This window comes from Salegentibacter sp. T436 (genome assembly GCF_001932675.1).
GTDB classification, from domain to species: Bacteria; Bacteroidota; Bacteroidia; order Flavobacteriales; family Flavobacteriaceae; genus Salegentibacter; species Salegentibacter agarivorans.
Genome location: NZ_CP012872.1, coordinates 1,150,617 through 1,208,287, shown reverse-complemented (window position 1 = coordinate 1,208,287; position 57,671 = coordinate 1,150,617). Strand labels below are relative to the sequence as shown.

Sequence of the window (57,671 nt, the reverse complement as noted above, 5' to 3'; positions counted from 1 at the left end):
TCTAAAAACCGGGAAGGCAAAAGCGGTGCGATTTTCTACTTTAGAGGCTATTTGTGAGGTTTTAGAATGCCAACCGGGAGATATTCTGGAATACACCAAAAACTAAAAAAGCCGGGCAATTGCCCGGCTCTTCTTATATTAAATTTCCTGAAATTAATCAGCAAGTATAATGGCTTTATTGTCTTTCATTTCTAATACACCACCTTTAATGGTATAATAAAGAATGTTGCTGTTTGCAGAGTCTTTTCTAAAATCTTCAGAAAGCTCATCGTCTAATTCTTTATTAGAGGCAGCAAGTTGAATTTTAACTTCCCCTTCAACCAATGTAGAAACTATAGGAGCGTGATTGTTCAGCATTTGAAATTCCCCATCGTGACCGGGAACTTTTACCGCATCAACATCAGCTTTAAAAACTACAGCTTCAGGAGTTACTATTTCTAAGTACATATTTTTTAGTTTGTGTTTACAACATTCAGCAAAAAATATTTACTGAATACTGCTCACTGACCATTGTTTACTTTTTAATTAGTCTTCTTCAGCCAACATTTTCTCACCGGCCTCGATCGCTTCTTCAATGGTTCCTTTAAGGTTAAAGGCAGATTCCGGAAGGTGATCTAATTCCCCATCCATAATCATATTAAATCCTTTAATAGTTTCTTTAATATCAACCAAAACTCCTTTTAAACCGGTAAACTGTTCGGCTACGTGGAAAGGCTGCGAAAGGAAACGTTGCACACGTCTTGCACGGGATACCGCAAGCTTATCTTCTTCAGAAAGCTCTTCCATACCAAGAATAGCAATAATATCCTGCAATTCTTTATATCGCTGTAAAAGCTCTTTTACACGTTGTGCACATTTATAATGATCGTCACCTAAAATATCAGCGGTAAGAATTCTTGAAGTAGATTCTAAAGGATCTACCGCAGGATAAATACCAAGCTCGGCAATTTTACGTGAAAGTACCGTTGTTGCATCCAGGTGGGCAAACGTTGTTGCCGGCGCCGGGTCAGTAAGGTCATCCGCAGGTACGTAAACCGCCTGTACAGATGTAATAGATCCGTTTTTAGTTGAAGTAATACGCTCTTGCATAGCACCCATCTCTGTTGCCAAAGTTGGTTGATAACCCACCGCAGATGGCATACGCCCTAGAAGTGCAGACACCTCTGAACCTGCCTGTGTAAAACGGAAAATGTTATCTACGAAGAAAAGAACGTCTTTCCCCTGGCCTTCTCCGGCTCCATCACGGAAATATTCCGCAATTGTAAGTCCAGAAAGCGCTACACGAGCACGTGCTCCAGGTGGCTCATTCATCTGTCCAAAAACGAAAGTTGCTTTAGAATCTAACATAGCAGTTTTATCTACTTTTTTAAGATCCCAACCACCTTCTTCCATAGATTCAGAAAAAGCGTCACCATATTTTATAATACCAGATTCAAGCATTTCTCGAAGAAGGTCATTCCCTTCACGAGTACGCTCTCCTACTCCGGCAAATACCGAAAGACCACCGTGGCCTTTAGCGATATTGTTAATTAATTCCTGTATAAGTACTGTTTTACCTACACCGGCACCACCAAAAAGACCAATCTTACCTCCTTTTGCATAAGGCTCAATAAGGTCAATTACTTTAATCCCGGTAAATAAAACCTCTGTAGAAACAGATAAGTCTTCAAATTTTGGCGCTTCCCTGTGAATAGACATACCGTCATTTCCGGCTTTTGGCAAATTCCCAAGCCCGTCAATAGCATCACCTACCACGTTAAACAAACGGCCATAAACTTCTTTACCAACCGGCATTTGAATAGGCGCTCCAGTTGCTACTACTTCTACCCCGCGGCTTAAACCATCGGTAGAATCCATAGATACTGTTCTCACTGTTTCTTCACCAATGTGAGATTGCACTTCTAAAATTAGAAGGGAACCATCTTTTCTGGTGATTTCCAAAGAATCGTAGATTTTTGGCAATTCAGCATTCTCTGAGTCGAACACAACATCAACTACAGGGCCAATAATTTGGGCAACTTTACCTGTTACTTTAGACATTATTTAATTCTTTAATGTTTTCGTATTTAAAATATCTGGAAATACTCAATGCAATAATTCACAATGTGTTAAAATAGCACAAGGGTATTTTCAGGCTGCAAAGATAGTTTTTTCTTAATAAAATCATACCTCTCTTAAAATAACTTTTTTGAAGCTTATTAAAGCCGGCAAAAATTCTTCTGAAAGTATTATTTTAAAAGAAAATCCCTTCTGAAATATCTTCAAAAGGGATCTCTGTACTCTTATAATTTATTCTGAAAGTTTACTCAACTGTAACAGATTTGGCCAGGTTTCTTGGCTGATCTACATTCTTTCCAAGTAATACCGCAATATGGTATGACAATAACTGAAGTGGAATAGTTGTTAGAAGCGGTGTTAACGGCTCTAAAGTTTCTGGTACTTCAATCACGTGATCGGCAAGGTCTCTCACCTCTTCGTCACCTTCAGTCACAATCGCGATAATTTTACCGCTTCTGGATTTAATTTCCTGGATATTGCTTACTACTTTTTCGTAATGTCCTTTTTTGGTTGCAATAACCACAACCGGCATTTCTTCATCTATAAGCGCAATTGGGCCGTGTTTCATTTCGGCAGCAGGATAACCTTCAGCGTGTATATAGGAAATCTCTTTAAGTTTAAGCGCTCCTTCTAAAGCTACTGGGAAGTTAAACCCTCTACCTAAATAAAGGCAGTTCCTGGCATCTTTATAAATATCGGCGATCATCTTTATATGCTCATCACCTTCCAATGCTTTTTCAATTTTTGCAGGAATACGCTCCATTTCCTGCAAATAGGTCATGAAATCTGTATTAGAGATCGTACCATTATGTTTTGCAAGTTTTAGCGCCATTAAGGTAAGCACGGTAATTTGCGTAGTAAAAGCTTTTGTTGAAGCTACCCCAATTTCAGGACCAGCGTGAGTGTAAGCCCCCGCGTGGGTTTCCCTGGAAATGGAAGAACCTACCACATTACAAACTCCAAAAGCAAATGCACCCTTTTCCTTGGCAAGCTTAATAGCCGCCATAGTATCGGCAGTTTCCCCACTTTGGGAGATTGCTATAATTACATCTTTTTCTGAAATAATAGGATTACGATACCTGAATTCTGAAGCATATTCTACTTCTACAGGAATTCTGGCAAGTTCCTCAAAAATATATTCAGCTACCAAACCGGCGTGCCAGCTGGTACCGCAGGCTACGATAAGAATTCGTTTTGCATTAGCAATACGCTCTAAGTTATCATCTACCCCGGCCATTCTTATTAAACCTTCATCAGGTAACATTCTACCACGATAAGTATCTTTAATTGCAGTAGGTTGCTCGTGAATTTCTTTAAGCATAAAGTGATCGTAACCACCTTTTTCAATCTGCTCAAGATTTAATTGAAGCTCCTGAACATAGGGATCTACCAAAGTATCATCCTTAATCTTTCTAACCTTAACCTCTTTACCTCTTCTCACCACAGCCATTTCCCCGTCTTCCAGGTAAATTGCATTATTGGTATATTCAATAAAAGGAGAGGCATCTGAAGCGATAAAGAATTCATCTTCTCCAACGCCAATTGCAAGCGGACTCCCTAAACGAGCTACTACAATCTCGTCTGGCTTTGTTTTATTGTAAACCGCGATTGCATAGGCTCCAACAGTTTGGTTCAATGCAATTTGCACTGCTTTACCAAGCTTAACACCTTCATTAATAATTACATCTTCTATAAGATTAACCAAAACCTCGGTATCAGTATCACTTTTAAAAGTATAACCACGAGTTTTTAACTCCTTTTTAAGCGCATCGTAATTTTCTATAATTCCGTTATGAATAATTACAATATCTCCAGAATTTGAGTAATGAGGGTGAGAATTCACATCGTTTGGAACCCCGTGCGTTGCCCAACGTGTATGCCCAATAGCTACATTTCCATTGGTTGTAATAGTGTTTTCAAGCTTTTCTTTTAGATCGGCAACTTTCCCTTTGGTTTTACAAAGTTTAAGTTCCTTTCCATCATAAAGGGCAATTCCTGCACTATCGTACCCACGATATTCCAGTCTTTGGAGTCCTTTTAAGACAACGGGATAAGCATCCCTATGCCCAATATATCCTACAATTCCGCACATAGTATATTGGTGTTATTTAATTATTAATCTCAGTATAGTAAATTCTTAGTTTTAATCTTTTTTCTTCGTTGTTAGAAAGGTTACCGTGTAGTACAGTGCCCTTTGGGCTAATTATCCCCATTGCAGGATAGAATTTCACCGCTTCAGTATTCCTAACCGCCGCGTTATTGGTAATATTAATATTTTGAGTAATAGCAAGGCCTAATCTTACATTATCTGCCTCTTCTTCAATAATATTGGAAACGTGCTGCGTAACATTTAGTTTATAACGCACCCCGTTTTCATCTTCATCAATTTCTAAAGGTGTAGAGAAAGAAGTAAGCGACGTAGACGGATTATTTTCATTACCATCCTGCACAAAATTTCTTGCAAAACTATAATCGGCTATAATTCTATTATTATCCAAATCGTATAGATACAAACGAGATGGCTCGTCAATACCGGCCACAAAATCCTGGTCAACATAGAACGAAAGATTTGCTTCGTTAATTAACCATTCGTTTTCTCTAAATGCCGCTATTTGTTCTTCACTTTCAAAAAGCTCAATCACTGCCATGGTTCCTTCCCCTCCATTAAGAAAGAGTTTTTCGGCTCCAGAATCTTCATTACTTTCTTCTATAGCCTGCAAAACAGCTCCAGGATATTCGCCTTTAAAAGTATTTACAATGGTGCTTCCAAAACTAAGTTTATAACTTCTTGGATCTCTTAGCGTTTCAGTATCACCGTCATCATTAGTGGTTTCTACTTCAGTAGTATAGAAAAGCTCAATTCCAGCATCACCAGCCTTAAGATTAAATAACATCATAGTCCCATCTTCAGCCGTTGCCTCGGCTTTAATGAACATTCCGCGTAAATAATTCTTGAAATTATTATTATTGCTAAGCACACTGGAACCTTCTTTATCAATAATTTTCTTTTCAAAATATTCTACCGGCAGTTTTATTCTTAAAGCGGGACCAGAAGTAATGGTATCCTGTTCACCTTCGTCGTTTTCTTCATAAGAAACGATGGCTTGAGAAGAAGGCACAAAATTGTCATTTTCATAGATAACATCACCAATTAGGTTCTCCTCAAATAATTCCTGCTGATCTGAATAATACTTTTGGCTATCCTGGAAATCGGCCTCGGGATCTAAAGTATTCAGAAAATAATTAGATTCCTGAAGTGAGATTTTTATGGGTGTATTTCCGTAAACGGAATCTAAAGCGTATTGAATATTCCCATCTTCGTCTAAATCTCCTTCGGTACTAAAATAAGGAATGGTTAAAACCACGCTATCAAGCTCTGGTTCTACCCCAAAAGTTGGGTTATTGGTAGGTAAAGAAAGCTGGCTGAGAATACTGGCTGTAGTTTGCCCGTAGATAGGGTGATTATAAACGCCAAGTAAATGGTTGCTCAGGTTATTGGTTTGTACTGAATTTAGTTTTTTGCTGTAAGCGGTTACTTCAACTTCTTCCAGCTCAAGGTTACTCGGGTTTTCTATAATTTCACCGCCAACGGTGCTATATTCATCATCACAGCCCACAAAAGCAAAAACAACAACAAATAAAGTTGCTGTTTTGTACATCATTCTCATTAAATTCATTCGATAAAAATTTCTATTCAGATAAAACTTCGTTAGTGTAAAAATCCTGATAAGCCTGGCTAAATTCTTCCCTGTTTTTATATGGAAGTATTGGCTTATTAAGCCTGCCAATATATTTTGAAAGATCTTCAGGAAGGTCTTCGCCTGCAGTGATTATAGCATCTGAATGATCTGCCGCAAGCTTCATTAAATTAACGTAGTTTGGGGTTTTTAAATGCTTTATATCTTCTTTTTCCATCCCGTCATACAAAACTTTCTCCTGCATATCTTCATCTAACGTTCCTTCGAAGTCTTGATTGTATATTGAGGTAACTATTTTTGCTCCACTAAATAATGGCTCATTTCCATAATAGCGTCTAAGGTATAGCGGCAGCAAAGATGCCAGCCAGCCATGAACGTGAATAATATCGGGAGACCAGTTTAATTTCTTAACGGTTTCTATTACTCCTTTGGCAAAAAAGATGGCTCGTTCGTCGTTGTCGTCAAACATATTGCCTTCTTCATCGGTAAGAGTAGCTTTTCTTTTAAAATAATCTTCGTTATCTATAAAGTAAACCTGCATTCTTTCCTTTGGGATCGAAGCCACTTTAATTATTAACGGCATATCCAGGTCATTAATCACCAAATTCATCCCCGAGAGCCTTATCACTTCGTGTAGCTGGTGGCGACGTTCGTTGATGTTACCAAACCGGGGCATAAAAATTCTAATTTGCCCTCCAATATTATTTACCATTTTTGCGGCTTCAAAAGACGTGGATGATATTTCGGTTTCAGGCAGGTAAGGAATAACTTCAGATGATACGTACAATATCCTCTTATCTTTCATAAATTGATTGCTTTAATTGCGATTGCGAACAAAAAACACGCAAAATTACAAAAATTTATGCAGATTGCTGGTAATATATTAAGTTTGCACGCTGTTAATTTTATAATAAAATGCAGGTTTTCAAAGAAAAAACCCCTTTAAAAGCGGCCATTAATGCCGAAAAATCCAAAGCCAAAATCATTGGCTTAGTCCCTACAATGGGTGCTCTACACCACGGGCATTTATCTTTAGTGAAACAGGCTTTAGAAAGTTGTGACCGGGTGATTATCAGCATCTTTGTTAACCCAACTCAATTTGACAATCCTGCAGATCTTGAGAAATATCCACGCACTTTAGACGAAGACATTAAGCTCCTTGAAGAGGCCAGTGACCACCTCTGGATTTTTGCTCCCACCGCTAACGAATTATATGGCGAAAATATAAGTTCTGAACAGTTTAATTTTGACGGTTTGGAGCAGGTAATGGAAGGAAAATACCGAAACGGACATTTTGACGGGGTAGGAACAATTGTAAAAAGACTATTTACAATAGTAGAGCCACACAAAGCTTTTTTTGGAGAAAAAGACTTTCAGCAATTGCAAATTGTTAGGAAATTAACCGAAAAAGCAGAGCTTCCGGTAGAAATTATTGGCTGTCCCATTTTACGGGAAGATAACGGTTTGGCAAGAAGTTCACGTAATGAAAGATTAGATAAAGAGCAACGAGAAGAAGCTTCGTTTATTTACCAGACCCTTCTTAAAACCAGGGAACTATTTGGCACAAAAAGTGCAGATTATATACACAACTGGGTAAAAGAACAATTTAAAAATCATCCCGTTCTGGAATTGGAATATTTTGAAATTGCAAATACCCAAACTTTAAAAAAAATTAACCGAAAAAGAAAAGGTCATAATTACCGCGCTTTTATAGCGGCTTATGCCGGCGATATTAGGCTTATAGATAATATCGCTTTAAACAACGAAGAATAATCTATGCAAGTTCACGTAGTAAAATCAAAAATTCATAGAGTAAAAGTTACAGGTGCCGATTTAAATTATATTGGAAGCATCACTATAGATGAAGATCTTATGGAAGCTGCAAATATTATTGAAGGCGAAAAAGTTCAAATTGTAAATAATAACAATGGTGAACGTTTAGAAACTTACGTAATTCCCGGGCCAAGAAATTCTGGCGAAATTACTTTAAACGGTGCTGCAGCAAGAAAAGTGGCTAAAGGCGATATTTTAATTCTTATCGCATATGCGATTATGGATTTTGAAGAAGCGAAAGCTTTTAAACCCTCCCTGGTTTTCCCAAACGAAGAAACCAATCTCTTGAGTTAATCAGGTGAAAAAAAAGATAATTAAAATACTTAAAATCGTACTCCCATTATTATTGGGAGTTTTTTTAATCTGGTATTCTCTTAAAAGTGCCACCCCACAGGAACGGCAGGAATTATGGGAAAATATTTCAACGGCCAATCCCTGGTTTTTACTACTCTCCATGCTTTTTGGAGGCCTTTCTCACCTGTCCAGGGCATATAGGTGGAAATTCATGCTGGAACCCCTGGGCTACAAACCTAAATTAGCCAATAGTTTTATGGCGGTAATGGCCGGCTACCTGGCTAACTTTGGAATTCCAAGATCTGGTGAGGTGCTTAGAGCCGCCAGCCTTTCTTCTTATGAGAAAGTTCCTTTTGAAAAAGCTTTCGGGACCATTATTTCTGAAAGAATAGCCGATGTTATCGTGATGCTTAGCATTACAGCCATCACTTTATTTCTTCAAACCGAACACCTTCTCGCTTATTTTAGAGCCAACGAAATCAATCCGTTATTTAGCCTGGGAATTCTTTTAGCCCTGGTATTATTAGGAGTTCTAGGACTTCAAATTATTAAAAGATCTCAACTTCCGTTCCTGGTACGCATTAAGAAAATGGCTTATGGGCTTTTAGAAGGAATGCGCAGTATTTTGAAAATGAAACAAAAATGGGCTTTTATCTTTCATACCCTTTTCATTTGGTTCATGTATATTTTAATGTTTTATGTTATTGTATTTTCAATACCAGGATTAGGAAATACTGAATTTTCAATAATCATGGCTGCTTTTGTAGTAGGTTCTTTTGCCATTTCTGCAACAAATGGCGGAATTGGCGTTTATCCTGTAGCTATTGGCGCAATTTTGATGCTTTTTGGCATTTCCAAACAAAGTGGCGAAGCATTTGGCTGGCTCACCTGGGGTACGCAAACCCTAATGGTGCTCATCTTAGGCGGATTATCCTTTATATTTCTTCCCATTTTCAACCGTCAAAAATAATATATATCTTGTGTAGGTTAAACAAAACCTAACACCTATGGTAAAAAAATTACTCATTTTTGTGCTGCTAGTGGCGCCGCTACTAAGCTCAGCACAAACTCTTTACGAAACGATTTCTTCCGAAAAGCTCGGTGAAACAAGAGAAATCAAGATTCAACTCCCACGAAACTACGAGGAAAATACCGAAAAAACATATCCGGTAATTCTTGTGTTAGATGGTGACTACCTGTTTGAGCCTATGGCAGGTAATGTAGACTATGCTTCCTACTGGGAAGATGCGCCCGAAATGATTGTGGTTGGCGTTAACCAGAGCAAAACCCGTATGGACGATGCTTATTATGACGAGCGAAATTTTCTTCCGGCAGATAAAGGCGCAGCCTTTTTTGAGTTCCTGGGAATGGAGCTTATGCAGCACCTGGATAATAAATATCGAACTGCAGATTTCAGGGTGATTGCCGGCCACGATTATACCGCAAATTTTATCAATTATTATTTACTAAAACCCGATCCTATTTTTGATGGCTATATCAATCTTAGCCCAGATTTAGCGCCTCCAATGGCAGATCGCATCAGCAGTAATTTAGCTAAATCTGAAACTAAAAAATGGATTTATCTGGCTACGGGAACATCAGATATTCCACAATTAAAAAAGGGAATTGAAGATCTAAACTCCCAGCTTGCGGCAATAGAAAACGATTTGGTAACTTATAAGTTCGATAATTTTGATAATGCCACGCACTATTCACTGGTAGGAAAAGCAATACCCTCTGCCTTAGAAAGCATGTTTAGCGTTTACCGGCCTATTAGCCAAAAAGATTATAACGAACTTTTATTGCAAACTTCGGTGTCTTCTGTTAAGTTTTTAACTGATAAATATGAGAGCATTAATGAGCTTTTTAATATTCAGAAAAAAATAAGATTAGAAGATTTTATGGCCGTTCATAACGCGATAGAAAAAACCCGTAGATGGGATGATTATAAAGAATTAAGCAAATTAGCTTACGATAATTATCCGGGCACTATGCTGGGAACTTTTTTTGAAGCCCGTTATGAAGAAGAAACCGGCAATCCTAAAAAAGCAATGCGCACCTATCAAAATGCTTACGGACAGGAAAAAATTGCATTCTTAGATACCGATTTTATGCTGGCAAAAGCTGATGCAATTAAAAAAGATTTCGGTTATTAGCGGGAAAAATCAAAGCTAAATGGCCAAGGTTAAATCAACGTTTTATTGCCAGAATTGTGGCAGCCAATATGCAAAGTGGCAGGGCAAATGCAGCGCTTGTGGAGAATGGAATACTATTGCTGAAGAAATTGTAGAAAAACCCGATGCAAAAGATTGGAAATCTCCTAGCGAACGCGAAGCTAAGCGTACCGCCAAGCCATTAAAAATAGCTGAAATTGAAAATAGTCCTCAAAACCGATGGCATACCGGCAATAATGAGCTGGATCGTGTTTTAGGCGGCGGACTTGTTCCGGGATCGCTCACCCTACTGGGCGGTGAACCGGGCATAGGAAAAAGTACACTTCTCCTTCAAATTTCACTTCAATTAAACTACAAAGTTTTATACGTTTCGGGCGAAGAAAGTCAGCAGCAAATAAAAATGCGTGCAGAACGCATCAATCCCGTTGCTGCCAATTGCTATATTCTTACCGAAACCAAAACTCAAAATATCTTCAGGCAAATTGAAGCTATTGAGCCTGAAGTAATTATTATAGACTCCATACAAACCCTACACAGCGATTATATTGAAAGTGCGCCGGGGAGTATTTCCCAAATTAGGGAATGTACCGCAGAACTTATAAAATTCGCCAAAGAAACCAATACTCCGGTTATTTTAATTGGCCATATTACAAAAGAAGGAAGCATTGCCGGCCCAAAAGTGCTGGAGCATATGGTTGATACCGTTTTGCAGTTTGAAGGCGACAGAAACCACGTATATCGAATTCTAAGAGCCCATAAAAACCGTTTTGGTTCTACCCACGAGCTGGGAATTTACGAAATGCAGGGCAGCGGACTACGGGAAGTAAGTAATCCTTCTGAAATCCTCATTTCCAAAAATGACGAAGATCTAAGCGGAACAGCAATTTCAGCCACGCTGGAAGGAATGCGCCCGCTTATGATAGAAATTCAGGCGCTGGTTAGCACAGCTGTTTATGGAACTCCACAACGTTCTGCCACCGGTTATAATGTAAAAAGACTGAATATGTTATTGGCGGTTTTAGAAAAGCGAGCCGGTTTTAGATTAGGCGCCAAAGATGTTTTCCTAAATATTACAGGTGGAATTAGTGTAGACGATCCCGCAATAGACCTTGCTGTAATCGCTGCGATCTTATCTTCCAATGAAGACATCTCTATTCCAAAAGATATTTGTTTTGCTGCTGAAGTTGGACTTGCCGGTGAAATTAGACCTGTGACCCGCGTGGAACAGCGCATTATTGAAGCCGAAAAACTTGGTTTTGCTTCAATTTTGGTTTCCAAACAAAGCAAGATCCCAAAAAATAACTTCAATATTAACGTAGTGAAAGTGGCGAAAATTGAGGATGTTGTAAGCCATTTGTTTGGGTAATAAAAAAATAGAATGTTGAAAAAATAGCATCTTAATCTGGCATAATTACTGCTTTAAATTGCACGGAAACGCAAGACTATGAAGCAGATAAAAATTTTAAGCTTATTTCTTATTTTAATAATTTCGGGATGTTCGCAAATCAATAAAGCCTCCGATTTTATTACCAATCCAACCGCAAAAGAACAGTATAAACGGGATTTTAATGTTTCAGATGAATTGTTCTCCATTTGGGAAAATTCGGTTGAAACCGCTTTTAAGGATAGTGTAAGTGTAAACCTTCCTTACGCCGAAACCGGTAAATTCTTTCCTAAAAGTTTTTCAGTGTATTCTTATGAAATCCAACTCCAACCCGGTGAAGTTCTTAATTTAGAAGTAGAAACCGATTCTACAAAACAATTGGTTTTTATTGAGCTTTTCGAAAAAATCGCTGATACAATCAATAAATTTGAAAAAGTCAAATCTTCAGATTTTCAGAAGAAAACTTTAAGTTTTGAAGCTGAAAAAACAGCGACTTACAAAGTGGTAATCCAGCCGGAAATTGAAGCCACCACTCCATTTGCATTTAAAATGGAGAAAAGTCCTGCTTATTTTTTTCCGGTAGCTTCTGGAGTCAATACTAACGTACAAAGTTATTGGGGCGATAATCGTGATGGTGGTGCAAGAAGCCACGAAGGCATTGATATTTTCGCAAAAAGAGGAACACCTGTGGTAGCGGCTACAAACGGCAGTATTGGCTATACCGGTGAAAAAGGCCTTGGCGGTAAACAGGTTTGGCTACGAGACCGCAAGCGCAATCAGTCGCTTTATTATGCGCATTTAGATAGTATTGCAAATATTACCGGAAGTGTAAAAAGAGGAGATACTTTAGGTTTTGTGGGCAATACAGGAAATGCCAGGACCACGCCGCCACACCTTCATTTTGGTATTTATAAAAGTTACCGTGGCGCGATAAATCCGCTATATTTTGTTTACCAGGCCAATTCACTGCAAACCGAACCCGAGAAATTAGATAATATTCCGCACAAATTGATCGTACAGAGTAGCAGAGCCAATCTTAGAAACAAGCCAACCACGTCAAATTCCAGGATTCTAAGTACTTTGAAAGCTCAGGATACGCTTCAGTTCTTAGGAAAAACCAGTGAGTGGTTTCACGTAAGAACTTTAGGGAATAAAGCCTCTTTTATCCATCACAGTTTGGTTACACCAATAGCCCCCTAACCCCCGAAGGGGGAATTAATCAGATTTTTATGGCGCAGGATTGGGATAAGCTTCGTGAACTTTATTGATCTCTTCTAAAACTTCTTCTGAAAGCTTTACCTCTATACTACCAATATTTTCTTCTAATTGTTTAATGGAAGTTGCACCAATAATATTACTGCTTACAAACGGACGCGTATTCACAAAAGCCAGGGACATTTGCGCGAAATTCAAATTATACTTTTTAGCAATTTCAGCATAAGCTATGGTGGCTTTTACTGCGTGCTCATTTGAATATCTTTTATACTGCGGAAACAAACCTAATCTTGAATTTTCCTGAATTCCGTCTAAATGTTTTCCACTTAAAGTTCCCATTCCTAATGGGGAATAAGGAAATAAACCCACATTTTCACGATGAAGAATTTCAGTTAAGCCAATTTCATCCTTTCTATTCAATAAATTATACGGGTTTTGTATCGTGATCATTTTTGGAAGATCGTGCTTTCTGCTTTCTTCCAGAAAACGGGAAAGTCCGTAAGGCGTTTCATTAGACAAACCAACCTGCCTTATTTTTCCTTCTTTTACAAACTCATTTAAAGTTTCAAGTACTTCCTGGAAATTTTCTTCCCATTTTTCCTCTTCATCGTGCTCGTAACCTAATTTCCCAAAGAAATTGGTATTTCTTTCCGGCCAGTGAAGTTGATAAAGATCTATATAATCGGTTTGTAATCTCTTCAGGCTTTTATGCAGAGCATCGGTTATAGCTTCCTTAGAAAATCCAAGATTATCCCGAATATGCTCCATAGAATTTCCGGGACCAACTACTTTAGAAGTCAGGATTACATCTTCCCTCTTTCCCGATTTTTTAAACCAGGTACCAATAATTTTTTCGGTACTGCCCTGGGTTTCGGCTTTTCCGGGTATAGAATACATCTCGGCCGTGTCAAGGAAATTTACACCTTTTTCAAGGGCAAATTCAATTTGTTCGTGGCCTTCGGCTTCTGTATTCTGTTCGCCCCAGGTCATTGTTCCCAGGCAAATTTTACTAACTTTTATATCGGTGTTCGGGAGTGTGGTAAATTTCATTTATTATATTTCTGCATCGTTATTATTCTTCATTCAGCAATTTAGTAACCTCATCTAATTTTGGTGTTAAAATCACCTCAATTCTTCGGTTTTTTGCTTTTCCTTCAGCAGTTTCATTTGTTGCGATTGGTGCATATTCCCCACGCCCGGCTGCGGTTAAATTCTGCGGATCTATATTATTATTTTCTTTCAAAATTTGAACTATTGAAGTCGCTCTTTTTGTTGAAAGATCCCAGTTATCATTTAAAGGTCCACTTCCGCCATAAGGTACATTATCGGTATGCCCTTCAATCAAAACCGCGATATCGGGATTTTCTGCTAAAACCTGACCTAATTGTTGCACGGCCTGTCTTCCTTCAGCATTTACAGCCCAACTTCCCGAGCTAAATAATAATTTATTCTCCATAGAAACATAGACCTTTCCGTCGCGCTGTTCTACAGTTAAACCTTTACCTTCAAAATTGGTTAAAGCTTTTGAAATTGCATCTTTTAATGCATTCATTTTAGCATCTTTGGCCGCAATTAATTCTTCCAGTTCGTTTACCCTTCTGGAACGTGCATCAAGATCACGTTGTAATTTATCTAACCTTGTTTGCTCCTTTACCAACGCCTGTTCTTTTTCTTCTAATTCAGCTAAAAGTTGACGGTTTTGCCGTGAATTTTCTGCAATCGCTGCCGAGCTGTTTTCCTCTAAGGCATCGTAAGAATTTTTAAGGGTTGCATAGTTCTTTCTAGAGCTTTCCAACTCATCTTTTAGTCGATCCCTTTCAGCAGTAGCTGCAGCATAATCCTTTTTTAATGCTGAATATTCTTCATCTAAATTTCGATATTTATCGAGTTCAGATTGTGTATTTCGGTTTTCGCGTTTTAAATCGGCGTGCCTGCCTTCGAGTTCTTCATATTTTTTTGAGGACACACAGGAGGTCATAATAAGAACTGCTGAAACTGCTAAAACAAGTATTTTTTTCATTTTTATAATTTTAAGTTCAATTATCTTCTAATTTACCGTCATTGCGAGCCAGATAATTATCGGGTGAAGCAATCTGCAACTTGGTAGAGATTACTTCACTTGGTTCGTAATGACGTGCTTTCTAAAAATCTGATTCCAATTCTACCAAAACAGGACAGTGATCGCTGTGTTTGGCCTCGGGTAATATAACGGCTCTTTTTAGTTTTTCTTGTAAAGGCTCGGCCACCAAATTATAATCTATACGCCAGCCCTTGTTGTTGGCGCGGGCATTTGCACGGTAACTCCACCAGGAATAATTATCACCTTCCTCATTAAAATGCCTGAAGGAATCTATAAAACCACTTTTCATAAAATTATCTATCCACTCACGCTCTACAGGTAAGAAACCTGATACATTTTTTAAGCGCACAGGATCGTGAATATCTATAGCCTGGTGGCAAATATTATAATCTCCGCAAATTATTAAATTGGGGAAATCTTGTTTTAACTCATTTACATAATGCTGAAAATCGTCCATAAACTGGAGTTTATGCTCCAAACGGGCAATATTTGTCCCCGAGGGTAAATACAAACTTATAATTGAAAAATCTTCAAAATCGGCACGAATGGTTCTGCCTTCAAAGTCCATATAATCTATGCCGGTGCCATATTCAATATGCAGCGGTTTATGCTTACTTAAAATTGCCACACCGCTGTAACCTTTTTTTTGAGCGGGATACCAGTAATGATAAGGATAGCCGGCTTCTTTAAAATCGTCGAGGTCTAATTGCTCAGGATTTGCTTTTATCTCCTGTAAACAAACCACATCTGGATTTGCCTGTTGCACCCAATCTAAAAAGCCTTTTCTAACGGCAGCTCTAATTCCGTTTACGTTATAGGAAATAATCTTCATTTAAGTCAATTTTCCTCAAAAATAAGGCTAAATGCAAGATTTACAAGCTGGATTGCTGAATTTCCAGTAGCTTTTTAGCCTGCTGAAGATGTCGTTCTTCGTGAGCAAGAATAATTTTAAAAGCAGCATCAAGTTTATAGACAATTTTAGGATTTGCAGGAGAAGATATTACCGAGTTTTGCTCCAGTAAGTCTTCAGAATCTAGGATTTTCTGTTTTAATTTTTCCTGGTGTTCTATAAATCTTTTTAGAATATCTTCTGAAGCTGTATTTTCAGAAGGTTTCCAAATTGAAAAGGTTTTGGTCTTTTTTGAAGTATCAGGTTGTACCGATTTTAAAATAACTTTTCCGAAGAAATTTACCAAAAAACCCAATTTTGCCGTAAATGGTTTTTTATGATTTTTATTTCTCAGCCTATCAATCACCGGGAAATACGACTCATTTATTAAAATCAGATGCTCTAAATTTTGGGCAATACTCCAGGTCTCGGCATCTGGTTTCCTGTGAATTTGGCTTTCACTGAGCTCTCCAAATGTCTTTTTAAACCTGTGCGTAAGTTCATCAAGCCTGTGTGTAAATTCTTGAGTATACACCTTTAAAATTATGATTTAAGTCTATTCTACTATAAAGCGTTTTACTTTTCCTACTTCGCGCGTTCCCATTCTTACTAAATAAACCCCTCGTGCTGCGTAAGACATATCAAGCTCATAAACATAGCCTGTACCGTTATTTTCTACCTGATTTTCTAACATTTTTTGTCCTAAAATATTATGAACCGTAATTCTTAGGGTTTCATCATAATCGGTTTCCATAATTACTCTAAACTGTTTATTTTCTTCTGAAACCACCACCAATTCGGCTTCGTTAAGAATAAAATCTTCAATATCTAAAGTAGAATCGGTAATATTTACTGAATAATCGTGGGTGGTTCCATAATCCATTACTTCACACGGATTATTAAGATCACCGTCAAAACTGGTGTCTCCGGCTCTTATTCGCAGAAGATGTTGCCCTAAAGATGCATCAGCGGGAATACTAAAATTGTAAGAATACCACGTATTAGCATTAGGAATAACTTCAGAAGAGATTACGCGTTCGTCATCGTCAAAAACGGCATCGTCATTAAAATCTATCCACATTGAGAATTGTTCCTTATCCTCTTCAGCAAAGTGAGATTGCACCGAAACGGTAAATTCCCCCTGTGAACGGTCTAAAGTAGCCGAAAGACCAATAAAATCGGCATAACCATTTCCACAGGGAATACGTTCGTTAAGAACATCTTCTAATTCAAAAAACGAAATTCCGTCACCAAAACTACAATCAGAGCCTTCAGGAATACAATCTAAATTAGCTACAGATCTTACACTTGTGTCGTTTCTGGCATCAAAATCGTTCTCCAGTCGTGTGCCGGCGGTAATTCTATAGCTTCCGGAAGGTGAAATATCTGCAGTTTGATTAAAAGTATAAACTTCAAGACCTCCCACTTCCAGCGTGTCATTAAAAACTTCTCTTACCGGTGTGTTATTACCAACCTGGTAAAAAACCGGAATATCCTGTTGTGGTTCGCCTCCAAAATTTTCTATACTCACGGTTATTTCTTCTGAATTTCCTAAGCTCTCACCGGTTTGAGGAGCATCAATTGAAGTTACTCCAACATCGTTTGGCGGCAAATGTCTAACTGAAGTAGTTATTGTATCATTTTCTCTATTTTCATCTCCCTCTAAATTAGTGCTGAAAAGAAATTCGTAGGTTTCTCCAACTTCAGAAAGATCGGCGGTTTCAGAAAAAGTGAATTCTGCAGAGCTTGTTGCTGCAATACTTTCTTCAAAAGTTTCAGTCACTTCAGCACCGCCATTTATGCTATAACTAACTTCAAAATTAGATTGCGCATTTCTACCATAGTTTCTGATTTTAATAGTTATTTCTTCGTTTGTACCTAAACTTGCATCTTGCGGACTAACCAAAGAAACTACACCAAGATTATTATCAAAATCTGGTGCTATCTTAAAAACGCCTACGTGATTTTTCCTTTCCTGGCCTACAAAATACTCACCGTTATGCCAAAAAGTGAGTCCATCTGCCGCGTCTACACTTAAATGCGCATAATCCCCGTAGCGGGAATTGGGATTTGGACTTTCGCCTTCAATAATATTTTGCTCTTCAATAGTCATAATTCCCGGTTCATCATTAAGGTATCTCCCCGTATATCGCAGCGAGGGAAAAACCGGATTTTGCGGATTATCATTTAAAACCGTGTAACCTAGAGCAATATTCCCTTCCGCATCAAGGCCTATACTTCCGCTAAATCGGTCGCTATTATCGGGGGCGTAAGTTCCTTCCTGGTAAACACTCCAGGGACCGCCATCGGTTTGCTGGCGTAATTCATACCAACGTATTCCAGCGTGCTCGGCCGCACTGGGATCTACATCTACCACAAAATTCATAACCACAGCATTATAATTTTGAAATCGTCTGTAAATGGTCATATACATCATTGTAGCCTGTAATACGTCAATTTCGGGAGTATCTTCGCCGGGTTGTGAAAGATTCGAAAAAGAGCCTCCGTCAAATGTGGCTATAAAAGGCGAAACTCCCTCTGCCGCTCCTAATTCTTGTGATTCTGAAATAGTTGAAGCCGAAGGGTTATTCCAGTCTACATCAATAAGCCAGAGCTTTAGATGATCTTCATTAACCCCTGCCCACGAATCGTCTTGTAGAAAGACTATAGGCGAATTTCCCCGAGGAGGTATTTCGTTTCCAATCCCTGAAAAACCGGCCGGACTGTAAAATCCGTTAGTTCTAATACCGGGCAATGGAAATGACATAATTTGGGCAGTTTCCCCGGCCAGCATTTGGTCCCTTTCCAGAGCATACACCACCTGACTTGTGGCGGCGGTCCTGGTATTTTTATTAGTGGTGATATAATAACCGTCTCCCCAAACTGAAATCTTCGGGTAATCTGGCAAAACCCCGTTTGTGGTAAAGCGATAAGTGTACCAACCGTCATTCATTGGGTCTGGACCTTGTGAGACTGCGATTAAAAAACTTTCGGGGGTATCGCTGAACTGTGAAATTATGAACCTATCGGCAAATTCATCGTATAAAATAATAGGGTCTCCAAGGGTTTCATTGGTAAACTCGCCACCAATACTGGCAAGAGAAGCAGGTTCCATAATTCTGTTGCCCGATTTATCGAAAATTGAAAAAGCCGAATTCCATCCGTTTACATAATGGTTTGGCCCCGCAGCCCCGGTAGGATCTGTAGGAGTGGCTTGTGTAGAAGCAGCTTCAAACGTAAAGTTGGGAGCCTTCACAGGGATTTCACCCATTTTTTGCTGAAGCGCTTCATCCTTGGTTTTTGGTAAACCTTTTCCCGGAACAATTTTGTTAATTCCCCGATTTCTTGGATTGTAGATTTTGAATTCTTTTGCCGGCGGAATTAATTTCCTTTTAGACATTGCAGAAGAAGTTACTGCTTTGGCAGAGTCTATATAAACCGGGCCTGCTGTTTCTCTATCCTGACCCAGAAATATAGAATGAAAACCAAAAATTAAAACTAAAAGGAATAAAATTTTCTTCATTGTGATGAGACTTCTTCTTTTACTTTCTAAAAATAATGATTCTATGCGTATCTAAAACAAAAGGAGCGATTAAGTTGATTAATCGCTCCTTTTAATAATTTTAAAAAACACTTTTAAGTTATTTCTTCATCCAGGTCTTAAAATCTATCTCCTGTTCAATAAGTGTCTTAAGCTCTGTAATATCTGCGCGTTTTTGGTCCATAGTATCACGGTAACGCACCGTCACTTTTTTATCTTCAAGTGAATCGTGATCTACAGTTATACACAATGGTGTTCCCGCAGCATCCTGCCTGCGATATCTACGGCCAATCGCATCTTTTTCGTCATACTGAACTCTAAAATCCCATTTTAATTCTTCAATAATTTCGTGAGCAAGCTCTGGCAAACCATCTTTTTTAACTAGTGGCAGTACCGCCGCCTTGGTTGGCGCCAATACAGCAGGTAGTTTTAAAACCGTTCTTGTTGTTCCGCCTTCCAGTTCTTCTTCTTTTAATGAAGCTGAAAAAACCGCTAAGAACATTCTGTCTAAGCCAATTGAAGTTTCAATTACATAAGGCACGTAATTTTCTTTTAATTCAGGATCGTAGAAACGTAATTTCTTCCCTGAATGTTCTTCGTGTGCTTTTAAATCGAAATCTGTTCTGGAATGAATTCCTTCTAATTCTTTAAATCCAAAAGGGAAATTAAATTCTATATCGGTAGCAGCATTAGCATAATGCGCCATTTTTTCATGATCGTGAAAACGGTAATTTTCTTCGCCTAAACCTAAAGAAGCGTGCCAATTCTGGCGGGTTTCTTTCCAGTGCTCAAACCATTTTAATTCTTCGCCGGGACGCACAAAAAATTGCATCTCCATTTGTTCAAATTCCCGCTGGCGAAAGATAAACTGTCTCGCAACAATTTCATTTCTAAAAGCTTTTCCTATCTGTGCAATTCCAAAAGGAATTTTCATCCGACCGGTTTTTTGCACGTTAGAAAAATTCACGAAAATTCCCTGGGCAGTTTCAGGACGCAAATATAAGTCTGTAGCAGAATCGGCTGAAGCACCCAGCTTGGTTCCAAACATTAAATTGAACTGCTTAACATCTGTCCAGTTTTTAGAACCCGTTTCGGGACAGGCAATTTCCAACTCTTCAATTAGCGCTTTAACATCGGCCAAATTTTCATCGGTAAGTGATTTGGCAAGGCGCTCAAGAATTTCTTTCTCCTCTTTTTTATAACGAATAACCCTGGGGTTGGTACTTACAAATTCTTCTTCATCAAACTTATCTCCAAAACGTTTCCTTGCTTTTGCAATTTCCTTTTGTGCTTTTTGATTGATCTTTTCAGCATAATCTTCAACCAAAACATCGGCCCGATATCGTTTTTTAGAATCTTTATTATCAATTAAAGGATCGTTAAACGCATCTACGTGACCCGAAGCCTTCCAGGTGGTAGGGTGCATTAAAATCGCCGCATCTAAACCAACGATGTTTTGGTGCAACTGCACCATACTTTTCCACCAGTAATCTTTGATGTTTTTCTTTAATTCAGCCCCATTTTGCCCGTAATCGTAAACAGCACTAAGTCCGTCGTAAATTTCGCTCGATGCAAAAATATACCCATACTCTTTAGCATGGGATATTACATTTTTAAAAAAATCTTCTTGTTTTGCCATAGCACAAAAATAAAAAAACCGCCCTGATAAACAGCAGGGCGGCCTTTGAATTTTAAGTTTTAATTATCTTAGGTTAAAAGATGCTGTTCCCAGTAAAATCGCATCGGCATATACGTAAACTTTATAAGTACCTTCCAGCAATCTATTTTCGTTGGTATTAGCTAACAAACACACATCCAACTCGTTGTTTTCGTAATAAACTTTAGAAGCCGCGCTATATACCATAGGCCCGCCTTCGTGTTCTACCACAATTTCATCACCTACCAATTCATTTTCAGGATTATAAACCTGCACATACATATTCCTTTCTCCCGGCCCGGCAAGATCATTAGCCGTTATAGTAAAGCAAGTTCTAATTTGGTCTATTCTTCGGGTTCTGTCGTTTTCTACCAGTTTACCACTATTTCTTACAATAACTCCTTCCCCACGTAAATTGGTGACTTTAAGCTGCGCTGCCCGATCTACTTTGTTAGAAAGATCCTGGTTGGTAGTTTGTAAAGAATCTGAAACCCTGGTTCTTTCCTGTAGAATTATGTTAGTACTGTCTAAAGTTTGAGACATCATTTGGTTTTGGCGGTTTAGACTATCTACCACTCTAAATAAACGATCTTTCTCAGATTTTAAATTGCTAATTTCCCTGCGATAGCGAGAAATTAAAACCAGGTTGGCTTCATTATCTTCTACTGAATCCAGTAAACGCTCTATTCTATTCCTGGCATCTACCAGGTTTTGATCCATCACCTGATTTTCATCTATGGCCTCATCGTATTTCTTAATTAGATCATTAAGCTCGTCTTCTATTACCTCTTTCTCCTTGGTAAGAATTGCTTTATTCTCTTTCTCTTCGTTATAGAATTTAATTGTATAGATACCTAAGGCCAGTAAGGCCACAGCTAACACTCCGGTTAAAATCTTAAGCGCGGTGTTGTTTTTCTTTTCGGTCATCATATTAATAAATTTTGTTTGTAAATTTAGGAGTTTAATAAGGTAAACAGCAAGGACTTAACAAATGTTTCACGATTTAGCAAACCTATTCTATCCTGCAATATGTAACTGCTGTGACAGCCCTTTGTTAAAGACAGAAAAAGTAATTTGTACTTCCTGTTTACATAAACTCCCAACCACTAATTATCACCTTGATAACGAAAACCTTAGCAAAAAAGTATTTTCTGCCCGTTTACCTCTAGAAAATGCAACTTCCCTACTTTATTTTAAAAAGAAAGGAATGGTGCAAAATCTTATTCATAATCTTAAGTATAAAAAGCAGGAAGAGGTGGGAGCCTTCCTGGGATCCTGGCTGGGAGAAGAACTGGCATCACATCCCGCGTTTAAAAAAATTGATTGTGTAATCCCAGTTCCACTTCATCGTATAAAATTAAAACAAAGGGGATACAACCAGGTTACCGGCTTTGGACAGGAACTCGCCAAAAAATTAGATACCGAATTTATTGAAAACGTTCTGGTAAAAAAATCTGGTTCACGCACCCAAACCTTTAAAAAACGTCTTGGCCGGTGGGGCAGTATTGATGCTACATTTATAATAGAAAATTCAGAAATAGTAGAGAACAAACATATCCTGTTGGTAGACGATTTGGTGACCACGGGAGCTACTTTGGAAGCTTGCGGCAATAAGTTACTGGAAATTAAAAACACTAAATTAAGTATAGCGACTATGGCAATTACCGATTGATACTCACGTTAAAACCTAAAATAATTGTTTCTTTGCCTTTAGATTTCATTTTTAAATTATGCTGAAAAGAATTCCGGGAATTTTACTTGTGGTTGCTCTACTTTTGCTGTGTGTGCGATGCGCTAAAAAAGGAATGCCTGAAGGGGGCCCTGAAGACGAAGAACCGCCAAAATTTATTAGGGCAAACCCAGAAAATTACAATACTAATTTCTCTGCAGAAGAAATCAGGATTTTCTTTAACGAATATGTGAAGTTAGAAGATGCACGCCAACAAATAGTAATTTCGCCTCCAATAGAACCACGGCCCACAATTATTCCAATGGGTACGGCACGTAAAGATGTACGTATCCAAAATATGGATTCTCTTCAGGAAAATACTACTTATACCATAAATTTTGGAAAAAGTATTGTAGATAATAACGAGGGCAACCCATTACCATATTTTAAATATGTTTTCTCCACCGGTGACTACCTGGACTCTTTAAAAATTTCTGGAACTATAAAAGACGCTAATTTGAAAGCTCCAAACGAATTTATTTCTATTTTTTTATATGAAGTAGATTCAACTTTTTCAGATTCCCTGGTCTACAAACAAACTCCAAGATATATAACTTACACGTTAGATAGTAGCGTAAATTTTGAACTGGAAAACCTTAAGGAAGGCACGTACCAGATTCTTGCAGTAGAAGACAAAAACGATAATTATAATTTTAATCCTAAGAACGAAAAAATAGGGTTTATTGAAGATTATATCACGCTACCTACAGATTCTACTTACCAAATCACCATCTTTACAGAAGAACTGGAATTTGAGCCTAAAAGACCAAAACTCCTAAAAGGAAATCAAATTTTATTCGGTTACGAAGGGAAAAAAGGAGTAGATAGTGTAGAAATTAATTTATTAACCCCAGAACCTGAAGGTTTTAAATCCAGAATTGTAAAAGATAGAAAAACCGATACACTTTACTATTGGTATAATATTCGTCCCGAATACGACAGCCTTTCTTTTGAAGTAGTTAGCCCTACCCGCCGTGACACCCTATTCACAAAAATAGCAGAAGCCGACCGTGATTCCCTAAATATTACCACAGAACCTTCTGGCGGAATAGGGTTTGGCCAGGATTTTAAGTTGAAAGCCAACACTCCAATTACAAATTTTAACCGGGAGCTTATTAGTATTCGGGATGGAGATTCAGTAATTGTTCCTTTTAATGCTGAAATGCGCAGGTTGGAAAACGAAATTGTAATTTCTTTTGAAAAAGAAGAAAGCACCGATTATCGCGTAACTGCTTTACCCGGTGCTATTACCGATCTTTTTGAAGAAACCAACGATACCCTTCAGCAAAGTTTAAATACCAAATCTTATGCAGATTATGGCAGTATTATTCTAAGGCTTCAGAATGTTAATCGATTTCCGTTGCTGGTTCAGCTTACTAATGAAAAAGGAGAAGTACAGACAGAAAAATATTCTAATGGCGATACCAATTTACATTTTCAGTATTTAAAGCCCGGTAAATACCTTATTCGGGTAATTTTTGATGATAATGAAAACCGAAAATGGGATACCGGAAATTACTTAAAAAGAATTCAACCGGAAGAAATTCAATATTATCGGGATACTATAGATGTTAGGTCTAATTGGGATATGCCAGAGACTTTTACTTTAGAGTAAATTCATCGCGATCCTGGAGAAATTTTAACTGCCCACGCGTTTCCTCAAGATGTTTTTTATCTAGCGTAATTTCTTTTACAAAAGGTTCTTCGCGGTACAGCTCTGTAAGATTTTTTCCCAAACAATCGTAAGCTGCTGTGTGGCCATTATACTCGTAGCCATCACCGTCATTTCCGGTACGATTAACGCCAATACAGTAACTCATATTTTCTATAGCCCGGGCTTTTAATAGTGTATCCCACGCAAAAACACGCTTGCTTGGCCAGTTGGCAACATAGATCAAAAGGTCATAATCTTCGGTATTTCTTGCAAAAACAGGAAAACGAAGATCATAACAAACCAGCGGACAAATTTTCCAGCCTTTATAATCAACAATTAATCTATCTTTTCCGGCGGTATAGGTTTTATCTTCTTTAGCAAGCGTGAACGTATGTCGTTTATCGTAGATTTTATAACTTCCGTCAGGAAAAACAAAGAAAAGCCGATTGTAGAAATTATCATTTTCAGAAATAATCACGCTTCCGGTAACTGCAGCGTCTTTCAATTTTGCCATTTCACGCATCCAGTTTAGCGTTAAACCATCGGTTTTTTCGGCTAATTTACTGGCGTTCATACTAAACCCGGTAGTAAACATTTCCGGAAGAATAATAAGATCAATTTCTTCTGAAAGTGCTTTAATTTCTTTTGAAAAAAAGCTGCGATTAGCCTGGGGATCTTCCCATTTTAAATTTGCCTGAATTAGTGCGGTGTTTAATTTCTGTGCCATATTCAAAATTACCAAATTTTAAATATCTGCTGCTAAATCCTTGTTAAACAATTGTAGAAAACTCACATAATGGATAGTTTTAATCTGTAAAATAGCTAATTATGAAAGTACAAGCCTTACTAAATAAAGATTCTTATTCTAAAGCTACCGGCCGCGGGCTTCTTGCAGGAGTACTTGGCGGACTTGCCGGTACAGCGGTAAAAAGCCTGGTTGAACATTTTCTACCGGTTAGAAAAATAGAGCAACGTTCTGCCCAAATTAAAATTGTAGACGATCTTTCTACAAAAATCACCGGGTCTCCTATAAGTGTTAATAATGAAGAATTGGCCGAGCAATTAGTAAATTTCCCTATGGGTGCCAGCGTTGGGGCTGCTTATGGTTTTGGAAAGAAAGACAACGAAGAATTAAATATTAGGGATGGGATAATTTTAGGTGGTTCTACCTGGATTTCAACACACGAAACTTCGCTTCCTATGATGGGGCTGGAGCCTAAGCCTACAGATGTGCCCATTAAAATGCAAATGAACGAGCTGTTTGCCCACGTACTGTTTGGAATTACCACTGAAGTTGTTAGAAGTACCGTTCTTAAAAGACTGAATGAAAGAAATTAATTCTCCAGACTTTTCAACATTTTTCTAATCCTGTCTTCCAGTTTTTCTGAAGATAATTTTTCTCGTAACCTGTCGGTAATAATGGGGAAAGAAAACGGCGTTGGTTTTTCGCAGTTTTTCCAAATGATATTTTGATGCTGAATGCGTTCTAAAGCAAATCTTAATCGGCCTTCTTCCAACTGGTGCTCAAAAGTCTCCCTGAAAGATTGCAAATACAATAAATTATCGTCCTCATAATCTTTAAAAACGCTAAATAGCAACTGCGAACTGCTTTGCAAATGTTTACTTTTAATCAGTTTATTCGGGTAACCGGTAAAAACCATCCCGGCAATTACTGCAATATCCCTGAATTTTCGCCTGGCCATTTCTGTAGCGTTTAAACTTTTATAAAGATCATCCATAAGGAATTCTGCGGAAAAAAGATCGTTATCCAAAACTTGCTGCATATCAATTTCCTGGTCTGAGAGCAATTCAAAGCCATAGTCGTTAAAAGCAATACTAAAGGAAATTGGAGAAAGCAAACTGATGCGATACGCCAGTAAACTTCCCAAAGCCTCGTGTACAAATCGACCTTCAAACGGGTAAAAGATTGCGTGATAACCTTCCCTGGTTTTAAAAGTTTCAATTAAAAACTCATCCTGCTTTGGAATAATAGATTCTTTTTGCTGCCTTTCCAAAATTGGCTGTAAAGCTTTTAATTCTTCTGATTTTTCCGAAGAAACTGCAGAAGTAGAAGCAGAAGCGGCATACATTTCTTCCCGAAGCAATTCACTCATCTGCGCGGAAAATGCCATTCTACCGCCCATCCAACTGGGGACTTTAGAAGTCTTTTTCTTCGATTTTCTAACTAAAACCTGCATACTTTTAATTCGCACTAATTCCAGGTTTCTACCGGCAAAGGTAAATACGTCTCCGGGCGTTAGTTTGGAAATAAACCATTCTTCAATTGTACCAATATAACCGCCTTTTAGGTATTTTACACTTAAAACCGCATCGCTCACAATCGTTCCAATCTGCAAACGGTGGCGCATTGCAATCCCACGGTTATTTACTTTAAAAAGTCCGTCTTCTTCAATTTCAATTTTCTTGTATTCATCATAAGCCTGCAAACTCTGGCTACCTTTAGTTACAAAATTCAAGATCCATAACCATTCATCTTCAGTAATTCCCTGGAAACAAAACGTAGATTTAATTTCCGGCCAGATTTCCTTCGGAAAAAACCCATTGGAAACCGCTAAAGTTGTGAGGTATTGCATCAGAACATCAAAACTTAACAAATACGGAATTCTATCTTCCACGGCAGTCTTCTGTACCGCTTTTTGTAAAGCTGAAGCTTCAATAAGTTCTATAGCGTGAGTGGGTAAGAAATAAATTACACTTTCTTTTCCAGGTTGGTGGCCGCTTCTGCCTGCTCGTTGTAAAAACCTGGCCACACCCTTAGGCCCACCAATTTGAATAATGGTTTCCACAGGGGCAAAATCCACTCCCAAATCAAGGCTCGACGTACAAACCACAGCTTTTAAAGTTTCATTTCTAATGGCCTGTTCCACCCAAAGCCTGGTTTCCTTGTTAATACTGCCGTGGTGCATTGCCACTTCCCCGGCAAACTCCGGATATTTATGCATTAATTTCTGAAACCATAATTCACATTGCGAGCGAGTATTGGTAAAAAGCAACGTATTTCTGGAATTCTTTATAATCGGCACTACCTCATCAATCAAGTGTAAACCCAAATGCCCACGCCAGGGAAACTTTTCCATTTTCTCTGGAATAATAGATTTTACGCTGATCTTCTTCTTCAAGTTCGCTCTTATCAATACCGAATTTTGGAAGGCTTCTGAATTAGGACCGAGTAAAACTTCCCGCGCCTGTTCTAAATTCCCAATCGTGGCTGAGATTCCCCAAATTCTTAAATTTTTTGAAACCGTTTTTAAACGAGATAACGCCAGTTCCATTTGCACACCTCGTTTTGTGCCCAGTAATTCGTGCCATTCGTCAACCACCACGGCACTTAGGTTTTTAAAAGTTTTATCGTAGTTTTTTGAAGAAAGTAATAATTGCAAACTTTCTGGAGTAGTAATCAGCAAATCGGGCATTGATTTCTTTTGCGCAGCCCGAACTTTTTGCGGGGTATCTCCTGTGCGAATTCCTATAGTTAAACCACTTCCAATTTCATCAGCAAATCGTTGCGCCGATTGTTCAATTTCCACTGAAAGAGCACGAAGTGGTGTAATCCAAATTGCTTTTAAACCTTTTTTCTGCTTTGTTTTATAATCCGGGTTTTTCTTTAAATAATCCAGCACTATAGGCACCCAAAGTGCATAGGTTTTTCCACTTCCTGTGGGCGCGTTTAAGAGTCCGTTTTTCCCTTGCAAAAAAGCCGTCCAGGTTTGTTTCTGAAAAGCAAAAGGTTTCCACCCCTGGTTAGAAAACCAGGTTTCAGCAATTTCAGTAAGTTGATTTCTATTCATGTTTTAATCCTTCCGTATTAGTCCGGTATTAAATCCCGCAACTCACCCAGCGTATTTGCTTCGTGTATATTTTTATCGGTTCGCCAGCGTACCATTCTTGGGAAACGGGTTGCTACTCCACTTTTATGGCGTTTGGATTCTGCAATTCCTTCAAAAGCGATTTCAAAAACATGGTGTGGAGTTACGCTTCTAACTGGGCCAAACCTCTCTAAAGTGTTTTTCTTGATCCAATTATCCAGTTTTCTAAATTCGGCATCGGTTAAACCGGAATAGGCTTTGGCAAAAGTCACCAGTTCCTTTTTATCATCGTCCCACAACCCGAAAGTATAATCTGTAAATAAATTGCTTCGTCTACCGTGACCACGCATGGCATAAGTGAGCACTGCATCTACTGTAAGCGGATCTACTTTCCACTTCCACCAGTCGCCTTTTTTTCTTCCTACTAAATATGGCGAATCCAATCTTTTTAGCATTAATCCTTCCGATTTTTCTTCTCGCGCACGCTCTCTTTCTTCGGCTACTTCAACCCAGTTTTTAAAAGAAATTCGTTCAGATAAATGCAAGGGAATTTCCTCAGCAGCAACTTCAGCATAAAGCTTCTCCAGAATTTTTCTCCTTTCTATAAACGGCTCGGTTCTTATATCTTCTCCTTTCCATTCCAAAACATCGTAAGCCTTTAAAATTACGGGAGTTTTTTCCAGTAATTTTTTCCTGATATTTTTCCTTCCAATTCGGGTTTGCAGATCTTTAAAGGTCCCAATTTTGCCATCTGGAAAAGGTAATATTTCGCCGTCTATTACCGTTCCATTAGGAACTTTACCTACGAAATCTTCAAATTCAGGATATTTATCGGTGACCAGCTCTTCCCCACGGCTCCAAACAAAAAGTTCGTCATTTCTAACAATCACCTGGGATCGGATGCCATCCCATTTATGCTCTGCACTCCAATTGGCTACATCTCCCAAGTCTTCAACTTCTCCATCTATTGCGTAGGCCAAGTAAAACGGGTAAGGTTTTGATAAATAATCTTCTTCGTTTTCTTCTAAAATCAGTTTTTTAAAAGTGGTTTTTTCAGGTTTCCAGTTACCCATCATCTTATAGGCAAGAATATCTTCGTCGATATCAGTTGCCTTTGAAAGTGAACGTGTCATTAATTTTTGACTTACTCCTATTCGAAAACTTCCGGTGATAAGTTTAGTGAAAACAAAGCGTTCGTAATAATTAAGTGCAAGCCAGTTTTTATGTAAATAGTTCCTTTTCTCTGCTTCGGTTTTAGGTTTTAATTCCAGTATTTCCTGAAGAAATTGATTCAGACTTTTTTCTGAAGATTCTTCTGCCGATGGAATCACCAGCGCGATTGTTTCGGCCAGATCGCCTACAATGTGATAGGATTCTTCAAATAACCACAAGGGAATATTGGCAAGTTCTGATGCCCATTGACGCATTAAAGTGGTGTTTACAGGTCTTGGCGGGCGGCGATGTGATAAAATAGCGATGGTCCAAACCTTGTCTTTTTCTTCGGCATTTTTAAAATAATGCGTTAAGGCCTCAACTTTTAAAGTGGTTTTGTTGGTGCTGTCCAGGGTTTTTATAAGCTCTGCAAAGTCCTTCATTTTAGTTTAGTTTATTTACTTCTCGACCGCTTTCGAAGTGACAAAGCATTTAGTTTTCGATTTCTTTTTTCGATTCTTCCTCTCCCATTTCCCCTTCATATTGTGTTTCTTCAGTTCGGGCATCATAGCCTAATTCTCTTAAATAGCGGGAGAAAATATCGGTATAACCGTGAGTACAGATAACTTTTTCGGCCCCGGTAGCTTTTATAGATTTCAAAAGTCCCTGCCAATCGCAATGATCAGACAAAACAAAACCACGATCTATAGCACGTCTTCTTCGGGCTCCGCGAAATGTCATCCAGCCACTTGCAGAAGCTGTAACATAAGGCACCATTTTCTTAATCCAGGGACTGCCGTGGGCACTTGGAGGAGCCACCACGATACTTCCTTTAAATTCATTCTTTTTGGTATCACGGGTAACCCTCGTAGTTTCGGGCATTTCAGATAAAGGGCGAATCACCTCTGTCATATTTTCTATAGCGCCATGAGTGTAGATTTTACCGATAGAAGTGTCAAGATGTTTCAGTAAACGCTGTGCTTTTCCGAGGGAATATCCAAAGATCACAGAGGTTCTACCGTCTTCCTTATTTTGCTGCCACCATTTATTAATTTCGGTAAAAACTTCCGCTTGCGGCTGCCATTTAAAAGCAGGCAAACCAAAAGTACATTCGGTGATAAATGTGTGGCATTTTACCGGTTCATAAGGCACCGCTACACCATCGTCTTCATCTTTATAATCGCCGGTAAAAACCCAAACTTCGCCTTTATATTCTACCCTAATTTGCGAAGAACCAATAATATGCCCGGCGGGATGAAGGGAAAATTTTACGCCATTAATGCTAAAAGTTTCATTCCATTCTTTCCCGGAAACTTCAATTTCACCCAGGCGATGCTTTATAATAGGAACATTGCTGTGATGCGTAATATATTTTTTATGCCCCCACCGAGAATGATCGGCGTGGCCATGGGAAATAATAGCTTTGTCTACCGGTTTCCAAGGGTCCAGATACACATCTGCAGCTTCGCAGTAAATTCCTTTTTTATTAAAAGCCAGTAATGGTGGTTTCATTTTTTGAGTACTTAAAATGAAATTACCGAAAATGAAAGGCTTAAAAAAGGGATTAAGAAAAGATTAGCGATTGATGAAATCCTAAACTTTTAAAAGTTTTTTGATGAATTTTATTTTAAGCTTTAAGTATATTTGCAGTACCAAAATATTAAAAATGTCATTTTCAGATTTATTTGATTCGGGGGAACATCTTCGCAACATTAACCATTTTGCATCTATTGTAAACCTGGCGAGTGTAGATGGAAAAATCAATGAAAAGGAACGTGTTCTTTTAGAGCGTTTTGCCCGTAAACTAGATATAAGCGAACAGGAATATAAAATGGTGATTAAACGCCCGGCTGAATTCCCTATTAACTCTTATAATAGTGCCGAAAAACGTTTAGAGCGGTTGCACGACCTCTTTAAGATTATTTTTGCCGATAACGAAATAGATAATGAAGAAGAAACCCTCATTAAACGTTATGCTATAGGTCTTGGTTTTTCAAGTGAAAATGCAGAAAAAATTATAAAAAGATCTATCCAGATTTTTAGCGGTCAACTTAATTTTGAAGATTACCAGTATTTACTGAATAAATAAGATTAAAATATTGAATAATGGCCTAACTGAAAATTATATCACTTTTCTATTAGGCCATTATCTCTATCCATATGTCTGCATAAATTCTTCAGCTTTCTCTACCATATTTTTACTTCCGCAGAAAAATGGCGCACGTTGGTGTAATTCTGTAGGTTGAATATCCATAATTCGACTAAAACCATCGGTGGCCTTACCTCCCGCCTGTTCCACGATAAAGGCCATAGGATTACATTCATATAATAATCTCAGTTTTCCGTTGCTGGCTTTAGAACTTTTAGGATAAATAAAAATTCCGCCTTTAATCATATTCCGATGAATATCTGAAACCATAGAACCAATATACCTTGATGTATAGGGACGGTCTTCTTTTTCTTCTTGGCAGTACTTTATGTATTTCTTTACACCATCGGGAAAATGCACATAATTACCCTCATTCATAGAGTAAATCTTCCCGTCTTCCGGAAATTTCATATCGGGATGTGATAAATACCAAGATCCCAGCGCGGGATTGAGGGTGAACCCATTCACTCCGCAGCCCGTGGTATAAACCAGCATCGTAGAAGTCCCATAAATAATATAACCGGCAGCCACCTGTTTATTGCCGGGTTGTAAAAAATCTTCTTTTGTAACTGGGGTTCCGATTGGAGTCACACGACGATAAATAGAAAAAATAGTTCCAACAGATACATTTACATCAATATTGGAGCTTCCGTCTAGCGGATCCATAAGCACCACATATTTATTTCTATTATCGTTATTTTTACCTGAAATAGTTATAAAATCGTCGTTTTCTTCGGAAGCAATTCCACAGACAATTTCACGATTTATCAGGGTTTGAATAAAAGTCTCATTTGCATAAACATCTAGTTTTTGCTGATCTTCTCCCTGGATGTTGGTATCTCCATGCAAGCCTAAAATATCTACTAAGCCTGCTTTATTCACTTCGTGATTTACCACTTTAGCCGCCAGTCGTAAGGACCTAATTAAGCGGGAAAGTTCACCCGAAGAATAAGGAAATGCTTCCTGATTTTCTATTATAAATTCGCCTAAAGTCTGATTTTTCTTAACCATTATGTACTAATATCGTTAGTTGCGTCAAAATTATTCATTTTATTTAGTTACTAAAACGTTTTCGTAAAAATTATATTGAATTTTACGAAATTTTAATACAACCTATTTTCAGACTTTACTTACTAATTTTTTCAGCGGATATTTTATGAAATCCCTAATTTGAAATTTCAATCTTTACTTTTGTAACGAAAACAAATTAAAAAATGGAATTTACAATTAGAAAAGCAAGGCCAGAAGATATGTCAGCGGTTATAGAACTTATACAGGAACTGGCTGAATTCGAAAAAGAGCCCGAGGCAGTAATTATTACTGCGGAAGACCTGAAAACAGATGGTTTTGGGGAAAATCCGTCGTTTACCTGTTTTGTAGCCGAAGCTGCAGGAAAGATTGAAGGAATGGCATTATGCTATTTTAGATATTCTACCTGGAAAGGAAAAACCGTACACCTCGAGGATCTGGTAGTAAGAGAGAATATGAGAGGCAAAGGTTTAGGAAATGCCCTTTATAAACGTGTGATTCAATTTGCGAAAGAAGAAGGTGTAAAACGTACCGAATGGGTGGTTTTAGACTGGAATACCCACGCACGTGATTTTTACAGCCGTAGTGGTGCCACTGTTTTTACCCATTGGTGTACTGTGCAAATGGAAGAGCAAGCAATGGACAAATTTCTCGAGAAAACACGTTAATAATACGCTAAGCCTATATAATTAGCCCTTTTTATTAAAATCTATTCCTACTTTTGTAGAAATACCAGACTTATGGAATACGTTATACGCGAAGCTAAGCGGGAAGATATGCCCGCGGTTTTGGAACTTATTAAAGAACTTGCTTCTTACGAGGGTGCAGCAGATGAGGTTCAAATTCACGTAAGTGATTTGGAACATGAGGGTTTTGATGAAGCCAATTTTAAATGTTTTGTCGCAGATGTAAAAGGTAAAATTGAAGGGATGGCGCTGGTTTATTTTAGGTTTTCTACCTGGAAAGGCCGTACCGTTCACCTGGAAGATCTAATTGTTAGAGAAAGTATGCGGGGCACAGGTCTTGGCGGTGCTCTTTATAAAAGAGTCGTAAAATATGGCCACGAAAATAGCGTTAAAAGAGTAGAGTGGGTAGTTTCTGAAGGGAACAAAAATGCCCAGGAATTCTATGAAAATACGGGAGCAGACATCAAGAAAAACTGGTACACCGTGCATATGGATGAAACCGGAATTCAGAAAAACATCGATTAAATTTTTATGAAGGTTTTTAAGTTTGGAGGCGCATCGGTAAAAGATGCGGCAGGAGTAAAAAATGTTCAAAATGTATTAGAGAAAACCGGTAACGGCCCTAAAGTGATCGTGATTTCGGCGATGGGAAAAACCACCAATGCGCTGGAAATTGTTATTAAAGATTATCTTTTTGAAAAGCAAATTCCCGAAAGCCTACAAGCGGTTGAAGATGCACATTTTGAGATAATAAACGAACTTTTTGCGGAAATTAAATCCCCGGTTTTCAATAAAATAAATACACTTTTTACTGAACTTAGAAATTTTCTTCAGCATAATAAGTCTGAGCAGTACGACTTTGTTTACGACCAGGTAATATGCTATGGTGAGTTGGTTTCTACTACCATAGTTAGTGAATATCTCAATTCCCAAAACATAGCAAATAACTGGCTTGATGCGAGGCATCTTGTTAAAACCGATAGTGTTTACCGGGATGCCGGTGTAAATTGGGAAGATACCCACGAAGCAATTCAAACCAATCTAAATATAAGCCAGGTAAATATTACGCAGGGCTTTATTGGTTCAGATCCCAATAACTTTACCACCACGCTTGGTAGAGAAGGTAGTGATTATACCGCGGCAATTTTCGCTTATTGCTTAAATGCTGAAAATGTAACTATTTGGAAGGATGTTCCCGGAGTTTTAAATGCCGATCCTCGAGAATTTCAAAACCCGGAGTTACTTCAGCAAATTTCTTATGAAGAAGCTATTGAATTAGCATTTTATGGAGCGTCGGTAATTCACCCAAAAACTTTACAACCACTTCAACAAAAAGAAATTCCGCTTTTTGTAAAACCCTTTTTAAATCCCGAAAGCGAAGGTACCAAAGTTGGAAAAGGGCAACTTATTTTTCCTGAAATTCCTTGTTTTATCGTTAAAAAAGACCTGGTTTTAATTTCACTTTCCACACTGGATTTTTCCTTTATGGTAGAAGAAAATATCAGTGAGGTTTTCAGGCTTTTTCATCAATATCAAATGAAGGTAGATTTAATTCAAAATTCTGCGATTAGTTTTTCGGTTTGTGTAGACAATAAATTTAACCTGTTAGAAAAATTAATTCAGCATTTAAAAGCCAGGTTTAAAGTGAGTTTTGTGCCAGGAGTTTCCCTTTTTACCATTCGGCATTTTAACGATGAAGCGATTAAAAGCCTTGAAAAAGATAAAGAAATACTGCTAAAACAGCTTACCCATAACACGCTTCAAATTGTAACCCGAAACTAAATTTATATGGGAATTGTAAGTGCCAGGGAAGTTGCCAAAGTAATGAACCTCCAAAAACTAGGTCTGTTTGGAACCTCAATAGGTTGGTTAATTCTTCGAACTACTAAACTTTCCAGGTTAAATAAAGAATACCAGAAAAGAAAAAACTTAAATGGAATTGATTTTATTGATTCAATTTTAGAAGGTTTTGAAATAGATTTTGAAATTCCCGAGAAAGATTTAAAAAGAATTCCCAAATCTGGTGCATTTATTACCATTTCTAATCATCCTCTTGGCGGAATTGATGGAATGATTTTAATGAAATTATTACTACACCAGCGCCCCGATTATAAGGTAATTGCTAATTTTCTTTTGCATCGTTTAGACCCGTTACGGCCTTATATTATGCCGGTGAATCCTTTTGAAGACCATAAGGATGCAAAGTCTAGTTTAGGCGGAATTAAAGAAGCGATTTCTCATTTAAAAGAAGGCCACGCCCTGGGTATGTTTCCGGCAGGCGAAGTTTCTACCTATAAAGACGAGAAACTTATTGTAGACAAGCCCTGGGAACCTGCTGCAATGAAACTTATTCAAAAGGCAAAAGTTCCGGTTGTCCCTATTTATTTCCACGCTAAAAATTCTACTTTTTTCTATAAGTTGGCTTCTATGAGCGATATTTTGCGTACCGCCAAACTTCCCAGCGAAATGCTTACCCAAAAAAGAAGAAAAATTAAGGTGAGAATTGGTAATCCCATTTTGGTAGAAGACCAATTAGAACATTCAAATTTAGAAGCTTTCACTGCATTTTTACGTCGGAAAACCTATATGCTGGCCAACGTTTTTGAAAAGAAAAAACTTTTTGAGAAAATACCCAAACACCTAAAACTTCCAAAATCTCCCAAAAAAATTGCAGCAGAAACGGCGCAGGCACTTATGGAAATAGAGGTAGAAAACTGCCGCCAAATGGACAAGCGGTTACTCTCCAGTAAGAATTACGAAGTTTTCCTTGCAAAAAAAGAGGTGATTCCGCATATCGTAGCCGAGCTTGGAAGGTTACGGGAAATAACTTTTAGGGCAATTGGTGAAGGCACCAACAATGCTACCGACCTTGATAAATTTGACGAATATTATTACCACTTGTTTTTATGGGATAATGAAGCCAAAAAGGTAGCCGGTGCTTACCGTATGGGTATGGGAAATGAAATTTATGCCCGGCACGGGATTGATGGGTTTTACCTACAGGAATTATTTAGGTTTGAGCCAGAATTGCATAAAATGATGAGCCAGTCTATAGAAATGGGTCGCGCATTTATCATTAAAGAATATCAGCAAAAACCAATGCCGCTCTTTTTACTTTGGAAAGGGATTGTACATTGTACCCTACGTTTTCCCGAGCATAAATACCTTATTGGTGGCGTGAGCATTAGTAATAAATTCTCAAATTTCTCTAAATCTTTAATGATCGAGTTTATGAAATCTCATTATTTCGATCCAAATGTGGCGCAATATATTAAACCGAAAAAAGAGTTTAAAGTAAAACTAAAAGACGCCGATAAAGATCTTGTTTTTGACGCCAGCGATGCCGATCTCAATAAATTCGATAAAATTATTGATGAAATTGAGCCAGAAAATATGCGTTTACCGGTTTTAATTAAAAAATACATTAAACAGAATGCAAAAGTAGTAGCCTTTAATGTAGACCCACTTTTTAATAATGCGGTAGATGGATTAATGTATATAAAAATTGAAGATTTACCTGAAAGCACCGTAAAGCCGGTGATGGAAGAGTTTCAGAAAGAACTGGAAGAAAAATTTAATTCAATACATTAAGCTGTTAATTTCATGTTATTCTGAAGCATTCATTATGAAGGTTTTTAATTCATCCTTATCTTCAAACTGATTAAAATTTAAAGAAAAAATGGAAAAGATATTGATAGCCGGTTCTACCGGACAAACAGGAAAAAGGGTTATTGAAATTTTAAATAATACCGAAAATTTTAAGCCAATCGCAATGATTCGTAAAGAGGAACAGAAGCAAATCTTTGACGATATGGATGTTGAAAGCGTGATGGCAGACCTTGAAGGTGATATAGAACACGCTTTTAAAGGAATTGACCGGGTAATTTTTGCAGCAGGTTCTGGTGGTAGCACCGGCCCTGACAAAACCACGGCGGTAGACCAGGAAGGTGCTAAAAAAATGGTTGATGCTGCTAAGAAATTCAACGTAAAAAAATTCATCATGCTTAGCGCGATGGGAACCGATAAGCCGGAAGAAGGTGGAGACCTTGAACATTACCTGAGAGCCAAAAAAGAAGCCGATGATTATTTAGTAGATAGCGGAATTGTTTATACTATCGTTAGGCCAGGTGCTTTGACTGATGATATGGGGCTTGCCAAGGTAAAATTAGACTTAAAACTGAATGAACGTGGAGAAATTTCACGTGATGATGTTGCCTTTTTACTGGTGATGTGCCTTGCCGATCCTTTAGGAAAAAATATGGCATTCGAGGCGCTGGAAGGAGAAGAATCTATTAAATCTGCTCTTATTGAATTGAGCCAGAATAATTAATAAAGAGATCAAATTATAAAATGCTGTTTGATAATTTCAAATATTAGATCCCCGATCCAAAACCGGGGCAGGCTCTGAAACAAGTTCAGGATGACGTTTAAATTACAAACAGCATTTTTTGTTTTATAGATTATCATTCACAAATTTTTCACACCAGGCTTTAATTTCATTCCTGGTGGTTTTAAAAGTCTTCTGAACTTCTTCTTCAGAACCTTCTACTTTTGAAGGATCTTTAAAATTCTGATGTAATCTCACTGCATTTTCCGAAGGAATAAACGGGCAATTCTCGTTCGCGTGATCGCAAACGGTAATGATAAAATCAAAATCTATAGCAGCATATTCATCTACGTGGTTGCTGGTATGGCTAGAAATATCTATTCCATCCTGCTTCATAATGGCTACAGCTTGTTGATTTAACCCATGGGTTTCAATTCCTGCGCTGTAAATTGTAGCCCTCTCTTTGGCAAAATGCTTTAAATATCCATGCGCCATCTGGCTTCTACAAGAATTTCCGGTACAAAGTACGAGTACGTTCTTCATATTAGGTTTTTTAGCAGCAACCACCACCGGGTGCACATGCGTTAGCACTTTCCATTGCCGGCTCTGCAACACCGCAGGTTTCTTTCGCCTTGCAATCGGTTGGATTTACGTCTAATTTCATTAATAAATTTCCATTTTTAATACTAAAGCCGGTTACGAATAATTGAGCGGTGTGAAAATTTGCATTGCTGTATTCAAACTTTACCTCAGCGTCTATATCGTACGCTTTCATTTGGCCAACTTTATCTAAAATAGATAAAGCTTTGGAAACTTGCATAAATTCGGTTTTTCCAATTTCTTCCGGACTTTCCCATAACTGAATAATAGTTTCGTTCCAGGCATCGGTTCCCGCGCCACAGTCTACCGAGTCTATCTTTAGGTGTTTTACTTCGGTAATATGATAATTTGCTCCAACCAATAAGTTGGGTGCGTACTCAAACAACAGGGGTTTTTCCTGATGTTGTCTCAACAAATCGAATAGTTCTGATGTTTTCATAATTTTAATATTTGTATATCGCAATATTACGATTAATAAGAATTAGAAAAAAGAAGAATCAAATATTATTTCTGTTTATACTTAAAAAAGAATGTTTTAGCTTAGAGAAAAGCTTTATCGTTAGGTTCCCAAAGCTCTATTTTATTTCCTTCCAAATCCATAATCCAGCCGAATTTCCCTTCTTCTACTTTTTGAATTTCATCCATAACTTCTACACCTTCGGCTTTTAAAGTTTCCAGCAATTCTTCAAGGTTTTCCACGCGGTAATTCATCATAAAATCTTTTTCTGAAGGTTTAAAATGATTGGTATTTTCTTTAAACGGACTCCATTGAGTAGAACATTTGTTTCCGTTTTCGTCCAGCCACCAAAATGTGCAACCCCATTGGTCTGTATTTAAACCAAGGTGCTTGCTGTACCATTCTTTTACCGCATTCGGATCTTTGGTTTTAAAGAAAACTCCACCAATTCCTGTAACCCTTTTATCCATTTTTTCTGAATTAATTTTCCTGAAAATACGATAATTCGGTAGAAATAATTGCACTACGATCAATTACTAAAACAAGTTACAGATTGCCGCGTCTGCTATCACTTCCTAGCAATGACGAAAAATCATAAAGAATCCCACAGGTCTCGGAGTCCTGTGAGGTTTATTCTAAATATTTAGAAAAAATTACTTTTCTTCTCCTCTTCCGAATTTATCTATGATCTTACCGGCGATTACACTGGCCAGGCGCTCGTGAGATTCTAAGGTCCAACCGGCAACGTGGGGGCTCAAAATCACGTTATTCAAAAACATAAGTTCACGCATAGCATCTGGAATTTGATTTTCTATACTTAACGAAACGTTCTTTTTATTAGAAAAAAGACTTTCAAATGACGCTTTTTCGTATTCCAGAACATCAAGCCCTGCACCAAGTACACGGCCGTCTTTTAAAGCATCTACAAGATCTGCCGTAACTACATTTTTTCCGCGGGCAGTATTTATAAACCAGAACGGTTTTTTATAAGCATCAATAAATTCTTTATTTACCATTTGGTCAGTCTCGGGCGTCCAGGGCGTATGCAAACTTACTACATCACATTTCTCCCTAAATTCTTCTAAAGAGACCTGACGGACATTTTCATCGCCTAAACCCTCTTTAATATCGTAACAGATTACCTCAACTTCAAATCCGCGTAATTTTTTAGCAAAAGCCTTTCCCATATTTCCGTAGCCTACTATTCCCACAGTTTTTCCGTCTAATTCCAAGCCACGGTTTTCTTCACGGTGCCAGAGACCATCGCGTACTTCCCTATCAGCCTTATTTAACCTATTAAAAAGCGAAAGAAGCATTCCTAAAGTGTGTTCGCCTACAGCGTTTCGGTTTCCTTCAGGTGCAGAAAATAAAGTGATTCCGTGTGCTTCAGCATATTCTACATCAATATTTTCCAGCCCGGCGCCTACCCTTGCGATAAATTTTAAATTTGGTGCGGCGTCAATAAATTCTTTGTCTATAGTGTATCGACTTCTAATAACGATCCCATCGTAGAGATGTTGATTTTCCAGCGTTTCTTCCCGAGATTGGGTAAAGCCTTCAATATTTTGATGCCCGGCATCTTGTAATTGTTTGATTAAAGTTGGATGATTGGTATCTGAATGTAAGATAATCATTGCTCTAAATTGAGTTTTTAATTTTTATATATAACGCCCGCCGGGATTAAGCTCAAAACTGGCTTATCCGCATTATAAATAAAATTAAGTTAGAAAAAATGGATTTTGAAATGAAGGCGGTTTCATTTGTTTACTCACTAAGTGAGGTTTTATGAGGCTGTGTGAAAATTTTACATCAGGCTGAACTTGTTTCAGCTTCTAACATGCTAGATCCTGAAACAAGTTCAGGATGACAATTCAAACAACCTAATTTAGTTTTCAAATTAATTCCCCAGATTTATTCAAGGGAACTTTCATTACGAAAAACCAAAGTTAAAGAATGATTTTTAAAACTTAAAGCCTGAAGCCTGTTAGTTAAAAACCAAGTACTAATTTAGAAATATAGAAGAAGAGAAAAATTCCGAAGATATCATTGCTGGTTGTGATAAAAGGACCGGTAGCAATCGCGGGATCAATACCTTGTTTATTTAAAATAAGGGGTACAAAAGTTCCCACCAGTGCGGCCACAATAATTACCGAAAGTAAAGATGCAGCTATGGTAATGCTCACCAATTGGTCCTGCCCAACAATTAACCCAAATAAAATAACCAGGATTCCTAATGCAACTCCATTTATTAAACTAAGGCCTACTTCCTTTATTAAACGCTGTAATAAGCTACCCCGTAAATTATCATTTGCAAGTCCCTGAACAATAATCGCGCTAGATTGTACACCAACATTTCCAGCCATCGCGGCAATTAAAGGAGTGAAAAAGAATAAAATTGGAAATTGCTCCAGGGCTTCTTCAAACCCTTTCATAATGTAAACACTACCCAAACCTCCAAAAAGTCCAAGAACCAACCAGGGTAATCGAGCCCTGGTAAGGCGCCATAAACTATCGTCGGCTTCTACAGATTCTGAAATACCGGAAGCCATTTGGTAATCTTTTTCGGCTTCTTCTTTAATAAAATCTACAATATCATCAATGGTAATTCTTCCCACTAAACGACCCATTTCATCTACCACGGGAATTGCTTCCAGGTCATATTTCTGCATTACCCGGGCCACTTCTTCGCCTTCGGTATGCACATTTACATAATCTACCTGCGGAATATAAACATCCTGGATATTCGCGTGACTTGGTGCGGTGAGTAAATCTTTAAGTGAAAGCCTGCCTTTAAGCTTATTTTTATCGTCTACAACGTAAATAGAATGTACCCTGGTAACATTTTCAGCCTGTTCGCGCATCTCGGTCATACAACCGGTCACACTCCAGTTTTCGTTAACTTTTACAAGTTCCTTAGCCATAAGTCCGCCGGCAGAATCTTCATCGTAACGCAGCAGTTCTACAATATTATCAGCGTGTTCCTCGTCTACGAGTTCGGCAATAACATTTTGCTGACGCTCGGGAGAAAGTTCAGAAATGATATCGGCAGCATCATCGGTATCCATTTCTTCAAGCTCTTCAGCAATTTCTTTTGCCGAAAGGGTATCAAGAATACGTTCCCGCACGCCTTCTTCCAGCTCCATTAATGCCTCGGCCGTTTTCTGGCTGTCCAGAAGCTTAACAATATAAGTAGCTTCTTCTAAAGAAAGTTCAGTTAAAATTTCAGCAATATCAGCGTGGTGCACATCTTCAAGGTGCAATAGCAATTCCTCGTTATTCTGCTGTTCTATGAGGAATTGTAATTTTTCTATTAACTCACTACTGATTTGAAACTGCATACGGCTCAATTTTAAGGGTCAAATCTATAAAATCCTGATAACCGAGTTGCTCAGGACGTTTGTCAAATATAGGATCTTCCCTTAAATTATCGGGTAAATTGAAAGTTTTTAAACTATTGCGCATCGTCTTTCTACGCTGCTGAAACGCTGTTTTTACTACCCTAAAAAATAATTTCTCGTTACAGGGCAGGCTAAAATCTTCTTTTCTTGTTAGACGCAAAACCCCACTCTCTACTTTGGGTGACGGGTTAAAGACTGAAGGCGGAACGGTAAATAAATATTCAGCTTCATAAAAAGCCTGAACCAATACCGAGAGAATTCCGTAGGTTTTATTGCCTTCTTTTTCGCAAATTCGCTTCGCGACTTCCTTTTGAAACATTCCAGAAAACTCAGGAATTTGGTGTTTTAATTCTAAAACTTTAAAAACAATTTGGGTTGAAATATTGTAGGGGAAATTACCAATAATCGCAAAAGCTTCGTCCCGAAAAGCAGTTGCTACATCATACTTCAAAAAATCGAATTGATGAATTCTATCTTCCAGTTGCGGATAATGCTCCTGCAGGTAAGCAACACTTTCGGTATCAATTTCTATTACGTGAACCTCAGCATCCTGTTTTAACAAATATTTGGTGAGAACGCCCATTCCGGGGCCAATTTCAAGCACTTTATTGTAACCTTTATAGGTAAGGGTTTCGGCTATTTGCTCAGCAACATTTTCATCGGTTAAAAAATGCTGCCCAAGATGCTTTTTTGCCCGTACTTCACCGTCTTCAGATTGTGAAGATCTGGCTCTTTTCTTATATTTTCCCATAAATTATTGCTCGCTAATTACCTGCATTTCGGTTCTAAAAGCAACAAACTTGCCTTCAAAAGCTTTACTTTTTCCTCTTAACCTTTCAGCATCTTCTTCATAATATTTATCAAGTTCAGCTTTACTTTCGGCGGTGTATTGCACCGAATACGTAATGCCACCCATAGCTTCAGTTACCATCACGCGGGTCATTAAAGCTTTTTTAAATTTTCCGGTATCCAGCATTTCGGGAATATGTTCTTCCTTCATCCATTTTACCCATTCATCGTGAATAGCTTCCTCAATATTTATAGTAACGTTATATATATACATCTTGATTTTTTAAGGGGTTTCTTCGTAATCTCCTCTTAACGCACGATATTTTTTGCGAGCTTCCACAAAATAAATACTATCGGCAAAATTAAAAATTATTTGTTCGTAATATTCTTTGGCTTTTTCAGGATTCTGCAACTCATTTGCATATAATTCGGCTAAATAATAATGAGCGTTATCGGCCAGAACATCAGCATTAAAACCTTTGATTATTGCGAGATAATTATTCTCAGCATTTCTCAGCTGGCCGGTTTCTTCAAATAGTTGAGCTTGTTTTAGCAAAGCTTCATCTTCAATTTTTTCTCCTTTATGAAGGTTTAAAATCTCACTTAAAAGTTCAATTGATTCAGAATTTTTCTCCTGAAAAGCGAGCAAATCAGCCCGGGCATATTTTTTAAGCGCGGTTTGGGTAGAATCTTCTATAGAATTGTCTTCAATAAGCAAACTAAGCTCCATTGCATCATTGGCAATAAGTTGCGACGTAGAAGATTTCAAAACATCCAACTGCTGTTTTGCCCATTTAAGATCCCCCTTAAAATAACTGGTTTTTGCCACTTTAAATCGGGCGTTTTGAGAGATTTGATCGTTTTTTACCAAATTTTGAACCTGGGAATAATAGATAAGCGCTTCGTTAAATTTCTCCTGAATCACCAAAATATCGGCCATTGCAATTTTTATCATCGCTTTATCAAAATCGCGATTTGCCTTATCTGAAACCTGTTTCAATAAAGCGATAGCTTCTTCTTTTTTATTTTGCTTAAAGGCAAGGAAATTTGTGAAATCAAGTTGTAAATTCAGCGTGTTTAGTCCGGTGCCAAATTGTTCTAATAATTCAGTATATCTCTTTTCTATTTCAGAATAATTTTCCTTTTTTTCATTTTCTACCCGCATTTTTAATAAAAACTGGTTACCCTGTAACACGATATTTTCTGAAGGTGCTTCTTCTATTACGTATTCAACAATTTCTTTAGCGGCTTCAAAACCTGAAGCTTCCCGAGCCATAACCGCAAGATTTAAAATACTTTGTAAACTTTTATCACTACGCCTGTATATTGCTTTTTCCTGAGAAAAAGCCTTCAAAAATTCTTCTTCCTGTGTGAAAAGCCAGCTCAGCATTTCGTTATAAAGTAGGCTGGGATCTTTTTGCAGCTTAGTGAGCAACAACCTTCTAAAAATTGTATTGGCTTCACTTGAAGCATCTGCTGAGATATACTTACCGAATTCTCGATTGGCGATCGGGAAAAAATCGGGATTTGCATCTACAAGTTCCAGGTAATTCTCAAACATAAGTTCGGTTTTACCCTGCTCCCCATATATTCTTGCAAGTTGCATATTAAAGTTTAGCTCATTATTTAGTTGCATTGCCTTTTCATAGGTTGCTGCAGCATTTTCAAGCAAACTGTATTTCTGAAAAGTTCTGGCTATGGAATAGGCGTAATTAGGACGAGCATCTACCGCGCTTAAGGCTTCTGCATAGAATTGCTCCGCTCTTTCGGTGTTCTGCTGAAGTTCATAATTATGCCCCAATTCTATTAAAAGCGTTGGATTATTTGCCGAATTATTTAATTTATTTCGAAGTAATTCTTCAGCCCGGGAGAAATTCTCCAATTGCTGATGGCTTTCTACCAATCCGAAAAAATAAGAAGTATTCTGCGGATTTTCCTCAACTAATTTTTCATAGGTTTTCAGGGCTTTTTCAAATTCTCCCTGATCAAAAAAATTACGCGCCAAAACCTCAGACTGCGCGCTAGCACCTGAAATAGAGCAAAACAAAAATAATATAACAAAGGCCGCGCGCATCCCGTAAAGATAAGGATTTGCCCTGTGAATCAATATTTTTAAGCGCTTAATCTATAAGATCGAAACCAGTATACGGCACCAGGACATCGGGAACTTTAATTCCATCTTCTGTTTGGTAATTTTCAAGAATTCCGGCCAGGACACGAGGCAAGGCTAAAGCACTTCCGTTTAAGGTGTGCACCAACTCTTTTTTACCTTCTTTATTCTTATAGCGAAGTTTAAGTCGGTTAGCCTGGAAAGTCTCAAAATTTGAAACAGAGCTAATCTCCAACCAGCGATCTTGTGCGGTAGAAAACACTTCAAAATCGTAAGTTAACGCTGCTGTAAAACCAAGATCACCGCCGCAAAGTCTTAAAATTCGGTAAGGTAATTTTAGATCGGCCAGAATATCTTTAATATGCTCCACCATATTATCTAAAGCCGCATAAGAATCTTCAGGTTTTTCAATTCTTACCAGCTCCACTTTATCAAATTGGTGTAATCGGTTAAGTCCGCGAACGTGGGCGCCATACGAACCTGCTTCCCGTCTAAAACAAGGCGTATAACCGGTACAGGCAATTGGAAAATCTTTATCGGTTAACAAACGGTCGCGGTACATATTCGTCATAGGCACCTCGGCAGTTGGAATCATATAAAGATCATCAGCCGTGACATGGTACATTTGCCCTTCTTTATCCGGCAACTGTCCTGTTCCCAAACCAGACGCTTCGTTAATCATTAAAGGCAATTGATATTCGGTATAACCGGCATCAATAGCTTTATCTAAAAAATAAGTGATCAAAGCACGCTGTAAGCGTGCTCCTTTTCCTTTATAAACCGGAAATCCGGCGCCGGTTACTTTATTCCCCAGCTCAAAGTCTATAATATCGTATTTTTTGGCAAGTTCCCAGTGTGGCAATGAACCTTCTGCAAGTACCGGCACATCACCTTCCTTAAAAATCTCTTCGTTATCATCTTCGGAAGTTCCTGCGGGCACAGATTCGTGTGGTACGTTAGGAATAGTATAGAGTAAGGTTTCAAGTTTCAAGATTGTTTCTGAAAGTTCTTCAGAAAGCGCTTTAGAATCTTCTTTTAGATTCCCTGTTTTCTCTTTAATTAGGTTAGCTTTTTGATGTTCGCCATTTTTGAACATCATTCCAATTTCTTTGGAAAGCCGGTTAGATTCAGCTAAAATATCATCGAGTTTTACCTGGGTAGCACGACGTTTTTCGTCTAACTGTAAAACTTCTTCAAGAATACTTTCAGCCTCAAAATTTCGTTTTTTGAGTCCTTTAATAAATTCTTCTTTATTTTCCTTGATATTATTAACCTGTAACATAGCTTTCTATTTCCTAATTTGAAGCTGCAAATGTAACAAAACTAGAAAAGAAATTCACTTAAGGCTTAAAGCTAATCTGCATTTAAACTTTCCTTTTTTCTTGTGCATTTAGATCATCAAGATCGTTTTGGTAAAATTCCCATTCGGGATCACCGGTGGCTTTCACCATTTTCAATGCTTTCTCATAATATTTTCTAGCTTCCTCAATGTTTCCAGCTTTCTCGTACGCCGCTCCCAAGTTCGAATAGGCATTAAATGAATCGGGATGATTGTCAGAATTTAATTTGAAGACCTTCACAGCCGCATCCGCAAAACCTTCCTTATTAAAGAAATTGTATCCCAAATTGTTCATAGCCCCCTCATCACTAATTCTGAAACCATATTCCCTGGACAGTTTAGCATAGTGATCCTGGATTTCTTCAATCATTTTCTGCAACCCATTTTCTGCGAAAATCACTTCTTTATTGTCCGGTAATTCATATTCCAAATCCTCGAAAATAAATTGCAGTCCGTTAAAAATTGATGGCAATCCAATACTACCGTGAGTTTGCTCAAACATAGGCTCAAATTTAAATTTTAGATCAACTTCTTTATCTTCTGAAATATAAGATTCAAGTTTTCCAGCAAGCTTATATACATTCCCCAACATTGTTCCTCCTTCGTTGGCTATAGTCAAATAAAACTTAGAATCTATCTCCTGATTATCTTTGATTACCTCATCTAATTCTTTATCTAATAAGTTATTGGTATACCATAAACTCGGACTAATAGTTAGGTAGGCATTAAAAAGATTGGGTTTTTTGAAGAAACAATAAGTATTAAGAAGTCCGCCCAAGGAATGTCCTACTAAAATATTATAGGGAGCCGCGCGATAGTTTTCTTCTACAAAAGGTTTTAATTCTTTCTCCATAAAATTGAGATAATTATCGGCTCCCCCGCGATTAGGTAATCTATTCATGTGATATTCGCTTAACCCGTGAGATGCAGGAGTAAGATCCCGAATTCGCCGGGTATTTAATATTCCAACAATAATCATTTCAGGAATAAGTTGATTAAGAACAAGATATTCTACTGTTCCCACCGCGTGCGTAAAGTTGTAATAACTATCCTGGAGATATAACACCGGATAGGTTTTTTCTCCCTTTATGTAACTTTCGGGCAAATAGATTTGCAGCTTTCTATTTTCATCTAATATTTCTGAATGAAAGCTTCGCGTTTCTCCTATTTGAATTTTCTGTTGAGCGTAAACTGAAAAATTAAATAAAATTAAGACTAGTAATAATTTAAATTTCATCGTTTGATTTTTAAACTCATCTAAGTTATTAATTCAAATGAGAAAAATCCTACAAATCCTCAATCTAATTTTGAAGGTAAAATCCAATCGTGGTGTTTAAAATGCTGCCATTCTTCTGCAGCGAGATCTACTTTTGGATCAATAAACGGCTCATAAGGACGTCCGTTGATACTTATCTTAGATTTTACAAACACTTGTACCTCTTTTCCTTTTTCAGCATAATCTGACTTAAGATGCTGCGCAAACTGCCACATCATATCAGGTTTAGCACTTACCGAACGAATTTGTTTTCGGCTTAAATAGCGTGCTTTATTCACATAAATCGTGTCTCTTTTTCCTTTCTCTACCACTTTAAAAGTGGTTTTTCCAGAGCGGGAGCGCAGCATCATTCTCCAACTCAAACGGTGGCCTTCTTCTGTCCATAACACATTATCCTGAAAAAACCAATGCCTAAGCGGTAAAGCGATTTGAACTACAAACCAAATAGAAAGCACTGTAATTAATGGTTTTCTATACGAGGGAATAATAATTTCTCCTTTATTATAATAAGGTTTTTTATTCCGAAGTATATATTTATTGCTCTTTTCTGAAGGAAAAAAGAACAGGCAAAAAGCCAACGATAAGTAAGGAAAGATCCCAATATGAAAAATAAAACTATTAAAAAGATGAAAGAAAATGGCAAGGATAAAAGCCGGCATTCTTGTTGGTTTCCATAAGAGCGCCGGGATAATTAATAAATCGAAGATTAAGCCGAAATAAGTTATTACATACCTAACCCATCCCTGCTGAAGAAATTCTCCCACCAGCCAGTAATCGGCTTTTCCACGCATTAGCATAGCCGGCAAAGTACCATCAAGCCAATCTGGATATAATTTTGCAATTGAAGCGTAAGTATAAACTATCCATAACTGTAGTACGATAAAAAGCCAAACCCATCGTGGCATGGCAATTTTTTTTAACGAGGGTTTTTTCCAGGCATCAAAAGATAAATAGCGGTGTGCGGGAAGAAAAAACATTATTCCGCATAAAAGCATCAATAAATAATAATGATTATTATAAGAAGATTTCTGCATTAGGTAAACTCCCGCCCACATAATGGTGTAGCAAAAAATACTGAAACGATATTTAAAGCCCAGCATTACAAAAATACCGAACAGCCCTAAAATTCCGTAGTAATATAACATTCCGTTTCCTGGCAGCGGTTGCAGGAATTCAAAACCTATAAAATTAAAAGTAAAGTCGGGCTCAATGAGAGTTCTGCGAATCCAACCGGTGAAAATTGCACCGATGGCTTCAATGGTAATAAGCAAGCCAAAAATAATTCGGAAAGCAATAAGCGCCGAATTATCTACCTGCTTAAAAAGCCATTTATTGAGCATAATTGTCTCTAATATATTGCCTTGAGAAAGCTTCGTCCTGTTTCATTGCGATTTTTAAAGCATTTACAGAATTAAATTTTTTCTCATCGCGAATCCTTACCAGCATTTCTATTTTTAGCTCGGTGCCATAAAGATCCCGGTCCAGGTTAAAGAAATAAGTTTCTATGGTTTGGTCTTTTCCTCCCACAGTGGGATTAGTGCCAATATTCATCATCCCAAAAAAGCGTTCTCCTTCAATTTTAGAACACACAACATACACCCCGTTTTTTGGAATTAACTTATAATCTTCTGCAATATTTAAATTAGCGGTAGGATAATTAAATTCTTTTCCCAATCCACGGCCTTTTACCACCTTTCCAGTTAAGCAAAAAGGAGATTGCATATAACTATTGGCCTTTTCTACCCGGCCTTCTAGAAGTGCATTTCTAATTTTTGTAGAACTTACTGCTACCTGATCTACTTCTTGCTTGGTGATCTCTTCTACATCAAAACCATATTCTTCACCAAACTGTTTTAAGGTATTTATATCTGCGGTACGATTTCTACCAAAACGATGATCGTAACCAATAATTACTTTTTTTGCTTTTAAACGATTTACCAGAATATCACGAACAAATTCCTGCGCGGTAAGTCTTGAAAATTGTTGGGTAAAAGGATGCACCACCAAATGATCTATCCCTGTTTTTTCAAGGATTTCGGTACGTTCTTCTATGGTATTTATAAGTTTTAACCCGCTTTCTTTTTGCAGAACCATTCTTGGATGCGGAAAAAAAGTAAAGATAACAGATTCAAGGTTTTCAATTTTAGCGGCATCTACCAGCCGTTTTATAATTTTTTGATGCCCGGCGTGAACCCCGTCAAAAGTACCGATGGTGACTACGGTTTGTTTTTCACCTTTAAAAGCATTTGCTCCTTTATGTATTTTCAAGGCCAACTTATTTTCCGTTAAATGAATTCATAGTATTTGAAACGCCTGCAGTGCCAAAAGATTTTACCAATTCGGCTGATTTCTGTAAACGTTCTGGCAATTCCTTTCGCTCTTCTTCTCCCCATTCTCCTAAAACATAATCTACCTGCTGACCTTTAGAAAACTCGTCACTAATCCCGAATCTAAACCTATTGTATTTCGTGGTGTTTAAGGTGTTTTGAATGTCTTTTAAGCCATTATGACCACCATCACTACCTTTGGTTTTTAGCCGAATAGTACCAAATGCTAAATTTAGATCATCTGTAATCACCAATAAATTCTGTAATTCAATTTTCTCTTTTTGAAGCCAGTAGTTAACAGCCTTCCCGCTTAAATTCATATAAGTTGAAGGTTTTAGCATTATAAAGGTTCGGCCTTTAAACTTAAATGTAGCTATATCTCCTAATTTTTCTGTAGAAAAACTCACCTCTTCCTTTTCGGCTATATAATCTAAGATTTTGAATCCAATATTGTGACGGGTGTTCTCATACTTAGGACCTGGATTTCCCAGACCTACGATCAAAAATTTCTTCATGGGATCTTGTTCTTCTTCCTGGGGCTTTTTCTTACTGAGTATTTTTCCGAAGAAAGACAGCATAACAATTGTTTTGGTAAAGATAAAATTATTAGAATATCTAACTAAAAGTTTTTACCCGATAATCCAGATTTAAATGCTGAACTGGCTTCCCAGGTAGTTTGTTAAGGTTGATTTTGAAAAACTTTTAAAACAATCAAGTAGGGTGAAGATAATAAATATTTGAGCATTTATTATCTTCATCCCTCTTCCAGAACCGTGCATACGGGTCTCGTACACGGCTCATGTTAAATCTTATTCAGTACTGTTTGATAGTACTGATGCAAAGTATTCCCTTCAACTGTGTCCATTGCGTACAACCCTAATTCTGAGAAGTACTTATTGGGCAGGGCATAGTGTATTAAATTGGTGGAGGAGTTTCTCCATCGGGTTACCGATATCTTAAGAAAATTCCCCTTATAGCCCATACGCCTTAGTTGTCGGTGAAGAGGTTTCCAGCTTTTCCAGCTTTTCATCACCATCATTCGTAACCTTCTCCTGATCCAGCTTAAAAGATCCTGGAACAGCTTTTTGGTCAAGCCTATTCGGAAGTAATTGGCAAAACCCCTTAATAGCGGGTTCAGTTCTTTAATATAGAAAGCTATACTTTGCCCTTTAGTTCTAGGGGTTAGTAATTTTACTTTCTTTTTGAACCTCTTGATGCTTTTGTTGTTTTGTGGGATACCACTACTCCATAGGGCTTTATCACCACACCTAAATAGTGGATGCCTTCTTCAAGGTTTGTCAGACTGCTCTTGTTTTTATTCACTTCTAACCGAAGCTCTTTTTCCAGATAACTCGTGGCTTTAGCCATGTATTTTCCAGCTTGAGCTTTGGTTGGTGCAAACAACAGCACGTCATCAGCAAACCTCACCATTCGTATGCCTGAATTTTTCATATGCTGGTCGAATGCGTCCAGATAGATATTCATCAGAAGCGGTGAGATAATTCCCCCTTGTGGGCTCCCCTTCTTTGTAGGTGTGAAGCGCGCTCCATCAAGTGCGCCGGATTCTAAAAGCTCCCTATCAGTTTAAGTATCTTTCCATCGCTTACCCGTTTGCCCACGCTTTGCACTATCAGCCGATGGTCTAGAGTATCAAAACATTTGGATAAATCCATGTCTGCTACATGATCCAGACCATAGTACCGACTAAAGCGCTCTGCTTTGGCAATGGCATGATGAGCACTTCGTTTAGGACGATACCCATAACTGGAGGGATGGAATTCGGGATCGAAGATAGGTTGCAACACATTAAACAGCGATTGTTGTACAATGCGGTCTTTGATGGTTGGGATACCCAATCCTCTCTTGCTCCCGTCTGGTTTATCGATATAGGCTCGCCTTACCGGCTGTGGCCTATATCTCCCCTCTTTCAGTTCCCTGGAGAGTTGGCACAAATTCTCCTCTAAAGCTGAACTAAAATCAGCTATACTTTGGTTATCCACTCCCTTGGCTCTGGAACCTTTGTTTTTCCTTACCTCACGGTAGGCTTGTTCCAGCCTCGGTAATGCATATACCTTGTCTATAAGACTGTACCATTTTCGCATAATGAAACTTTCTCTTCTTTGCAGTACGGTTTATTTCTTTAGGCAGAATTAGACAGATTGTTTGTTCATAAGGTATACTGTTGTCTTTAGCACTGTGGCAATCTATAACAGTAAAAGAAAATCTTACTACTCAATACTCGCGCGGATTAACAGCCAGAGTTAGCTCGTCACTCCTCTTTGCTGCAATTCCTCAGAATGTTTCAATTCCGATTGTCTTCGCTTATGGCTAATTCCTTTAAAGAACTTCCTGTACTTAATTTAACTTCGTCCCTTCGCATCCGCCACAGTTAATCTGTGACAGTCATTGCAACCGATTATGCGATCCTTGTGCAATGTCATTTGGGTTTTCTCCTCCACACTGTCACCAGTGCTTCTCAGGCCTAAATTTTCTCACTACTACGGACTCATCTGCCACCTGATTTTCCATAACAAATCCTTGTCTCTCGACTTGTTTCTGCTTAGCCTCAAAAGGCGAATAATCAGGCTTCCCCCGTTAAGCAAACATTCCTGTTAGTGAAGCCATCCGTTTTAACATATATTGCTATTCGGATTTTGGGCATCGGCACTTTTTGCAACCTTACCCCCAATATATGCCAGAATCGGTTCGATTTCTCTATGTTCCACTAACTTGCTAGGTCTTCCTTCACACCCCACCGTTGCCAGTGACGCACTTGACTTTACATTGCTCTTCCCTCCGATCAGGTGAGCGGGCTTTCTTTCAAGCCTCGGAATTGTTTGCATGCAGGGCAAACAAAAAAGCACCCCATTTGGGATGCTTTTAAATTTTTGTTGAAAAAAGAAAAGATTAATTATCTTCTCCTTCTTTAACTGCAGCAACATCATCTGTTTCAGTAGATGGTACTTCATCTGCTGGTACTTCGTCTTCATCTTCGTCGTCCTCAAGGGCAACAATGTTACGTGAAGTTCTAACCTGGCAAATTACTGTGTTATCTGGATGCTGAATCTCGTAAGACTCGTCTGCAACTGCAGTAACATAAAGTTTTTGACCAATTTTAAGTTTGGTTACATCTGCAGTAATATAATCTGGCAATTCGTTAGCCAAACCTCTTACTTTTAAACGACGTAGGTTATAACGTAAAACACCACCATTTTTAACCCCTCTCGCAACACCTTCGGTATGGATAGGAATTTCCATAGTGATTGGTTTATCATCACTAATCTGGTAGAAATCTACGTGCAATATAGCATCGGTAACCGGGTGGAATTGGATATCCTGAAGAATAGCGTTAAACTTCTCGCCGTCTTCAAACTTAATTTCCACTGTATGCACATCTGGGGTGTACACAAGGTTGTTAAACGAAATTTCTTCTGTTGCAAAGTGCAACGGCTTGGCATCTCCCCCGTATAATACGCAAGGAACCTGTCCAGCATTACGTAGGGCCTTCGTGGCTTTCTTTCCTACGCTTTCTCTTTTAGATCCGTTGATCGTAATTGATTTCATTGTTGAAAAATTTTAGGCTGCAAAAGTAGCGCTTTTTTCCTTTCTATAAAACCCTGACTTAAAATTCTTTAAAAAGAAAATTATAATTGAGAATCGAAGCTAAAAAACTGAATATTAACTATGAATAAAGGGTTTGATTACATAATAAATTTAGAACTAATAGATTCATTGTTATGAACCCTATTCATAACATCGGCAAAAAGATTGGCACAGCTTACAACCTTAATTTTTTTACTTTCTTGCTTTAGCGGAATAGAATCGGTCACAATTAATTCCATTAGTTTTGATTTTTCAATCTTTTCATAAGCTCCGCCAGAAAGTACCGGGTGGGTACAAATAGCTCGCACACTTTTTGCCCCGCGTTCCATCATTAAATCGGCAGCTTTAGTAAGTGTTCCGGCAGTATCTACCATATCGTCTACCAAAACCACATTTTTACCTTCTACGTTACCAATAAGCTCCATGTGCGAGATCACATTGGCTTTTGCTCTTTGTTTGTAACATATTACCACATCGCTCTCCAATGCTTTAGAGTATGCATAAGCTCGTTTAGACCCCCCCATATCTGGCGATGCAACTGTTAAATTATCTAATCCCAATTTCTTTAAATGCGGAAGAAAAACTGTGGAAGCGTAAAGGTGATCTACGGGCTTTTCGAAAAATCCCTGAATTTGATCGGCGTGCAAATCCATAGTTATAATTCTGGTGGCTCCTGCGGTTTCCAGGATACTGGCAATCATTTTGGCAGCAATTGGGACTCTGGGTTTGTCTTTTCTATCCTGACGTGCCCAACCAAAATATGGAAGCACCGCGGTAATATGTCTCGCCGAAGCTCTTTTTGCAGCATCAAGCATTAAAAGCATCTCCATTAAGTGGTCTGCGCCCGGGTGGGTAGAACCAATAATAAAAACTCGCGAACCGCGAACCGATTCTTCAAAAGAAGGCTGAAACTCGCCATCGCTATAAGTTGAAGTAATTACATTTCCTAATTTGGTGCCGTAAGCGGCCGCTATTTTTTCAGCTAAAGCTTTACTCTGGGTACAGGAAAAAATCTTAGCCTCTGGAATTACGTTGGGCATGTTGTGTTGTTTTTATGAATGTTGTTTGTTGTGCTGCAAATTTAGAAATTAATTCCTTTCACACCTCACGAATATGTTTAGACTGAAACTTTAAAATTGGAAAAAAAACATTTGGGGATGGGAAAAATTTTTTACTTTTGCCATCCACTTGCTCGAGTGGCGGAACTGGTAGACGCGCTGGATTCAAAATCCAGTAACTTCGGTTGTGCGGGTTCGATTCCCGCCTCGAGTACTTTTTAGACTTCAAATAACATCAAAATCCCGTAAAACGCCCTGTTTACGGAGTTTTTCTTTTTTTACAATATCAAATCATATCATTTAAACTGGTATTAAAAGTGTTCATGTGGCGGAGCCTTCTATTTATAATTAGCTGTCAAAATTGAGTATAAACAGGATCGGCTAATAGTTGAGAAATGAATTTCAATATCCCGCGATAAACTTGTTTCTAAATTTTTAAAATAAAGAAGAATTGTGAAAAAAGTTCGCATCTTAAACTCCTACCAATACTGGTCTCATATAAAAAGTAAGGATTTTCCTTACTTTTAGTAAGGATTAAATTTCTACTTTTTGATTATCAAGGTTTAATTTTCCGGTCTATTAACTTTTTAATCAAACATTTTATGAAGACCCAAAATCTATTACTAGGCATCCTGGCAACAGGTGCATTATTCACTTCCTGCCAAAAGGAAGAAGCTACAACACCCGAGCAAACTCAAATGGAGGAAACCACTCAGGAAACTAAAATCTCTAAGGAAGACCTTAAACAAATTGCAAATTTACACTTTAACACAGAAGATGCTGACACTATAGATTTCCTGCTTCCTAGTGGGGAGACTAAAAAATCTTTCCTTATTGAAGGAGATATTTTACTGGACGAGGAGCAATTAGAAAGTATGAGCTCTGCCAGCGTAACCGATAAACAGTACCGAACTTACAATTTGGTTTCATCACCAAGAAACGTAAATGTAATTGGTTTTACAGGTGGTTCCGGGCAGGGATTAACCTCAAAACAGCGTACCGCCTTGCAGCGAGCAATTACCAATTATAATTCCCTGAATATCGGACTTAACTTCACGCTTACTTTTGGTACAAATTATGGGCCGTACGACATCGTAGTATACCAAAACTCTAATGGCCAGGCTGGCGGGGTAGCCGGTTTCCCAAGTGGAGGAGATCCTTATAAATATGTACAAATTTTCTCTGGAATGGAAAACTACAGTACCGCAACTAACGAGCACGTGATTACTCACGAGATAGGCCACTCGGTAGGTTTACGTCATACCGATTGGTATAGCCGCCAAAGCTGTGGGCAAAGTGGTGAATCAGCCGGTTCTGATGGAGCTGTTCATATTCCCGGCACCCCAACGGGATTTGACTCCAACTCTATTATGCTTGCCTGCTTTAGCTCAAGCGAAAGCGGAAATTTTGGTTACTATGATGAAGTAGCCCTGGAATATCTTTATTAATGTTAGACAATTTGAAATAGTCTTAATTTGTTAGCAGAAAATGGATGTCTGCAAAGGCATCCATTTTATTATAAAACCCGAAACACACGAACGGGAAAAAATTCTATAATTTAAAAACATAAACGATTATGAAACTTAGAGCAACATTATTTGGTACACTTATTTTAGCAACTTTTTTTATGTCTTGCGAGCCGGAAGCGCTGCCCGAAGACCAACCTCAAATGGACCACGAAATAATAAATATTGAAAAAACTGCTTCAGGGGATGAAAGCAACCCGATTGATGATGATAAAAGTGATGATTAATAGTGAAAATATTGATTAATTATATTTTTCTATTTTTACCTGCATAGATGCAGTTTCCCAAATTTACTTATTTTAAATTCTTAATACTATATTTTCTATTCTGCGCCTGCGGCTCCAAAGAGAAAGAAAATAGTAGGGAGTATAATGAGTTAAAAATTCTGGCTAATCAAATAATGTCAGAAGATAAGCCCGAAGATTACAATAAGAGAAAAAATAAGTTTTTAAGCACTCCAAATGATTCTATAAAGAATTCCTTAATTTTTGATATTAGTTATCACTTCTACATTGAAGATGATTCTGTGAAATTTAGGGAGTGGAATAAGTATTCTTATACGAATTCCAAAATGCAGAAAAATGAATCCGGTACTGCAGAAGCCTTTTGGGATCTTGGTAATTTCTTTTTTAAAAAAAATATAATAGATAGCTCCTATTACCATTATAATCTTGCCTATGAAAAATATTTAGAAGCAAATGATGATCTAAAGGCAGGCCGGATGTTGCTTAATATGGCTATTCTGCAAGAAAAGGTAAAAGATTATATAGGTAGTGAAAATACAACCTTTCAGGCGCTGGATTTAATAGAGGAATCAACTGATAGTCAAAATTATGTTTATCCTGCAAATAATAATCTTGGTATTATTTATAATGGTTTAGGAGATTATTCACAGGCTCTTAAATATCATCGAGCAGCACTGAAAAATGCGGAATTTTTGGAAGATCGAGTAAAATCGGCACGATCTCTAAATAATCTGGGCGTTGTTTATCAAAAATTAGAAGACCATAATAATTCTATTCTTAATTATACCAAGGCTTTACAAATAGACAGTATTCTTCAGAAGGATACCGAGCTTTACGCAATGCTTACCGATAATTTGGGCTATTCAGAATTTAAACTTGGCAATTATCAGGTAGCATCATTTCTTTTTCATAAAGCCCTTAAAATTAGAGATAGCATTCAGCACGAATCGGGAATTGTAATCAATAAACTTCATTTAGGGGAATATTATCTTAAAAATAGTGATACCACTAAGGCATTGCAATATACCAAAGAGGCTAATAGCCTTGCTAATACAACTAGCAATAACCGCGATTTGCTAGCGTCCTATCGTCTTCTAGCAAAAATTGAACCGCAAAAAGCACCAGAATACCTGGACAGCTATATTCAGTTAAACGACAGTTTATTGCAAGAAGAACGGGCTATTAGGAATAAATTTGCCAGAATTAGATTTGAAACCGATCAATATATTCAAAAAACACAAGAGCTTAGTAACGAAAAATTGTGGCTTAGTTTAATTGCCGTAATTCTAGCTTCAGTATTATTCCTTTTATACCTGTTAAGCTCACAGAGGGCAAAGAATAAAGAACTTAAATTTCAAAAAGAACAACAGGAATATAACGAAGAAATTTATAAACTTCTGCTTAAACAACAAACCAAACTGGAAGAAGGTCGACAAGAAGAACGGGCACGAATTTCAGGAGAATTACATGATGGTATACTGGGTAAACTTTTTGGAATTAGAATGAATTTCGGCTTATTAAATTTAAATGCTCCCGGCCAGGTTTCAGCTAAATACAACCAACTTTT

Annotated in this window: 54 protein-coding genes and 1 tRNA gene (2 of these 55 cut by a window edge); 20 read left to right on the top strand and 35 right to left on the bottom strand. The window is 37.9% G+C overall.

The annotated features are described in order from the left end of the window. Positions 1-106: the 3' portion of a helix-turn-helix domain-containing protein gene (locus tag AO058_RS05310; RefSeq protein WP_075325580.1), read on the top strand. 101 nt of this gene lie to the left of the window's left edge; only the last 106 of its 207 coding nucleotides appear in the window; the start codon falls outside the window, past its left edge; the stop codon is at positions 104-106. Positions 107-153: 47 nt separating this feature from the next. Here the strand turns inward: AO058_RS05310 and AO058_RS05305 are convergent, their stop codons facing one another. The 5 genes from AO058_RS05305 to AO058_RS05285 form a co-directional block, all read right to left on the bottom strand. Continuing rightward, positions 154-447 carry a F0F1 ATP synthase subunit epsilon gene (locus AO058_RS05305; protein WP_075325579.1) on the bottom strand — a complete coding sequence of 98 codons (294 nt, stop codon included), beginning with the start codon at positions 445-447 and terminating at the stop codon, positions 154-156. A 78-nt stretch (positions 448-525) separates the two neighbouring features. Beyond that, complete coding sequence (gene atpD, locus AO058_RS05300; protein ID WP_037317700.1) at positions 526-2,040, bottom strand: F0F1 ATP synthase subunit beta; 1,515 nt, start codon at positions 2,038-2,040, stop codon at positions 526-528. Between the two features lie 262 nt (positions 2,041-2,302). Further along, positions 2,303-4,150: a glutamine--fructose-6-phosphate transaminase (isomerizing) gene (glmS, locus tag AO058_RS05295; RefSeq protein ID WP_075325578.1), complete on the bottom strand. Its 1,848-nt coding sequence runs from the start codon at positions 4,148-4,150 to the stop codon at positions 2,303-2,305. Positions 4,151-4,166: 16 nt separating this feature from the next. Beyond that, complete coding sequence (locus AO058_RS05290) at positions 4,167-5,735, bottom strand: DUF4270 domain-containing protein (protein ID WP_075325577.1); 1,569 nt, start codon at positions 5,733-5,735, stop codon at positions 4,167-4,169. A 13-nt stretch (positions 5,736-5,748) separates the two neighbouring features. Continuing rightward, the gene (locus AO058_RS05285; protein WP_075325576.1) at positions 5,749-6,561 is read right to left on the bottom strand and encodes a glycogen/starch synthase; all 813 of its coding nucleotides are present in this window, start codon (positions 6,559-6,561) and stop codon (positions 5,749-5,751) included. 110 nt (positions 6,562-6,671) lie between these two features. Between AO058_RS05285 and panC the strand changes: the two genes are divergently transcribed. The 6 genes from panC to AO058_RS05255 all read left to right on the top strand — a co-directional run bounded on the left by panC (position 6,672) and on the right by AO058_RS05255 (position 12,641). Beyond that, entirely contained in the window at positions 6,672-7,529 is an 858-nt protein-coding gene (gene panC / locus AO058_RS05280) for a pantoate--beta-alanine ligase (RefSeq protein ID WP_075325575.1), read from the top strand. A gap of 3 nt (positions 7,530-7,532) precedes the next feature. Next, the gene (panD, locus tag AO058_RS05275) at positions 7,533-7,883 is read left to right on the top strand and encodes an aspartate 1-decarboxylase (RefSeq protein ID WP_075325574.1); all 351 of its coding nucleotides are present in this window, start codon (positions 7,533-7,535) and stop codon (positions 7,881-7,883) included. A gap of 4 nt (positions 7,884-7,887) precedes the next feature. Beyond that, positions 7,888-8,853 carry a lysylphosphatidylglycerol synthase transmembrane domain-containing protein gene (locus tag AO058_RS05270; RefSeq protein ID WP_075325573.1) on the top strand — a complete coding sequence of 322 codons (966 nt, stop codon included), beginning with the start codon at positions 7,888-7,890 and terminating at the stop codon, positions 8,851-8,853. Between the two features lie 37 nt (positions 8,854-8,890). Beyond that, positions 8,891-10,039: an alpha/beta hydrolase gene (locus AO058_RS05265; RefSeq protein ID WP_075325572.1), complete on the top strand. Its 1,149-nt coding sequence runs from the start codon at positions 8,891-8,893 to the stop codon at positions 10,037-10,039. A 19-nt stretch (positions 10,040-10,058) separates the two neighbouring features. Further along, complete coding sequence (gene radA, locus AO058_RS05260; RefSeq protein WP_075325571.1) at positions 10,059-11,423, top strand: DNA repair protein RadA; 1,365 nt, start codon at positions 10,059-10,061, stop codon at positions 11,421-11,423. A 78-nt stretch (positions 11,424-11,501) separates the two neighbouring features. Further along, complete coding sequence (locus AO058_RS05255; RefSeq protein ID WP_075325570.1) at positions 11,502-12,641, top strand: M23 family metallopeptidase; 1,140 nt, start codon at positions 11,502-11,504, stop codon at positions 12,639-12,641. A 27-nt stretch (positions 12,642-12,668) separates the two neighbouring features. Here the strand turns inward: AO058_RS05255 and AO058_RS05250 are convergent, their stop codons facing one another. From AO058_RS05250 to AO058_RS05220, 7 genes are all read right to left on the bottom strand, one after another. Further along, positions 12,669-13,706: an NADP(H)-dependent aldo-keto reductase gene (locus AO058_RS05250; RefSeq protein WP_075325569.1), complete on the bottom strand. Its 1,038-nt coding sequence runs from the start codon at positions 13,704-13,706 to the stop codon at positions 12,669-12,671. Between the two features lie 22 nt (positions 13,707-13,728). Beyond that, the gene (locus AO058_RS05245; RefSeq protein ID WP_075325568.1) at positions 13,729-14,676 is read right to left on the bottom strand and encodes an OmpA/MotB family protein; all 948 of its coding nucleotides are present in this window, start codon (positions 14,674-14,676) and stop codon (positions 13,729-13,731) included. 121 nt (positions 14,677-14,797) lie between these two features. After that, complete coding sequence (locus AO058_RS05240) at positions 14,798-15,568, bottom strand: exodeoxyribonuclease III (RefSeq protein ID WP_075325567.1); 771 nt, start codon at positions 15,566-15,568, stop codon at positions 14,798-14,800. A gap of 40 nt (positions 15,569-15,608) precedes the next feature. Beyond that, a complete protein-coding gene (locus AO058_RS05235) occupies positions 15,609-16,160 on the bottom strand; it encodes a DinB family protein (protein WP_075325566.1) in 552 nt (183 codons plus the stop codon). Between the two features lie 21 nt (positions 16,161-16,181). Further along, complete coding sequence (locus AO058_RS05230) at positions 16,182-19,148, bottom strand: GEVED domain-containing protein (protein ID WP_075325565.1); 2,967 nt, start codon at positions 19,146-19,148, stop codon at positions 16,182-16,184. A gap of 118 nt (positions 19,149-19,266) precedes the next feature. Then, complete coding sequence (locus AO058_RS05225) at positions 19,267-20,805, bottom strand: glycine--tRNA ligase (RefSeq protein WP_075325564.1); 1,539 nt, start codon at positions 20,803-20,805, stop codon at positions 19,267-19,269. A 63-nt stretch (positions 20,806-20,868) separates the two neighbouring features. Continuing rightward, positions 20,869-21,753, bottom strand: a complete 885-nt coding sequence (locus tag AO058_RS05220; RefSeq protein ID WP_083634133.1) for a hypothetical protein — start codon at positions 21,751-21,753, stop codon at positions 20,869-20,871. Between the two features lie 121 nt (positions 21,754-21,874). On the opposite strand from AO058_RS05220, the gene AO058_RS05215 reads away from it, so the two are divergent. Together AO058_RS05215 and AO058_RS05210 are read left to right on the top strand one after the other, a co-directional pair. Beyond that, complete coding sequence (locus AO058_RS05215) at positions 21,875-22,495, top strand: ComF family protein (RefSeq protein ID WP_335740077.1); 621 nt, start codon at positions 21,875-21,877, stop codon at positions 22,493-22,495. Between the two features lie 58 nt (positions 22,496-22,553). Beyond that, a complete protein-coding gene (locus AO058_RS05210) occupies positions 22,554-24,167 on the top strand; it encodes an Ig-like domain-containing protein (protein ID WP_075325561.1) in 1,614 nt (537 codons plus the stop codon). Here the strand turns inward: AO058_RS05210 and AO058_RS05205 are convergent. Then, positions 24,154-24,933 carry an amidohydrolase gene (locus AO058_RS05205; RefSeq protein WP_075325560.1) on the bottom strand — a complete coding sequence of 260 codons (780 nt, stop codon included), beginning with the start codon at positions 24,931-24,933 and terminating at the stop codon, positions 24,154-24,156. The two genes, AO058_RS05210 and AO058_RS05205, sit on opposite strands and share 14 nt — an antisense overlap. A gap of 101 nt (positions 24,934-25,034) precedes the next feature. On the opposite strand from AO058_RS05205, the gene AO058_RS05200 reads away from it, so the two are divergent. Next, positions 25,035-25,544: a DUF1440 domain-containing protein gene (locus AO058_RS05200; protein WP_075325559.1), complete on the top strand. Its 510-nt coding sequence runs from the start codon at positions 25,035-25,037 to the stop codon at positions 25,542-25,544. Here the strand turns inward: AO058_RS05200 and AO058_RS05195 are convergent. From AO058_RS05195 to AO058_RS05185, 3 genes are read right to left on the bottom strand one after another with little or no spacing between them, the layout of a single operon-like run. Beyond that, positions 25,541-28,015, bottom strand: a complete 2,475-nt coding sequence (locus AO058_RS05195) for a ligase-associated DNA damage response DEXH box helicase (RefSeq protein WP_075325558.1) — start codon at positions 28,013-28,015, stop codon at positions 25,541-25,543. The genes AO058_RS05200 and AO058_RS05195 overlap by 4 nt on opposite strands. Positions 28,016-28,032: 17 nt before the next feature. Next, positions 28,033-29,628 carry an ATP-dependent DNA ligase gene (locus tag AO058_RS05190; RefSeq protein WP_075325557.1) on the bottom strand — a complete coding sequence of 532 codons (1,596 nt, stop codon included), beginning with the start codon at positions 29,626-29,628 and terminating at the stop codon, positions 28,033-28,035. Positions 29,629-29,677: 49 nt separating this feature from the next. Then, entirely contained in the window at positions 29,678-30,697 is a 1,020-nt protein-coding gene (locus tag AO058_RS05185; RefSeq protein ID WP_075325556.1) for a ligase-associated DNA damage response exonuclease, read from the bottom strand. Between the two features lie 154 nt (positions 30,698-30,851). Here AO058_RS05185 and AO058_RS05180 point away from each other — a divergent pair, with 154 nt between their 5' ends. Next, complete coding sequence (locus AO058_RS05180) at positions 30,852-31,274, top strand: hypothetical protein (protein WP_075327886.1); 423 nt, start codon at positions 30,852-30,854, stop codon at positions 31,272-31,274. Positions 31,275-31,337: 63 nt separating this feature from the next. Here the strand turns inward: AO058_RS05180 and fbp are convergent, their stop codons facing one another. Next, the gene (gene fbp / locus AO058_RS05175; RefSeq protein ID WP_075325555.1) at positions 31,338-32,345 is read right to left on the bottom strand and encodes a class 1 fructose-bisphosphatase; all 1,008 of its coding nucleotides are present in this window, start codon (positions 32,343-32,345) and stop codon (positions 31,338-31,340) included. Positions 32,346-32,548: 203 nt separating this feature from the next. Between fbp and AO058_RS05170 the strand changes: the two genes are divergently transcribed. The 5 genes from AO058_RS05170 to AO058_RS05150 all read left to right on the top strand — a co-directional run bounded on the left by AO058_RS05170 (position 32,549) and on the right by AO058_RS05150 (position 37,379). Continuing rightward, on the top strand, positions 32,549-33,031 hold the full coding sequence (locus AO058_RS05170) for a GNAT family N-acetyltransferase (RefSeq protein WP_075325554.1): 483 nt from the start codon (positions 32,549-32,551) through the stop codon (positions 33,029-33,031). A gap of 72 nt (positions 33,032-33,103) precedes the next feature. Next, complete coding sequence (locus tag AO058_RS05165) at positions 33,104-33,574, top strand: GNAT family N-acetyltransferase (protein ID WP_075325553.1); 471 nt, start codon at positions 33,104-33,106, stop codon at positions 33,572-33,574. 6 nt (positions 33,575-33,580) lie between these two features. Then, positions 33,581-34,831 (top strand): aspartate kinase, encoded by a 1,251-nt coding sequence (locus AO058_RS05160; RefSeq protein ID WP_075325552.1) that lies wholly within the window; start codon positions 33,581-33,583, stop codon positions 34,829-34,831. Positions 34,832-34,837: 6 nt separating this feature from the next. Next, on the top strand, positions 34,838-36,640 hold the full coding sequence (locus tag AO058_RS05155) for a GNAT family N-acyltransferase (protein ID WP_075325551.1): 1,803 nt from the start codon (positions 34,838-34,840) through the stop codon (positions 36,638-36,640). 88 nt (positions 36,641-36,728) lie between these two features. Further along, positions 36,729-37,379, top strand: a complete 651-nt coding sequence (locus tag AO058_RS05150; RefSeq protein WP_075325550.1) for an SDR family oxidoreductase — start codon at positions 36,729-36,731, stop codon at positions 37,377-37,379. Between the two features lie 123 nt (positions 37,380-37,502). Here the strand turns inward: AO058_RS05150 and AO058_RS05145 are convergent, their stop codons facing one another. The 18 genes from AO058_RS05145 to AO058_RS05065 all read right to left on the bottom strand — a co-directional run bounded on the left by AO058_RS05145 (position 37,503) and on the right by AO058_RS05065 (position 54,315). Further along, entirely contained in the window at positions 37,503-37,919 is a 417-nt protein-coding gene (locus AO058_RS05145) for an arsenate reductase ArsC (RefSeq protein WP_075325549.1), read from the bottom strand. 10 nt (positions 37,920-37,929) lie between these two features. Continuing rightward, positions 37,930-38,415, bottom strand: a complete 486-nt coding sequence (locus AO058_RS05140) for a DUF6428 family protein (protein WP_075325548.1) — start codon at positions 38,413-38,415, stop codon at positions 37,930-37,932. 101 nt (positions 38,416-38,516) lie between these two features. Continuing rightward, positions 38,517-38,903, bottom strand: a complete 387-nt coding sequence (locus tag AO058_RS05135; protein ID WP_075325547.1) for a VOC family protein — start codon at positions 38,901-38,903, stop codon at positions 38,517-38,519. A 183-nt stretch (positions 38,904-39,086) separates the two neighbouring features. Further along, positions 39,087-40,067, bottom strand: coding sequence for a 2-hydroxyacid dehydrogenase (locus AO058_RS05130; protein ID WP_075325546.1), 981 nt, complete (start codon positions 40,065-40,067; stop codon positions 39,087-39,089). Between the two features lie 354 nt (positions 40,068-40,421). After that, positions 40,422-41,771 carry a magnesium transporter gene (gene mgtE / locus AO058_RS05125; protein WP_075325545.1) on the bottom strand — a complete coding sequence of 450 codons (1,350 nt, stop codon included), beginning with the start codon at positions 41,769-41,771 and terminating at the stop codon, positions 40,422-40,424. After that, positions 41,752-42,582, bottom strand: coding sequence for a 16S rRNA (adenine(1518)-N(6)/adenine(1519)-N(6))-dimethyltransferase RsmA (rsmA, locus tag AO058_RS05120; RefSeq protein ID WP_075325544.1), 831 nt, complete (start codon positions 42,580-42,582; stop codon positions 41,752-41,754). The genes mgtE and rsmA overlap by 20 nt, the downstream gene beginning before the upstream one ends. Positions 42,583-42,585: 3 nt before the next feature. Then, a complete protein-coding gene (locus tag AO058_RS05115; RefSeq protein WP_075325543.1) occupies positions 42,586-42,894 on the bottom strand; it encodes a DUF4286 family protein in 309 nt (102 codons plus the stop codon). Between the two features lie 9 nt (positions 42,895-42,903). Then, on the bottom strand, positions 42,904-44,727 hold the full coding sequence (locus tag AO058_RS05110) for a tetratricopeptide repeat protein (protein ID WP_335740076.1): 1,824 nt from the start codon (positions 44,725-44,727) through the stop codon (positions 42,904-42,906). Between the two features lie 13 nt (positions 44,728-44,740). After that, positions 44,741-46,012, bottom strand: coding sequence for a serine--tRNA ligase (gene serS / locus AO058_RS05105; protein ID WP_075325541.1), 1,272 nt, complete (start codon positions 46,010-46,012; stop codon positions 44,741-44,743). Between the two features lie 82 nt (positions 46,013-46,094). Continuing rightward, positions 46,095-47,306 carry an alpha/beta hydrolase-fold protein gene (locus tag AO058_RS05100; protein ID WP_075325540.1) on the bottom strand — a complete coding sequence of 404 codons (1,212 nt, stop codon included), beginning with the start codon at positions 47,304-47,306 and terminating at the stop codon, positions 46,095-46,097. Between the two features lie 59 nt (positions 47,307-47,365). Further along, positions 47,366-48,685: an HTTM domain-containing protein gene (locus AO058_RS05095; protein ID WP_075325539.1), complete on the bottom strand. Its 1,320-nt coding sequence runs from the start codon at positions 48,683-48,685 to the stop codon at positions 47,366-47,368. Beyond that, on the bottom strand, positions 48,675-49,613 hold the full coding sequence (locus AO058_RS05090; protein ID WP_075327885.1) for a bifunctional riboflavin kinase/FAD synthetase: 939 nt from the start codon (positions 49,611-49,613) through the stop codon (positions 48,675-48,677). The genes AO058_RS05095 and AO058_RS05090 overlap by 11 nt, the downstream gene beginning before the upstream one ends. Before the next feature lie 7 nt (positions 49,614-49,620). Further along, the gene (gene pth, locus AO058_RS05085) at positions 49,621-50,250 is read right to left on the bottom strand and encodes an aminoacyl-tRNA hydrolase (RefSeq protein ID WP_057482765.1); all 630 of its coding nucleotides are present in this window, start codon (positions 50,248-50,250) and stop codon (positions 49,621-49,623) included. Positions 50,251-50,474: 224 nt separating this feature from the next. Beyond that, positions 50,475-50,831 (bottom strand): group II intron maturase-specific domain-containing protein, encoded by a 357-nt coding sequence (locus AO058_RS18495; RefSeq protein ID WP_093305856.1) that lies wholly within the window; start codon positions 50,829-50,831, stop codon positions 50,475-50,477. Between the two features lie 32 nt (positions 50,832-50,863). Next, on the bottom strand, positions 50,864-51,157 hold the full coding sequence (locus AO058_RS18810) for a reverse transcriptase domain-containing protein (RefSeq protein ID WP_250637709.1): 294 nt from the start codon (positions 51,155-51,157) through the stop codon (positions 50,864-50,866). An 80-nt stretch (positions 51,158-51,237) separates the two neighbouring features. Continuing rightward, positions 51,238-51,774 carry a reverse transcriptase domain-containing protein gene (locus AO058_RS18805; protein ID WP_198036118.1) on the bottom strand — a complete coding sequence of 179 codons (537 nt, stop codon included), beginning with the start codon at positions 51,772-51,774 and terminating at the stop codon, positions 51,238-51,240. Between the two features lie 805 nt (positions 51,775-52,579). Beyond that, positions 52,580-53,236 (bottom strand): 50S ribosomal protein L25/general stress protein Ctc, encoded by a 657-nt coding sequence (locus AO058_RS05070; RefSeq protein WP_075325537.1) that lies wholly within the window; start codon positions 53,234-53,236, stop codon positions 52,580-52,582. Positions 53,237-53,373: 137 nt separating this feature from the next. Continuing rightward, a complete protein-coding gene (locus AO058_RS05065) occupies positions 53,374-54,315 on the bottom strand; it encodes a ribose-phosphate pyrophosphokinase (protein WP_075325536.1) in 942 nt (313 codons plus the stop codon). A gap of 150 nt (positions 54,316-54,465) precedes the next feature. On the opposite strand from AO058_RS05065, the gene AO058_RS05060 reads away from it, so the two are divergent. The 4 genes from AO058_RS05060 to AO058_RS05050 form a co-directional block, all read left to right on the top strand. Continuing rightward, positions 54,466-54,547: transfer RNA gene (locus AO058_RS05060), tRNA-Leu, on the top strand. A 388-nt stretch (positions 54,548-54,935) separates the two neighbouring features. After that, entirely contained in the window at positions 54,936-55,781 is an 846-nt protein-coding gene (locus AO058_RS05055) for a M57 family metalloprotease (protein WP_075325535.1), read from the top strand. A gap of 128 nt (positions 55,782-55,909) precedes the next feature. Beyond that, positions 55,910-56,086 carry a hypothetical protein gene (locus tag AO058_RS18325; protein ID WP_156858130.1) on the top strand — a complete coding sequence of 59 codons (177 nt, stop codon included), beginning with the start codon at positions 55,910-55,912 and terminating at the stop codon, positions 56,084-56,086. Between the two features lie 173 nt (positions 56,087-56,259). Then, positions 56,260-57,671 carry the 5' portion of a tetratricopeptide repeat-containing sensor histidine kinase gene (locus tag AO058_RS05050; RefSeq protein WP_198036137.1) on the top strand. It continues 472 nt past the right edge of the window, so 1,412 of the gene's 1,884 nt are visible here — the first part of the coding sequence; its start codon is at positions 56,260-56,262; its stop codon lies off the right edge, out of view.

Bases quoted from the DNA above. Each gene is read 5' to 3' on its own strand.
- AO058_RS05305 (WP_075325579.1), bottom strand. From the start codon at position 447: ATGTACTTAGAAATAGTAACTCCTGAAGCTGTAGTTTTTAAAGCTGAT.
- atpD (WP_037317700.1), bottom strand. From the start codon at position 2,040: ATGTCTAAAGTAACAGGTAAAGTTGCCCAAATTATTGGCCCTGTAGTT.
- glmS (WP_075325578.1), bottom strand. From the start codon at position 4,150: ATGTGCGGAATTGTAGGATATATTGGGCATAGGGATGCTTATCCCGTT.
- AO058_RS05290 (WP_075325577.1), bottom strand. From the start codon at position 5,735: ATGAATTTAATGAGAATGATGTACAAAACAGCAACTTTATTTGTTGTT.
- AO058_RS05285 (WP_075325576.1), bottom strand. From the start codon at position 6,561: ATGAAAGATAAGAGGATATTGTACGTATCATCTGAAGTTATTCCTTAC.
- panC (WP_075325575.1), top strand. From the start codon at position 6,672: ATGCAGGTTTTCAAAGAAAAAACCCCTTTAAAAGCGGCCATTAATGCC.
- panD (WP_075325574.1), top strand. From the start codon at position 7,533: ATGCAAGTTCACGTAGTAAAATCAAAAATTCATAGAGTAAAAGTTACA.
- AO058_RS05265 (WP_075325572.1), top strand. From the start codon at position 8,891: ATGGTAAAAAAATTACTCATTTTTGTGCTGCTAGTGGCGCCGCTACTA.
- radA (WP_075325571.1), top strand. From the start codon at position 10,059: ATGGCCAAGGTTAAATCAACGTTTTATTGCCAGAATTGTGGCAGCCAA.
- AO058_RS05255 (WP_075325570.1), top strand. From the start codon at position 11,502: ATGAAGCAGATAAAAATTTTAAGCTTATTTCTTATTTTAATAATTTCG.
- AO058_RS05250 (WP_075325569.1), bottom strand. From the start codon at position 13,706: ATGAAATTTACCACACTCCCGAACACCGATATAAAAGTTAGTAAAATT.
- AO058_RS05245 (WP_075325568.1), bottom strand. From the start codon at position 14,676: ATGAAAAAAATACTTGTTTTAGCAGTTTCAGCAGTTCTTATTATGACC.
- AO058_RS05240 (WP_075325567.1), bottom strand. From the start codon at position 15,568: ATGAAGATTATTTCCTATAACGTAAACGGAATTAGAGCTGCCGTTAGA.
- AO058_RS05230 (WP_075325565.1), bottom strand. From the start codon at position 19,148: ATGAAGAAAATTTTATTCCTTTTAGTTTTAATTTTTGGTTTTCATTCT.
- AO058_RS05225 (WP_075325564.1), bottom strand. From the start codon at position 20,805: ATGGCAAAACAAGAAGATTTTTTTAAAAATGTAATATCCCATGCTAAA.
- AO058_RS05220 (WP_083634133.1), bottom strand. From the start codon at position 21,753: ATGATGACCGAAAAGAAAAACAACACCGCGCTTAAGATTTTAACCGGA.
- AO058_RS05210 (WP_075325561.1), top strand. From the start codon at position 22,554: ATGCTGAAAAGAATTCCGGGAATTTTACTTGTGGTTGCTCTACTTTTG.
- AO058_RS05205 (WP_075325560.1), bottom strand. From the start codon at position 24,933: ATGGCACAGAAATTAAACACCGCACTAATTCAGGCAAATTTAAAATGG.
- AO058_RS05200 (WP_075325559.1), top strand. From the start codon at position 25,035: ATGAAAGTACAAGCCTTACTAAATAAAGATTCTTATTCTAAAGCTACC.
- AO058_RS05195 (WP_075325558.1), bottom strand. From the start codon at position 28,015: ATGAATAGAAATCAACTTACTGAAATTGCTGAAACCTGGTTTTCTAAC.
- AO058_RS05190 (WP_075325557.1), bottom strand. From the start codon at position 29,628: ATGAAGGACTTTGCAGAGCTTATAAAAACCCTGGACAGCACCAACAAA.
- AO058_RS05185 (WP_075325556.1), bottom strand. From the start codon at position 30,697: ATGAAACCACCATTACTGGCTTTTAATAAAAAAGGAATTTACTGCGAA.
- AO058_RS05180 (WP_075327886.1), top strand. From the start codon at position 30,852: ATGTCATTTTCAGATTTATTTGATTCGGGGGAACATCTTCGCAACATT.
- fbp (WP_075325555.1), bottom strand. From the start codon at position 32,345: ATGGTTAAGAAAAATCAGACTTTAGGCGAATTTATAATAGAAAATCAG.
- AO058_RS05170 (WP_075325554.1), top strand. From the start codon at position 32,549: ATGGAATTTACAATTAGAAAAGCAAGGCCAGAAGATATGTCAGCGGTT.
- AO058_RS05165 (WP_075325553.1), top strand. From the start codon at position 33,104: ATGGAATACGTTATACGCGAAGCTAAGCGGGAAGATATGCCCGCGGTT.
- AO058_RS05160 (WP_075325552.1), top strand. From the start codon at position 33,581: ATGAAGGTTTTTAAGTTTGGAGGCGCATCGGTAAAAGATGCGGCAGGA.
- AO058_RS05155 (WP_075325551.1), top strand. From the start codon at position 34,838: ATGGGAATTGTAAGTGCCAGGGAAGTTGCCAAAGTAATGAACCTCCAA.
- AO058_RS05150 (WP_075325550.1), top strand. From the start codon at position 36,729: ATGGAAAAGATATTGATAGCCGGTTCTACCGGACAAACAGGAAAAAGG.
- AO058_RS05145 (WP_075325549.1), bottom strand. From the start codon at position 37,919: ATGAAGAACGTACTCGTACTTTGTACCGGAAATTCTTGTAGAAGCCAG.
- AO058_RS05140 (WP_075325548.1), bottom strand. From the start codon at position 38,415: ATGAAAACATCAGAACTATTCGATTTGTTGAGACAACATCAGGAAAAA.
- AO058_RS05135 (WP_075325547.1), bottom strand. From the start codon at position 38,903: ATGGATAAAAGGGTTACAGGAATTGGTGGAGTTTTCTTTAAAACCAAA.
- AO058_RS05130 (WP_075325546.1), bottom strand. From the start codon at position 40,067: ATGATTATCTTACATTCAGATACCAATCATCCAACTTTAATCAAACAA.
- mgtE (WP_075325545.1), bottom strand. From the start codon at position 41,771: ATGCAGTTTCAAATCAGTAGTGAGTTAATAGAAAAATTACAATTCCTC.
- rsmA (WP_075325544.1), bottom strand. From the start codon at position 42,582: ATGGGAAAATATAAGAAAAGAGCCAGATCTTCACAATCTGAAGACGGT.
- AO058_RS05115 (WP_075325543.1), bottom strand. From the start codon at position 42,894: ATGTATATATATAACGTTACTATAAATATTGAGGAAGCTATTCACGAT.
- serS (WP_075325541.1), bottom strand. From the start codon at position 46,012: ATGTTACAGGTTAATAATATCAAGGAAAATAAAGAAGAATTTATTAAA.
- AO058_RS05100 (WP_075325540.1), bottom strand. From the start codon at position 47,306: ATGAAATTTAAATTATTACTAGTCTTAATTTTATTTAATTTTTCAGTT.
- AO058_RS05095 (WP_075325539.1), bottom strand. From the start codon at position 48,685: ATGCTCAATAAATGGCTTTTTAAGCAGGTAGATAATTCGGCGCTTATT.
- pth (WP_057482765.1), bottom strand. From the start codon at position 50,250: ATGCTGTCTTTCTTCGGAAAAATACTCAGTAAGAAAAAGCCCCAGGAA.
- AO058_RS18810 (WP_250637709.1), bottom strand. From the start codon at position 51,157: ATGAATATCTATCTGGACGCATTCGACCAGCATATGAAAAATTCAGGC.
- AO058_RS18805 (WP_198036118.1), bottom strand. From the start codon at position 51,774: ATGCGAAAATGGTACAGTCTTATAGACAAGGTATATGCATTACCGAGG.
- AO058_RS05070 (WP_075325537.1), bottom strand. From the start codon at position 53,236: ATGAAATCAATTACGATCAACGGATCTAAAAGAGAAAGCGTAGGAAAG.
- AO058_RS05065 (WP_075325536.1), bottom strand. From the start codon at position 54,315: ATGCCCAACGTAATTCCAGAGGCTAAGATTTTTTCCTGTACCCAGAGT.
- AO058_RS05055 (WP_075325535.1), top strand. From the start codon at position 54,936: ATGAAGACCCAAAATCTATTACTAGGCATCCTGGCAACAGGTGCATTA.
- AO058_RS18325 (WP_156858130.1), top strand. From the start codon at position 55,910: ATGAAACTTAGAGCAACATTATTTGGTACACTTATTTTAGCAACTTTT.